General features: G+C 72.2%; 48 protein-coding genes and 1 pseudogene (2 of these 49 cut by a window edge). 22 read left to right on the top strand and 27 right to left on the bottom strand.

The window, feature by feature from the left end:
* Both ACQP1V_RS15795 and ACQP1V_RS15790 read left to right on the top strand, forming a co-directional pair.
* Window positions 1-1,455, top strand: the 3' portion of a protein-coding gene (locus ACQP1V_RS15795; protein ID WP_433423466.1) for an IclR family transcriptional regulator domain-containing protein. It extends 183 nt beyond the left edge of the window; only the last 1,455 of its 1,638 coding nucleotides appear in the window; its start codon lies beyond the left edge, outside the window; its stop codon occupies window positions 1,453-1,455.
* A gap of 134 nt (window positions 1,456-1,589) precedes the next feature.
* The gene (locus tag ACQP1V_RS15790) at window positions 1,590-2,102 is read left to right on the top strand and encodes a hypothetical protein (RefSeq protein ID WP_433423463.1); all 513 of its coding nucleotides are present in this window, start codon (window positions 1,590-1,592) and stop codon (window positions 2,100-2,102) included.
* Window positions 2,103-2,112: 10 nt separating this feature from the next.
* On the opposite strand, the gene ACQP1V_RS15785 is transcribed toward ACQP1V_RS15790, so the two are convergent.
* On the bottom strand, window positions 2,113-2,697 hold the full coding sequence (locus ACQP1V_RS15785; RefSeq protein ID WP_433423460.1) for a mycothiol-dependent nitroreductase Rv2466c family protein: 585 nt from the start codon (window positions 2,695-2,697) through the stop codon (window positions 2,113-2,115).
* 344 nt (window positions 2,698-3,041) lie between these two features.
* Here ACQP1V_RS15785 and ACQP1V_RS15780 point away from each other — a divergent pair, with 344 nt between their 5' ends.
* Window positions 3,042-5,309: a glycosyl hydrolase family 18 protein gene (locus ACQP1V_RS15780; RefSeq protein ID WP_433423457.1), complete on the top strand. Its 2,268-nt coding sequence runs from the start codon at window positions 3,042-3,044 to the stop codon at window positions 5,307-5,309.
* Window positions 5,310-5,432: 123 nt separating this feature from the next.
* Window positions 5,433-7,826 (top strand): Tex family protein, encoded by a 2,394-nt coding sequence (locus ACQP1V_RS15775; RefSeq protein WP_433423454.1) that lies wholly within the window; start codon window positions 5,433-5,435, stop codon window positions 7,824-7,826.
* A 63-nt stretch (window positions 7,827-7,889) separates the two neighbouring features.
* On the opposite strand, the gene ACQP1V_RS15770 is transcribed toward ACQP1V_RS15775, so the two are convergent.
* Window positions 7,890-8,714 carry an aldo/keto reductase gene (locus tag ACQP1V_RS15770; protein ID WP_433423451.1) on the bottom strand — a complete coding sequence of 275 codons (825 nt, stop codon included), beginning with the start codon at window positions 8,712-8,714 and terminating at the stop codon, window positions 7,890-7,892.
* A gap of 47 nt (window positions 8,715-8,761) precedes the next feature.
* Window positions 8,762-9,973: an MFS transporter gene (locus tag ACQP1V_RS15765; protein WP_433423448.1), complete on the bottom strand. Its 1,212-nt coding sequence runs from the start codon at window positions 9,971-9,973 to the stop codon at window positions 8,762-8,764.
* Between the two features lie 168 nt (window positions 9,974-10,141).
* Between ACQP1V_RS15765 and ACQP1V_RS15760 the strand changes: the two genes are divergently transcribed.
* Window positions 10,142-10,609: a MarR family winged helix-turn-helix transcriptional regulator gene (locus tag ACQP1V_RS15760; RefSeq protein ID WP_433423446.1), complete on the top strand. Its 468-nt coding sequence runs from the start codon at window positions 10,142-10,144 to the stop codon at window positions 10,607-10,609.
* A gap of 25 nt (window positions 10,610-10,634) precedes the next feature.
* Here the strand turns inward: ACQP1V_RS15760 and ACQP1V_RS15755 are convergent, their stop codons facing one another.
* Window positions 10,635-11,087 (bottom strand): winged helix-turn-helix transcriptional regulator, encoded by a 453-nt coding sequence (locus ACQP1V_RS15755; protein WP_433423443.1) that lies wholly within the window; start codon window positions 11,085-11,087, stop codon window positions 10,635-10,637.
* A 125-nt stretch (window positions 11,088-11,212) separates the two neighbouring features.
* Here ACQP1V_RS15755 and ACQP1V_RS15750 point away from each other — a divergent pair, with 125 nt between their 5' ends.
* Window positions 11,213-12,385: a thiolase family protein gene (locus ACQP1V_RS15750; RefSeq protein ID WP_433423441.1), complete on the top strand. Its 1,173-nt coding sequence runs from the start codon at window positions 11,213-11,215 to the stop codon at window positions 12,383-12,385.
* Between the two features lie 4 nt (window positions 12,386-12,389).
* Here the strand turns inward: ACQP1V_RS15750 and ACQP1V_RS15745 are convergent, their stop codons facing one another.
* Window positions 12,390-12,644, bottom strand: a complete 255-nt coding sequence (locus ACQP1V_RS15745; RefSeq protein ID WP_433423439.1) for a helix-turn-helix domain-containing protein — start codon at window positions 12,642-12,644, stop codon at window positions 12,390-12,392.
* Window positions 12,645-12,707: 63 nt separating this feature from the next.
* On the opposite strand from ACQP1V_RS15745, the gene map reads away from it, so the two are divergent.
* A complete protein-coding gene (map, locus tag ACQP1V_RS15740; RefSeq protein WP_433423437.1) occupies window positions 12,708-13,487 on the top strand; it encodes a type I methionyl aminopeptidase in 780 nt (259 codons plus the stop codon).
* 36 nt (window positions 13,488-13,523) lie between these two features.
* Here the strand turns inward: map and ACQP1V_RS15735 are convergent, their stop codons facing one another.
* The 6 genes from ACQP1V_RS15735 to ACQP1V_RS15710 form a co-directional block, all read right to left on the bottom strand.
* Entirely contained in the window at window positions 13,524-14,633 is a 1,110-nt protein-coding gene (locus ACQP1V_RS15735; protein ID WP_433423435.1) for an MBL fold metallo-hydrolase, read from the bottom strand.
* A 104-nt stretch (window positions 14,634-14,737) separates the two neighbouring features.
* Complete coding sequence (locus ACQP1V_RS15730; RefSeq protein WP_433423432.1) at window positions 14,738-15,892, bottom strand: alpha/beta hydrolase family protein; 1,155 nt, start codon at window positions 15,890-15,892, stop codon at window positions 14,738-14,740.
* A gap of 12 nt (window positions 15,893-15,904) precedes the next feature.
* On the bottom strand, window positions 15,905-17,323 hold the full coding sequence (locus tag ACQP1V_RS15725; protein WP_433423430.1) for a S41 family peptidase: 1,419 nt from the start codon (window positions 17,321-17,323) through the stop codon (window positions 15,905-15,907).
* A complete protein-coding gene (locus ACQP1V_RS15720; protein WP_433423427.1) occupies window positions 17,320-18,366 on the bottom strand; it encodes an ABC transporter permease in 1,047 nt (348 codons plus the stop codon). Before ACQP1V_RS15720 ends, ACQP1V_RS15725 begins: the two co-directional genes overlap by 4 nt.
* Window positions 18,363-19,253, bottom strand: coding sequence for an ABC transporter ATP-binding protein (locus ACQP1V_RS15715; RefSeq protein WP_433423424.1), 891 nt, complete (start codon window positions 19,251-19,253; stop codon window positions 18,363-18,365). The genes ACQP1V_RS15720 and ACQP1V_RS15715 overlap by 4 nt, the downstream gene beginning before the upstream one ends.
* Window positions 19,250-19,642 (bottom strand): GntR family transcriptional regulator, encoded by a 393-nt coding sequence (locus ACQP1V_RS15710; protein ID WP_433423422.1) that lies wholly within the window; start codon window positions 19,640-19,642, stop codon window positions 19,250-19,252. Before ACQP1V_RS15710 ends, ACQP1V_RS15715 begins: the two co-directional genes overlap by 4 nt.
* A gap of 410 nt (window positions 19,643-20,052) precedes the next feature.
* Here ACQP1V_RS15710 and ACQP1V_RS15705 point away from each other — a divergent pair, with 410 nt between their 5' ends.
* Window positions 20,053-20,418 carry a DUF5335 family protein gene (locus ACQP1V_RS15705; protein ID WP_387411180.1) on the top strand — a complete coding sequence of 122 codons (366 nt, stop codon included), beginning with the start codon at window positions 20,053-20,055 and terminating at the stop codon, window positions 20,416-20,418.
* Between the two features lie 66 nt (window positions 20,419-20,484).
* Here ACQP1V_RS15705 and ACQP1V_RS15700 read toward each other — a convergent pair whose 3' ends face one another.
* Entirely contained in the window at window positions 20,485-22,770 is a 2,286-nt protein-coding gene (locus ACQP1V_RS15700; protein ID WP_433423418.1) for a heavy metal translocating P-type ATPase, read from the bottom strand.
* 272 nt (window positions 22,771-23,042) lie between these two features.
* On the opposite strand from ACQP1V_RS15700, the gene ACQP1V_RS15695 reads away from it, so the two are divergent.
* The gene (locus ACQP1V_RS15695) at window positions 23,043-23,783 is read left to right on the top strand and encodes an HAD family hydrolase (protein ID WP_387411177.1); all 741 of its coding nucleotides are present in this window, start codon (window positions 23,043-23,045) and stop codon (window positions 23,781-23,783) included.
* 102 nt (window positions 23,784-23,885) lie between these two features.
* On the top strand, window positions 23,886-24,914 hold the full coding sequence (locus ACQP1V_RS15690) for an ROK family protein (protein WP_433423415.1): 1,029 nt from the start codon (window positions 23,886-23,888) through the stop codon (window positions 24,912-24,914).
* Between the two features lie 12 nt (window positions 24,915-24,926).
* On the opposite strand, the gene ACQP1V_RS15685 is transcribed toward ACQP1V_RS15690, so the two are convergent.
* The 6 genes from ACQP1V_RS15685 to ACQP1V_RS15660 all read right to left on the bottom strand — a co-directional run bounded on the left by ACQP1V_RS15685 (window position 24,927) and on the right by ACQP1V_RS15660 (window position 33,201).
* A complete protein-coding gene (locus ACQP1V_RS15685) occupies window positions 24,927-25,772 on the bottom strand; it encodes a polysaccharide deacetylase family protein (RefSeq protein ID WP_433423412.1) in 846 nt (281 codons plus the stop codon).
* Entirely contained in the window at window positions 25,769-27,055 is a 1,287-nt protein-coding gene (locus tag ACQP1V_RS15680; RefSeq protein WP_433423410.1) for a hypothetical protein, read from the bottom strand. Before ACQP1V_RS15680 ends, ACQP1V_RS15685 begins: the two co-directional genes overlap by 4 nt.
* Before the next feature lie 145 nt (window positions 27,056-27,200).
* Complete coding sequence (locus tag ACQP1V_RS15675; RefSeq protein WP_433423408.1) at window positions 27,201-27,737, bottom strand: FxsA family protein; 537 nt, start codon at window positions 27,735-27,737, stop codon at window positions 27,201-27,203.
* A 130-nt stretch (window positions 27,738-27,867) separates the two neighbouring features.
* On the bottom strand, window positions 27,868-28,644 hold the full coding sequence (locus ACQP1V_RS15670) for a polyprenol monophosphomannose synthase (protein WP_433224991.1): 777 nt from the start codon (window positions 28,642-28,644) through the stop codon (window positions 27,868-27,870).
* Window positions 28,641-30,278: an apolipoprotein N-acyltransferase gene (lnt, locus tag ACQP1V_RS15665; RefSeq protein ID WP_433423405.1), complete on the bottom strand. Its 1,638-nt coding sequence runs from the start codon at window positions 30,276-30,278 to the stop codon at window positions 28,641-28,643. The genes ACQP1V_RS15670 and lnt overlap by 4 nt, the downstream gene beginning before the upstream one ends.
* A 676-nt stretch (window positions 30,279-30,954) precedes the next feature.
* Window positions 30,955-33,201 carry an ATP-binding domain-containing protein gene (locus ACQP1V_RS15660; protein WP_433423402.1) on the bottom strand — a complete coding sequence of 749 codons (2,247 nt, stop codon included), beginning with the start codon at window positions 33,199-33,201 and terminating at the stop codon, window positions 30,955-30,957.
* A gap of 245 nt (window positions 33,202-33,446) precedes the next feature.
* Between ACQP1V_RS15660 and ACQP1V_RS15655 the strand changes: the two genes are divergently transcribed.
* Genes ACQP1V_RS15655 through ACQP1V_RS15630 form a run of 6 tightly spaced genes read left to right on the top strand, consistent with a single transcriptional unit; the run spans window position 33,447 to window position 40,131 of the window.
* Window positions 33,447-34,739: an ROK family transcriptional regulator gene (locus ACQP1V_RS15655; protein WP_387411166.1), complete on the top strand. Its 1,293-nt coding sequence runs from the start codon at window positions 33,447-33,449 to the stop codon at window positions 34,737-34,739.
* A gap of 9 nt (window positions 34,740-34,748) precedes the next feature.
* The gene (locus tag ACQP1V_RS15650; RefSeq protein ID WP_433423400.1) at window positions 34,749-36,071 is read left to right on the top strand and encodes an extracellular solute-binding protein; all 1,323 of its coding nucleotides are present in this window, start codon (window positions 34,749-34,751) and stop codon (window positions 36,069-36,071) included.
* A 4-nt stretch (window positions 36,072-36,075) separates the two neighbouring features.
* Window positions 36,076-36,996, top strand: coding sequence for a carbohydrate ABC transporter permease (locus ACQP1V_RS15645; protein WP_433423397.1), 921 nt, complete (start codon window positions 36,076-36,078; stop codon window positions 36,994-36,996).
* Window positions 36,993-37,886 carry a carbohydrate ABC transporter permease gene (locus ACQP1V_RS15640; protein WP_067131910.1) on the top strand — a complete coding sequence of 298 codons (894 nt, stop codon included), beginning with the start codon at window positions 36,993-36,995 and terminating at the stop codon, window positions 37,884-37,886. The genes ACQP1V_RS15645 and ACQP1V_RS15640 overlap by 4 nt, the downstream gene beginning before the upstream one ends.
* Complete coding sequence (locus ACQP1V_RS15635) at window positions 37,883-39,145, top strand: 6-phospho-beta-glucosidase (RefSeq protein ID WP_433423395.1); 1,263 nt, start codon at window positions 37,883-37,885, stop codon at window positions 39,143-39,145. The genes ACQP1V_RS15640 and ACQP1V_RS15635 overlap by 4 nt, the downstream gene beginning before the upstream one ends.
* Window positions 39,142-40,131 carry an N-acetylglucosamine kinase gene (locus tag ACQP1V_RS15630; RefSeq protein WP_433423392.1) on the top strand — a complete coding sequence of 330 codons (990 nt, stop codon included), beginning with the start codon at window positions 39,142-39,144 and terminating at the stop codon, window positions 40,129-40,131. The genes ACQP1V_RS15635 and ACQP1V_RS15630 overlap by 4 nt, the downstream gene beginning before the upstream one ends.
* A gap of 257 nt (window positions 40,132-40,388) precedes the next feature.
* On the opposite strand, the gene ACQP1V_RS15625 is transcribed toward ACQP1V_RS15630, so the two are convergent.
* The 3 genes from ACQP1V_RS15625 to ACQP1V_RS15615 form a co-directional block, all read right to left on the bottom strand.
* Entirely contained in the window at window positions 40,389-40,862 is a 474-nt protein-coding gene (locus tag ACQP1V_RS15625) for an Lrp/AsnC family transcriptional regulator (RefSeq protein ID WP_433224982.1), read from the bottom strand.
* A gap of 77 nt (window positions 40,863-40,939) precedes the next feature.
* Entirely contained in the window at window positions 40,940-42,010 is a 1,071-nt protein-coding gene (locus tag ACQP1V_RS15620) for a hypothetical protein (RefSeq protein ID WP_433423390.1), read from the bottom strand.
* Window positions 42,011-42,012: 2 nt separating this feature from the next.
* Complete coding sequence (locus ACQP1V_RS15615) at window positions 42,013-45,468, bottom strand: serine/threonine-protein kinase (protein WP_433423387.1); 3,456 nt, start codon at window positions 45,466-45,468, stop codon at window positions 42,013-42,015.
* 138 nt (window positions 45,469-45,606) lie between these two features.
* On the opposite strand from ACQP1V_RS15615, the gene ACQP1V_RS15610 reads away from it, so the two are divergent.
* Window positions 45,607-46,203: a DUF4291 domain-containing protein gene (locus ACQP1V_RS15610; RefSeq protein WP_433423384.1), complete on the top strand. Its 597-nt coding sequence runs from the start codon at window positions 45,607-45,609 to the stop codon at window positions 46,201-46,203.
* A gap of 15 nt (window positions 46,204-46,218) precedes the next feature.
* Here ACQP1V_RS15610 and ACQP1V_RS15605 read toward each other — a convergent pair whose 3' ends face one another.
* Entirely contained in the window at window positions 46,219-46,875 is a 657-nt protein-coding gene (locus tag ACQP1V_RS15605; protein ID WP_433423382.1) for an N-acetyltransferase family protein, read from the bottom strand.
* A gap of 50 nt (window positions 46,876-46,925) precedes the next feature.
* On the bottom strand, window positions 46,926-48,041 hold the full coding sequence (locus ACQP1V_RS15600; RefSeq protein ID WP_433423379.1) for a M24 family metallopeptidase: 1,116 nt from the start codon (window positions 48,039-48,041) through the stop codon (window positions 46,926-46,928).
* 206 nt (window positions 48,042-48,247) lie between these two features.
* On the opposite strand from ACQP1V_RS15600, the gene ACQP1V_RS15595 reads away from it, so the two are divergent.
* Together ACQP1V_RS15595 and ACQP1V_RS15590 are read left to right on the top strand one after the other, a co-directional pair.
* On the top strand, window positions 48,248-49,102 hold the full coding sequence (locus ACQP1V_RS15595) for a PP2C family protein-serine/threonine phosphatase (protein ID WP_433423376.1): 855 nt from the start codon (window positions 48,248-48,250) through the stop codon (window positions 49,100-49,102).
* Between the two features lie 107 nt (window positions 49,103-49,209).
* Entirely contained in the window at window positions 49,210-50,115 is a 906-nt protein-coding gene (locus ACQP1V_RS15590; protein WP_433425844.1) for a 5'-3' exonuclease, read from the top strand.
* Window positions 50,116-50,196: 81 nt separating this feature from the next.
* Here the strand turns inward: ACQP1V_RS15590 and ACQP1V_RS15585 are convergent, their stop codons facing one another.
* Window positions 50,197-50,364: a hypothetical protein gene (locus tag ACQP1V_RS15585; RefSeq protein ID WP_169806557.1), complete on the bottom strand. Its 168-nt coding sequence runs from the start codon at window positions 50,362-50,364 to the stop codon at window positions 50,197-50,199.
* A gap of 176 nt (window positions 50,365-50,540) precedes the next feature.
* Window positions 50,541-53,255, bottom strand: coding sequence for a DEAD/DEAH box helicase (locus ACQP1V_RS15580; protein ID WP_433423374.1), 2,715 nt, complete (start codon window positions 53,253-53,255; stop codon window positions 50,541-50,543).
* Window positions 53,256-53,415: 160 nt separating this feature from the next.
* Between ACQP1V_RS15580 and ACQP1V_RS15575 the strand changes: the two genes are divergently transcribed.
* Together ACQP1V_RS15575 and ACQP1V_RS15570 are read left to right on the top strand one after the other, a co-directional pair.
* Window positions 53,416-53,823, top strand: a complete 408-nt coding sequence (locus tag ACQP1V_RS15575) for a YciI family protein (protein ID WP_433423371.1) — start codon at window positions 53,416-53,418, stop codon at window positions 53,821-53,823.
* A 6-nt stretch (window positions 53,824-53,829) separates the two neighbouring features.
* On the top strand, window positions 53,830-54,495 hold the full coding sequence (locus ACQP1V_RS15570) for a sigma factor (protein WP_433423369.1): 666 nt from the start codon (window positions 53,830-53,832) through the stop codon (window positions 54,493-54,495).
* A gap of 499 nt (window positions 54,496-54,994) precedes the next feature.
* Here ACQP1V_RS15570 and ACQP1V_RS15565 read toward each other — a convergent pair whose 3' ends face one another.
* Window positions 54,995-56,428 (bottom strand): MFS transporter, encoded by a 1,434-nt coding sequence (locus tag ACQP1V_RS15565; RefSeq protein WP_433423367.1) that lies wholly within the window; start codon window positions 56,426-56,428, stop codon window positions 54,995-54,997.
* Between the two features lie 96 nt (window positions 56,429-56,524).
* Here ACQP1V_RS15565 and ACQP1V_RS15560 point away from each other — a divergent pair, with 96 nt between their 5' ends.
* Window positions 56,525-57,163: a TetR/AcrR family transcriptional regulator gene (locus tag ACQP1V_RS15560; RefSeq protein WP_433423364.1), complete on the top strand. Its 639-nt coding sequence runs from the start codon at window positions 56,525-56,527 to the stop codon at window positions 57,161-57,163.
* 47 nt (window positions 57,164-57,210) lie between these two features.
* Here ACQP1V_RS15560 and ACQP1V_RS15555 read toward each other — a convergent pair.
* Window positions 57,211-57,372: pseudogene (locus ACQP1V_RS15555) on the bottom strand (N-acetyltransferase family protein) (its annotated part continues 210 nt past the right edge of the window); the annotation flags it as partial.

The raw sequence follows: 57,372 nt of genomic DNA, 5'->3' as shown, positions 1-57,372 counted from the left end.
GAGCTGGCCCCGCCGCTGATGGAGCCGGGCAACGCCTACCTGGCCGGCTGCGGCATCCCGGACGCGCTCGGACCGGTGGCCGAGCGGCTGGCCGACGAGTTCGACGAGTCCGTCTCCGTCGCGGTGCCCGACGGCGACGGCGTCAGGTTCGTCACCCAGATCACCCGCCGGCGCACCATGTCGCTGGCCTTCCGCATCGGCGACCTGCTGCCCGCCGAGCGATGCGCCCCCGGCCCGCTCTTCGCCACCGAGTGGGACGAGGCCGCCCGGGCGGCCTGGCTCGCCCGGCGCGCGTCACCGGAGCGCTTCCCCGAGCACTTCCCCGCCGTGCCCGCGCGCCCGCCCGTCGAGGCGGAGGAGTTCGACCGCCGCGTCGCCCACGCCGCCGCCGACGGCTGGGCGGCCGACGACCAGCTCATCGAGCCCGGCCTGATCGCGGTGGCCGTGCCCGTGCGCGGCCCGTCCGGGCGGGCGGCCTGCGCGGTCAGCGTGGTGAGCCACACCAGCAGGCACACGGTCGCCTCGCTCGCCGAGGCGACGCTCCCCCGGCTACGCGAGGAGGCCGGCGCCATGGAGGCGGCCCTCGCGCGCGTCCTGGCGGAGCGAGCCTCCGGCGGGCCGGGCGCGGCGGCCGCGCCCCCGGCCGGGGCGGACCCTGCGCGGACGGCCAAGCGCGAGCTGGGGCCCGAGTTCCTGCAGTCCCTGGCCAGGGGGCTCACGGTGCTCTGCGCCCTCGACGGCACGCGTTCGCTGTCGGAGGTCGCCGAGAGCACCGGCCTGGCCCGGGCGACCGCGCGGCGCGCGCTGCTCACCCTGGAGCACCTCGGCTACGTCGAGCACGCCGGACGCGACTTCCGGCCGCTGCCCCGCGTACTCGAACTCGGATACGCGCACCTGTCGTCGCTCGGCTTCGCCGAGATCGTGCAGCCGCACATGGCCGACCTGGTCCGGCGCACGCACGAGTCGGCGTCCATGGCGGTGCTCGACGGCGACGACATCCGCTACGTCGCGCGCGTGCCGGCCTACAAGATCATGAGTGTCGACATCACGGTCGGCACCCGGCTCCCCGCGTACGCGACCTCGATGGGGCGGGTGCTGCTGGCCGGCCTCCCGCACACGGAGCGGGCGGCGCGGCTGGCCGGCGCGGACCCGCGCCCCATCACCGGGCGGACCGTGACCGACCCGGCGGAGCTGGCGACGATCGTCGAGGGGGCGGCCGAGCAGGGGCACGCCTTCGTGGACGAAGAGCTGGAGGAGGGGCTCCGCTCGCTGGCCGTCCCGGTCAGGGACCGCGCCGGCCAGGTGGTGGCCGCGCTCAACGTCGCGACCCACGCGGCGCGCGGCCCCGTCGAGGAGACACTCGCGGCGCTGCTGCCCCCGCTCACCGAGACGGCCTCCCGGATCGAGGCGGATCTGCGCGCGGTGACCCGGGGCCGGCGGCTCCGCCTCCCCTGAGCGCCACATGTCGCTGACAGAAGGTAATTGAATCGATACTATTTGTAGTTATTCGTCGCCTTGCCGACACTGCGTGAGGGTACGGACACTGGGATCACCACGGCAAAAACGGTGCGCCCCCGGGGGTGGTCCTGGTGCACGAGCACGACGGATTCAGCGCGAACGAGAAATGGCCGTTCGAGTGCCTGCGCTGCTGGCTCATCTGGGAGGAGGAGTACGTCGTCCGACGCCTCTCTGACGGGCACGGCAACGACGTCGTCGTGTGGCTGCGCGGCGACCTCCCCGTCCAGTCGCCGTGGGCCGGGACGATCTGCCCCAACTGCGGGTGCGGCAGCGTCACCACCTTCCCCGCCGGCTATCTGGCGCACCACGCGGAGATCGCCGCCGCGGCCGGCGTGCCGGCCGTGCCGGTGACCCCGCACCGGCCGGAGCGGGACGAGCGGACCACGCGACCCGCCGAACGGCCCGCGCGGTCGGCGTGGGCCCGGCCGCCGGCCCCCGCCCGGCAGGCCGGACCGGCCGGAGACGGGCTCCGGCGGGCGGCGCGGGTGCGTCACCGGCCCGCGTACCTGCTCGGCACCCTGCTGGCGATCTCCCTCCTGGTCTTCATGACCCTGGAGTTCTACCGCAAGGTGCGCGTCCACTGAGCGGAGCGCGTCACCCGCGTCCGCGCTTGACCTCGAAGAAGATCGGGCTGCGCAGCAGCGGCTCGATGGCGTCCCACAGAGCCAGGCCGTCCTTCTCTCCGGGGATCTCGGACAGGATCGGCCCGTGCAGGCCCCGCTCCGCCCCTTCCAGGATGATCACGGGTGAGCCGATGTCCGGCCCGGCCGAGGAGAACGCGCGGTCGTGGGCGGCGCGGACCGCCGCGTCCCACGACGGGTCGTCCAGCGCGGACACCGCGTCCCCCACCCCCGCCGCCCGGGCCGCCTCAGCCACGACCTCGTCGGTCAGCGGAGCCCCGGTCTCGTGCACCCGGGCGCCGAGCTCGGCGTAGAAGGCGGCGGCCCCTTCGCCGCGGCCGCCCGCGTGCAGCGCCTCGACCAGCCGCAGCGCACGCGCGGAGGCGGCCATCGGCGCCCGGTACGCCTCCGGGATCTCCTTGCCCTCGTTCAGGACGGCGAGGCTGAACGACCGCCATTCGACGTCCAGCCCGCGCGCCTCGGCGACGTTCGCGAGCCAGCGCGACGCGCGCCAGGTCCATGGGCAGACCGGGTCGAAGTGGAAGGTCACGTCGGCCACAGGGTGGTCCTTTCGCTCATGTCTCCAGTGTCTCTCCGCGTGTCTCCGCGGTGACGCCGCCGGGATCGACGCCGGCGACCGAAGGATGGTCCCACGCCCCCTGACCGCGGGTTCACCCCGGGATATTGACGCGCGATCTCGCCGAGGGTAGTTTCACGAGAAATTAAAAGGAAAGCTTCCTAATAGTAATACGGAAACCCGCAGGCGGGAGCGCACCCGTGCCGAGAACACCACCCGGCAATGCCGATCCGTACTCACCCCCACCAATCGACGAGAGCTCCCCGCCTCGTCACGCGTCCATCGCACCCCCCAACCCCCATCAGCCCACCGGACGTGGAGCACGCATGAAACGCACCATCATCCCGGCACTTCTGGCGGCGGCGGGCTCGCTGCTGCTCCCCCTCGCGATCGCACCGCCCGGCGCCCAGGCGGCGGTCACCACCCCGATCCGGGTCAACGCGAACGGCCCGGCGTTCACCGACGGCTCCGGCAACGCCTGGTCGGCCGACAAGGCCTACGCCAGCGGAAGCTGGGGACACGAGACGCTGTACGGGTCCGGGTCCGCCTCCGGCACGATCGCGGGCACCTCCGACGGCGCCCTCTACCAGACGTACAACCTGTTCAACGGCTGGACGGGCTACAAGTTCGACGTCGCCGACGGCACGTACACCGTCAAGCTCCGGATGGTCGAGGACTGGGCCAACGCCGCAGGTCAGCGCAAGTTCGACGTGCGCACCGAGGGCGTCAACGTGCTCACCGGCTTCGACATCTTCGCCTCCTGCGGGCGGCTCACGGCCTGCGACCGGACCTTCACCACGACGGTGACGGACGGCCAGCTCAACGTGCAGTTCAACATGAACGGCGGCAGCAACTACGCCACGGTGTCGGCCATCGAGGTCACCGGCGGCACCGGCGGCGGCGACACGACACCGCCCACCGCGCCGGCCAACCTGAAGGTCACCGGCACCACGACCACGACAGCCGCACTGTCCTGGACCGCCTCCACCGACGACGTCGGCGTCACCGGCTACGACATCTACCGGGGCGCCACCCTCGCCGGCACCTCGACCACCACCACCTTCACCGACACCGGCCTCACCCCCGACACCTCGTACACGTACACGGTGAAGGCGCGGGACGCGGCCCAGAACGTCTCGCCGGCCAGCAGCCCGGTCACCGCGACCACGAAGAAGGACACCGGCGGCGGAGACACGACGCCCCCGACCACCCCGGCCAACCTGAAGGTCACCGGCACCACGACCACGACAGCCGCACTGTCCTGGACCGCCTCCACCGACGACGTCGGCGTCACCGGCTACAACGTCTACCGGGGCGCCACCCTCGCCGGCACCTCGACCACCACCACCTTCACCGACACCGGCCTCACCCCGAACACGACGTACACGTACACGGTGAAGGCCTTCGACGCCGCGCAGAACGTGTCCCCGGCGAGCAACCAGGTGTCGGCCACCACGCAGAAGGACGGCGGCGGCACCGGCGGCAACAAGCTGATGGGCTACTTCATCCAGTGGGGCGTCTACGGCCGCAACTACCACGTGAAGAACGTCGAGACCAGCGGCTCCGCGTCGAAGCTCACCCACATCAACTACGCGTTCGGCAACGTCACCGGCGGCCGGTGCGCCATCGGCGACAGCTACGCGGACTACGACAAGGCCTACGACGCGGCCGGCAGTGTGGACGGCGTGGCCGACACGTGGGACCAGCCGCTGCGCGGCAACTTCAACCAGCTCCGCAAGCTGAAGGCCAAGCACCCCGGCCTGAAGATCCTGTGGTCGTTCGGCGGCTGGACCTGGTCCGGCGGCTTCGGCCAGGCCGCGGCCAACCCGGCCGCGTTCGCCGACTCCTGCTACAACCTCGTCAACGACCCCCGCTGGGCCGGCGTCTTCGACGGCATCGACATCGACTGGGAGTACCCGAACGCCTGCGGCCTGACCTGCGACAGCAGCGGACCGGCGGCGTTCAAGAACCTGATGGCCGCGCTGCGCACCAAGTTCGGCCCGAACGCCCTGGTCACCGCGGCCATCACCGCGGACGCGTCCGACGGCGGCAAGATCGACCTGGCCGACTACGCGGGCGCCGCGCAGTCCGTCGACTGGTACAACGTCATGACGTACGACTTCTTCGGCGCCTGGGACGCGAAGGGCCCGACCGCGCCGCACTCGCCGCTGACCACCTACCAAGGCATCCCGAAGGAGAAGTTCGACACCGCCTCGGCGATCAAGAAGCTGCTGGACAAGGGCGTTCCGGCGGGCAAGCTGCTGCCCGGCATCGGCTTCTACGGCCGCGGCTGGACCGGCGTGACCCAGGCCGAGCCCGGCGGCACCGCCACCGGCCCGGCCCAGGGCACCTACGAGCAGGGCATCGAGGACTACAAGATCCTCAAGACCAGCTGCCCGTCGAACGGCACGATCGCCGGCACGGCGTACGCCAAGTGCGGCAGCAACTGGTGGAGCTACGACACCCCGAGCACGATCGCGGGCAAGATGAGCTGGGCCAAGGACCAGCGCCTCGGCGGCTCGTTCTTCTGGGAGCTCAGTGGTGACACCGCCAACGGCGAGCTGATCACGGCCATGAAGAACGGCCTCGGCTGAGCCGGCGCTGGGGGCGCGGCCTGCCTGACCCCGCGCTCCCGGCGTCCTTCTCCGTCCGCGTCGTACGGCCCTGCCTGGCCGTACGACGCGGACTGTCGGAGGCGTCGGGCAGAATAGGCGACCGTGACGACCTCTATTCAGCAGCGGATCGCCGACGAGCTCGGCGTGCGCGAGGCCCAGGTATCAGCGGCCGTCGACCTGCTCGACGGCGGCGCGACGGTGCCGTTCATCGCCCGCTACCGCAAGGAAGCGACCGGCATGCTCGACGACGCGCAACTGCGCACCCTCGAGGAGCGGTTGCGCTACCTGCGCGAGATGGAGGAGCGCCGGGCGGCGATCCTGGAGTCGATCCGCTCCCAGGGCAAGCTCGACGAGGCCCTCGAGGCGCAGATCATGGCCGCCGACTCCAAGTCACGGCTCGAGGACATCTACCTCCCCTACAAGCCCAAGCGGCGCACCAAGGCGCAGATCGCCCGCGAGGCGGGGCTGGAGCCGCTGGCCGACCAGCTGCTGGCCGACCCGACGCTCGACCCGCACGCGAGCGCCGAGGCCTTCGTCGGCGAGTCCGTCGCCGACGCGGCGGCGGCGCTCGAAGGTGCCAGGGCGATCCTGGTCGAGCGGTTCGCCGAGGACGCCGACCTCATCGGCGAGCTGCGCGAGCGCATGTGGTCGCGGGGCCGGGTGGCCGCCGCCGTCCGCGAGGGCAAGGAGGAGGCCGGCGCCAAGTTCGCCGACTACTTCGACTTCTCCGAGCCCTTCACCAAGCTCCCCTCCCACCGCATCCTCGCCATGTTCCGCGGCGAGAAGGAGGAGGTCCTGACCCTCACGCTCGACCCCGAGGCCGAAGAGCCCAACGGGTACGAGCTGCGCATCGCGCAGCGCTTCGGCATCCGTGACCAGGGGCGACCGGCCGACCGCTGGCTGTCCGACACCGTCCGCTGGGCGTGGCGCACCCGCGTCCTCGTCCACCTCGGCATCGACCTGCGCACCCGCCTGTGGCAGGCGGCCGAGGAGGAGGCGGTCCGCGTGTTCGCGGCCAACCTGCGCGACCTGCTGCTCGCAGCGCCGGCCGGCACCCGGACGACCATGGGTCTCGACCCCGGCCTGCGCACCGGCGTGAAGGTGGCGGTGGTCGACGCGACCGGCAAGGTGGTCGCCACCGAGACGATCTATCCGCACGAGCCGAAGCGGCAGTGGGACCAGTCGCTCGCCGTCCTCGGGCGGCTCGTCCAGCAGCACGGCGTCGAGCTGATCGCCATCGGGAACGGCACCGCCTCGCGGGAGACCGACAAGCTCGCCGGCGAGCTGGTCAAGCTGATGCCGGGGCTGACCAAGATCGTGGTCTCCGAGGCCGGGGCGTCGGTCTACTCCGCCTCCGCCTACGCCTCGCAGGAGCTTCCCGGCCTCGACGTGTCGCTGCGCGGCGCGGTCTCGATCGCCCGCCGCCTGCAGGACCCGCTGGCCGAGCTGGTCAAGATCGATCCGAAGTCGATCGGCGTCGGGCAGTACCAGCACGACCTGTCCGAGGTGAAGCTGTCGCGCTCGCTCGACGCGGTGGTGGAAGACTGCGTCAACGGGGTCGGCGTCGACGTCAACACCGCCTCGGCCCCGCTGCTGACCCGCGTCTCGGGCATCGGCTCCGGGCTGGCCGAGAACATCGTGGCCCACCGCGACGCCAACGGCCCGTTCCGCTCCCGGCGGGCGCTGAAGGATGTGCCGCGGCTCGGTCCGAAGGCGTTCGAGCAGTGCGCGGGCTTCCTGCGCATCCCCGGCGGCGACGACCCGCTCGACGCGTCGAGCGTGCACCCGGAGGCCTACCCCGTCGTCCGGCGCATCCTCGACTCCGCCGGGAGCGACATCAAGAACCTGATCGGCAACACCGCCGCGTTGCGGGCCGTCGATCCGGCCCGGTTCGTGGACGACACCTTCGGCCTGCCGACCGTGACCGACATCCTCAAGGAGCTGGAGAAGCCGGGTCGCGACCCGCGTCCGGCCTTCAAGACGGCCACCTTCAAGGAGGGCGTCGAGAAGATCTCCGACCTCAAGCCGGGCATGGTGCTGGAGGGCGTGGTCACCAACGTCGCGGCCTTCGGCGCGTTCGTCGACGTCGGCGTCCACCAGGACGGCCTGGTGCACGTCTCGGCCATGTCCAGCAACTTCGTGAAGGACCCGCGCGACGTGGTGAAGCCCGGCGACATCGTCCGGGTGAAGGTGCTCGACGTCGACATCCCGCGCAAGCGCATCGGTCTCACCCTCCGACTCGAGGACGAGACCCCGGCGCGCGGCGACCAGCGCCAGGGCGACCGCGGCGGCCGTCGGGACGGCAGCCAGCGGGACGGCAGCCAGCGGGACGGCAGCCAGCGGGACGGCGGCCAGCGGGACCAGGGCGGCCGGTCCCGCCAGGACCGCGGCCGGTCGGGCCGCGGCTCGTCGGGCGGGTCCGGCGGCCGGGGCTCCGCCGCCCCCGGCGGCGCGATGGCCGAGGCGCTGCGCCGCGCCGGTCTCACCGACCGCTGACGGAGGCCACCGGGCCGGCTGATCGAGTCGGCCCGGTGCCGTGCGGGTCAGACACCGGCCGGGTCAGTTGAAGGTGTCGGGGTCCGGGCCGGTGCGCAGACCCCGGTCGAGGCTCGTGACGGCGGCCATGTCGGCGTCGGTGAGCGCGAAGCCGAAGACATCGAGGTTCTGCCGGATGCGGCCGGGGGTGACGGATTTGGGGATCACGATGTTGCCCGTCTGCAGGTGCCAGCGCAGCACGACCTGCGCCGGGGTGACGCCATACGCCTCGGCCACTCTGGCGATCGCCTCGTCCCCGAGGACCGCGCCCTGAGCCAGGGGGCTCCAGGCCTCGGTGGCGATACCGTGCTCGGCGTGGAAGGCGCGCAGCGCGGTCTGCTGAAGGCCGGGGTGCAGCTCCACCTGGTTGACCGCCGGGGTGATGCCGGTGTGCTCCAGGAGCCGCCGCAGGTGGGGGATCTGGAAGTTCGAGACGCCGATGGCGCGGGCACGACCGTCGGCGAGGATCTTCTCCAGCGCCTTGTAGGTCTCCACGTACAGGTGGCGGGCCGGGGTGGGCCAGTGGATGAGGTAGAGGTCGACGTGGTCGAGGCCGAGCCTGTCCAGGGAGGCGTCGAACGCGGCCAGGGTCTGGTCGTGGCCCTGGTCCTCGTTCCACAGCTTGGTCGTGACGAACAGCTCCTCGCGGTGGAGGCCGGAGGCGGCGATGGCCTTGCCGACACCGCGCTCGTTGCCGTAGATCGCGGCGGTGTCGATGCTGCGGTAGCCGGCCTCCAAGGCGCTGGTGACCGCGGCGGTGGTCTCCTCGTCGGGGACCTGGAAGACGCCGAAGCCCAACTGGGGCATGGTCACACCGTTGTTGAGCGTCACGTTCGGCACGGAAGTCATCAGGGGTCCTTTCTTTGGTGCTGCCTTGACAGGGCGGGTACGGGGGATCAGGAGCGGACTGCTCCCACCGCGGCGGGATCGAGGTTCGCCGGGGCGGAAGCCGCAGTGGTGCGGATGGGCCGCAGCTCGAGCCGGCGTGAGATGACGGCCAGCACCAGGGCGGCGGCGGCCAGGATGGCCCCGACGGCGTTGGGCGCGCTGTAGCCGAGGCCGGCGGAGATCACCAGGCCGCCGAGCCAGGCGGACAGGGCGTTGCCCAGGTTGAAGGCGCCGATGTTGGCCGCCGAGGCCAGCGTCGGCGCGCCGTGGGCGTGGTCCAGGACGCGCTTCTGCAGTGGCGGGACGGTGGCGAAGCCGAGAGCGCCGATGAGGAAGACGGCCACGACGGACGCGGCCTTGCCGGAGGCCAGGAAGGTGAACAGCAGCAGGACCAGGGCCAGGCCGCCCAGGGCGGTGTAGAGCATCGGCATGAGCTTGCGGTCCGCGAAACGGCCGCCGATGAGGTTGCCGGCCACCATGCCCAGCCCGAAAACCACCATCAGCCAGGTGACGGAGGATTCCGCGAAGCCACTGACCTCGGTCATCATCGGCGCGATGTAGGTGATCGCGGCGAACACGCCTCCGAAGCCGAGGACCGTCATGGCCATCGCCAAAATGACCTGGGTGTTCTTGAAGGCGGCGACCTCGTGCCGCAGCTGTACTCCATCCGGCTTGGGTACGTCGGGTACGAGCTTGGCGACGCCGGCCAGGCCGAGTACGCCGAGGGCGGCGACGATCAGGAAGGTCACGCGCCAGCCGGCGTTCTGGCCCACGAACGTGCCCAGGGGCACGCCGACGACGTTGGCCACGGTCAGGCCGGTGAACATCATCGAGATGGCGCCGGCCTTCTTCTCCGGCGCCACCAGTTCGGCGGCGACGACGGAGCCGATGCCGAAGAAGGCGCCGTGGGCCAGTGAGGCCACCACTCGGCCGATCAGCATGACGGCGAAGACCGGGGCGACGGCAGAAATGAGGTTGCCGAGGATGAACAGGCCCATGAGCAGCATGAGCATGTTCTTGCGAGAGATCCTGGTGCCGAGGACGGTCATGATCGGTGCGCCGATCATGACGCCGAGGGCGTAGCCGGTGACCAGGAAGCCGGCCGTCGGCACGGACACGCCGAGGTCCGCGCCGACCTGGGGCAGCAGCCCCATGATCACGAATTCCGTGGTGCCGATTCCGAAGGCCCCTATGGCCAGGGCCAGCAGTGCGAGCGGCATGACGAGGGTCCTTTGACATGCAAGGTGAAGTTGCGCGAGCTCTTTACAAGCGTCGACAATAATTGCACACGCCGACTAATGGCAAACGCGGGTATAGTGAAGTCCGTGATGCGGCGGCAGGTCTCCGGCTACGCCTCCGCTCGCACGACCCGACCGAGGGAGCCGCTCATGACCGCCACCGACCCGGCGATGACCGCACTGGCGCACGGTTGGTCGGCGCTCTCGCTGCTGCACGGACGCATCGAGAGCAGGGTCGAACGCGCACTCCAGGCCGAACACCAGTTGAGCGCACGCGAGTACTCGCTGCTGGACGTGCTGAGCCGCCAGCACGACGGCGAGGGCGGACACCTGCAGATGCGGCAGGTCGCCGACTCCGTCGTCCTCAGCCAGAGCGCCACCACGCGGCTGGTGACCCGGCTGGAGGACCGCGGGCTGCTCTCGCGCTACCTGTGCCCCACCGACCGCCGCGGCATCTACACCGACGTCTCCGGCGACGGCCTGCGCCTGCTGGAGGAGGCACGTCCCACCCACAACGCCGCCCTGCGCGAGGCCCTCGACCAGGCAGCCACCGATCCCGTGCTCGCGCCCCTGGTCGATGCCGTCCGGCAATTGCAGGGCGGCGCCCAGCCGGCATGACCCGCCCCCGCGGGCGATAACGCCATCAGTCGACGGCGCCGGCCGCCGTCCAGCCGGGGACCTGGAACCGCGCGGTCATCGACTCTTTCACGACCGGCTCCCGGCAGGCCCCGCAGACCACCACGGGGTCGAGTTCGGCGCCGCAGGAGTGGTCGAGGATCACGGGCGGGACGTCGGCGAGGTGCCGGTCGCCCCAACGCTTCAGCATGAGAAGCACCGGCCGCAGCTCCTGGCCCGCCTCGGTCGGGCGGTACTCGAACCGGCGCGGCCGCTCACTGTAGGGCACCTTCTCCAGGACGCCGGCCTCGACGAGACGGCGCAGGCGCGCGGCGAGGATGTCGCGCGGGGCGCCGATGTTCCGCGCCATGGCGTCGAAGCGCCGGACGCCGAAGAAGACCTCGCGCAGCACCAGCAGCGAGTACTTCTCACCGATCACGCTCAGCGCGTCGGCGATCGAGCAGGGGCGCGCTCCCGTCATCCCCGACCGTCCTTTCCGCGATCCGACGCGTGCCGCCGCCACCGTACGGCACCCCGTTGGTTTTTCCAACCTACCGGGTTACAGTGCATCCAGTTTTCCAACTGATAGCTGATAGGAGGTCCGCGATGCGCGACGCCGTCATCGTGGAAGCCGTGCGCACCCCGATCGGCAAGGGCAAGCCAGGAGGCGCCCTGTCGTCGGTCCACCCGGTCGATCTGCTCGCCCACACGCTGCGCGCCCTCGTCGAGCGCGCCGGGGTGGATCCCGCCGCCGTGGACGACGTGATCGGCGGCTGCGTCGACCAGGTCGGCGAGCAGGCCATGAACACCACCCGCTACGCCTGGCTCGCCGCGGGCTTCCCCGACTCGGTCCCCGCCGTCACCGTCGACCGGCAGTGCGGCTCCTCCCAGCAGGCGGTGCACTTCGCCGCCCAGGGGGTCATGTCGGGCGCGTACGACCTGGTCGTCGCGTGCGGCGTGGAGTCGATGAGCCGGGTGCCGATGTGGTCGAACGTGCCGCCCGGCGCCGACCCGTTCGGTCCCGCGCTCGCGACCCGCTTCCCCGACGGCCTCGTGCCGCAGGGGATCAGCGCGGAGCTGATCGCCGCCAAGTGGTCGATCAGCCGCGAGGAGATGGACGCCTTCGCCGTCTCATCCCACCGGAAGGCCGCCGCCGCACATCGAGACGGGCTGTTCGCCGGCGAGGTCGTCCCGTTCGACGGCCACGACCGGGACGAGTCCGTACGGCCCGGCACCACCGAGGAGATCCTCGCCGGGCTCCGGCCCGCGTTCGCCGATCCCGGGTACGCCGAGCGCTTCCCGCAGATCTCCTGGTCGGTGACGGCCGGGAACACCAGCCCCATCAACGACGGGGCGGCGGCCGTGCTGATCGCCGGGGCCGACACCGCGGCCGCGCTCGGCCTGCGCCCGCTGGCCCGGCTGCACAGCTTCGCGGTCACCGGCTCCGACCCGCTGCTGATGCTGACCGGGGTCATCCCCGCCACCGAGAGGGTGCTGCGCCGGGCCGGCCTGCGGCTCGACGACATCGACCTGTTCGAGGTCAACGAGGCCTTCGCGTCCGTCGTCCTCGCCTGGCTGCGCGACACCGGCGCGGACCCGGCCAAGGTCAACGTCAACGGCGGCGCCATCGCCCTGGGTCACCCGCTCGGCGCCAGCGGCGCCCGCATCATGACCACGCTTGTCAACGCGATGCGGCAGCGCGGCGCGCGGTACGCCCTGCAGACCATGTGCGAAGCGGGCGGCCTCGCCAACGCCACCATCCTGGAGAGCTGCCGGTAGCGGCTCAGGCGGCGCGGTCCTGGGCGCAGACCTCGGCGAGCACGTCCAGGGAGACGTTCAGGACGGCGGCGAGCGCCGCGATGGTGAAGAAGGCCGGCGTCGGCACCCGACCGGTCTCGATCTTGCGCAGCGTCTCCGGGGACAGGCCGGCGGCGGCGGCCACCTCCACAATGCTCCGCTCGGCCCGCGCCTGCCGCAGCAGGGTGCCCAGGCGGTTGCCTCGTTCGTGATCAAGCTCGGTCAGCGGCGGTCGCACCATGCGCAGATCCTAGCAAGCGTGATAACAATACCGGTATTGTTATTCGAAAACTGGGAGGGTCGCATGGTCGAGATCAAGACCGAGGGAGAACTGACCGTGATGCGCGAGGCGGGCAGGGTGGTCGCCCGCGCGCTGGCCGCGGCACGGGAGCTGGCGGTGCCCGGAGCGGCGCTGAAGGATCTGGACGAGGCCGCCACCACGGTCATCCACGAGTCGGGCGCCACATCCGCCTTCCTCAACTACAAGCCGCACTTCGCGCCGACCCCGTTCCCGGCGATGATCTGCACGTCGGTGAACGACAGCGTCGTGCACGGCATCCCGGACGGCTACCGCCTGCGCGAGGGCGACCTGCTGAGCGTGGACTGCGGCGCCTACCTGGACGGCTGGGCCGGGGACGCGGCCGTCAGCATCGTCGTCGGACAGTCCGATCCCACCGCCTCCGCCGCCGACCTGGCCCTCATCCGGACGACCCAGGCCGCGCTGGACGCGGCGATCGCGGCCGCCGTGCCGGGCGCGCGGCTGGGCGACATCGGCCACGCCGTCGCCACCGTGGGACGGGCCGCCGGATACGGCATCCTCTCCGACTTCGGCGGCCACGGCGTCGGCCGGCACATGCACGAGGACCCGCACGTCCCCAACGAGGCCCGGCCGGGACGCGGCATGGTGCTGCGGCCGGGCATGGTGCTGGCCATCGAGCCGATGTTCATCTCCGGCGGCCGGGACCAGTACCGCGTCGCCCCGGACGGGTGGACGCTGCAGAGCGTGGACCGCAGCCGGGCCGCCCACGTGGAGCACACCGTGGCCGTCACCGAGAACGGCCCCAGGGTGCTCACCCTGCCGTGACGGCCGCCGCCGACCCCCCGGGCGCGTACGGACGGGTCAGCCGACCGCCTGCCACCAGGCGTCGACCGCGGGCGGCCGGTCCACGCTGATCCGCTCCCCCGGCCGGGGGACGGCGATCCGCAGGCCGCGGTCCTTCGCCTCACGCCACAGCCGGTCGACCGGCTCCGCCCAGCCGTGGAAGGCAAGGACGAAGGTGGCCCAGTGGACCGGCACGAGCAGGTCCCCGCCGAGGGCGAGGTGGGCCTCGACCGCCTCCTCCGGCGTCATGTGGATGTCGGGCCAGCTCGGGCTGTACGCGCCGATCTGCATGAGCGTCACGTCGAACGGCCCGTACTGCGCGCCGAGCCGGGCGTAGCCGTCGAAGTAGCCGCTGTCGCCGGTGTAGAAGACCTTGCGGCGCTCCCCGGCCAGCACCCACGAACCCCAGAGGGTCGGGTTGCGGGAGAAGGCGCGGCCGGAGAAGTGGCGGGCCTCGGTGAGGGTGACGCCCAGCCCGGCGATCGTGAAGGTCTCGTCCCAGTCGAGCTCGACGATCCGATTCGCGGGCACGCCCCACCGGTCGAGGTGCGCGCCCACTCCGAGCGGCACGAGGAAGGGCGCCACCTGGGTCCTGGTCAGCGTACGGACCGTCGCCATGTCGAGGTGGTCGTAGTGGTCATGCGAGATCACGATGGCGTCCAGCGGCGGGAGCTCCTCGGCCGGCACGGGCGGCGGGTGCAACCGCTTCGGGCCGGCCAGGGGCGCCGGCGAGCACCGGTCGCTCCACACGGGGTCGAACAGCACGCGACGCCCCTCGATCTCGACGAGGGTCGTGGCGTGGCCGTACCAGACGATGTCCAGATCGGACTCGGCGGCGGCGGACGGGACGAGCACCGGCACCGGCCCGGCCGGTTTGCGCCGCGGCCCGCTCGCCATCATGTCGCGCAGCAGCCGGCCGCCCTGCCCCGGCGTGGCGACCACGACGGGCGAGGAGTTGGCGAAGGCGGCGCCGGTGAAGTGCGGCGAGCGGCGCATCCGCGCGGCCCGCTGGCCCGAGGGTCTGCCGCCGAGCGCCGCCGGGACCTCTCTCAGCGCCCATCCGGCCGCGGCGACGGCCGCCGCCCCGGCCAGGATCGCCCCCATACGCAACGCTCGACTGCCCGCCATCTACGCCCCTCCCGTCGCCCTGCGCCGGGACTGCCCGGCCCCTGGATCAGGGTAGCCAAGCCGTTCGGCCGGCGGACGACTCGCGCAGAGGGCGCCGCCGGGCCTCAGGACTGACCGCAGGTCGCGGGGCAGAATTCGACCTCGGGGTAGCGTGATGACGGCTTGTCCAGGAGGGGCTGCCGCTTGGACTTCAGGTGTTGGTCGAGGAAGGCTGCCACGTAGGTGCGGGTGAGCTCGGCGGCGCGCGCCGCGGGCAGAACGCCGTAGGCGGGCTTGATGCCGAGGGCCTCCGCCAGCAGCGGGCCGTCGGTGAAGGACTGGTGTTCGGCGCCCGTCAGCACGATCCAGCGCTTCCACCCGGTCAATAGCTTCCAGTCGCGGTCCCACGTGGGGGCGGCGCCGCCGGGGACGTGCTGCGCAGAGCCCAGGAACATGAACGGCCGGGAGAACCCGTTCTTGGGGATCCGGGCGTAGGTGGTGCCGTCCATGTCGATCCCGGCGCGGAGCCGAGAGTCCTTGATCATGGCCGCCATGGCGCCGGCCCCGCCGATCGACTGGCCCGCCATCGCGATTTTGGAGCGGTCGATCAGGCCGGCACCGTCCCACTTCGTCGTCAGCTGGTCGAGCACGAAGGAGACGTCGGCCGCCCGGCCCGTCACCACCCCGGTGCCGAAGCCCGGGTCGGTGTCGCTGTCGCACGCGAGGCATTCGGCGACCTGCCCGTCAGCCAGGGTCGTGGCGTAGCTTTCGTAGGTGTGGTCGATTCCGGCCACCACGTACCCTCGGCTGGCCAGATCCTCGGCCAGGGACGTGAGCGTGCTCATCGGCCTGGTGAAGCCGGGAGAGAGCACCACCAGCGGCAGCTTGCGCCCCGAGGGTTTCGCGTCTTTGACGGCGTTGGTTCGAGTCTTGCTCAGCGTGTCGTCCGGCACGCCGCCGATCCCCCACCCCCTCAGGACGAGCTCCGACTCTTCCGGCGACATGTACGGCGCCTTCTGCCCGTCGCGCTGCTTGGTCGGGTACCACAGGGTGACCTTGAGCTCCCTGGCGTCGACGTCGAGGTTCCAGGGATCGGGACGGGAGGTGTCCTTCATATGCAGGGCGGTGGTGCCGACCGGATGGGCGCCGGTGGGTGCGGGCAGGGTGGCGGGGCCGGTCGGCGTGGCCGACGGGACGGCGGAGCGGGGCGGCGTGGGTGCGGAGCAGGCGGACGCGGCCAGGACGACCAGTCCCGCGGTGACCGCCAGGATCTGTCTCATGGAGAGGTCCATTCACTTGTTCAGCAAGGTAAGGGCCTTGGCCAGGGCGGGGTCGCGCCCGGCGGCCGCGTCCTTCGGGGTCAGGGGCACATAGTGGTCGGGGGGCACGCCGATCCGGTCGATCACCTCGCGATCGGGCCCCAGGTGGTGCCTGGTGGGGAAGCCCAGCATGGTGTTGTTGCTGAGCAGGTACCCCTGCGCCGGGCCGGAGACGACGCCGGCGGTTCTGGTGCCGACCAACTGGCCGATCCGCAGGTCCTGGACCGCGGAGCTGAAGTGCTCGCACGCCGAGGCGCAGCTGCGGTCGGTGAGCACCATCAGCGGCAGGTCGAGCAGTTCGACGGTGTCGTCGGTCCGCAAGGCTTCGCACGTGCCGTCCACGGTGCACAGGTAGGCGGTGGCCTTGCCGTGGACGAACGCGCTCAGCAGCCGGATCGCCTCCGTGGGGCTGCCGCCGCCGTTGCCGCGCAGGTCCAGCACGACGCCGGTGAGCGTCCGGCCGGTGCGCAGCCTGGAGATCGCCTGGAGAACCCTGTCCGCAGAGTCGGGAGCGAACCCGCGCATCCGTACATAGGCGATGCTGTCGTCCAGGAGCTTCGACTGCACCACTTGCAGGGCGGCCAGATCCCGCTGGAACAGGCCGGGCTTGAGCGTCACGCTCCAGCGGCGGCCGGTGCTCTGCCGCAGGAGCCGCAGCCGGACCGGGCGCGCTTGCGGGTACTGCGGGTAGAGGGCGGCGATCGCGGGGGTGGGCTTGGCGTCGATGAAGGGCGCCGATCCGTTGATCGATTCGATGATGTCGCCCGGGCGCACTCCGGCGGCCTGCGCCGCGCCGCCCTCCACCGTGGTGACGAACAGCGGGGGAAGGGCGGCGCCGGGGTTGCCGAGCACCTGGGGGCCGTTGATGTTCGCCTGAAGACCCAGGCCGTAGCCGTCACCGTCGTAGTAGTCGGGCGATTGCTTGATGTCGTGCGCCCAGGAGGCGTGGTTGTCGCCGAGGTCGGCCACGATGCCCTCGAGAGTGACGACGGCCAGCCGGTCGCGCAGGTCCGGCACCTGATCGGTGATCTTCCGGTAGACGGCCTCGAAAGCGGCCCAGTCGGCCTTCCGGTCACCGGTCAGCGCCGGCATGGTGGCCTCGGGCACGTCGCGCCCCTTGCGGTTGAGCTCCTGGGTCAGGGCGACGAATCCGGCGGTCAGCAGCGAGCGGTCGTCCAGCGTGGCGCCGCTGTAGTAGTTGCCGAGTACGCAGAAGTACGCCTGCTCGACGACGTCGATCGTGGTGGCCGTCTCCGCCCCCGGGGGCCCTTGGGGCGGCGCGCAGACTGTACTGGCTGCCGTGCTCGCCTGGCCGCGCGGCGCCGTCGGCGCCGCGCAGGCCGCGGCCAGCAGGAGGGCGAGCCCGGCGGTAGCGGTCCTGATGGCGGTCATGACAGGCGCCTGCGGATCCACCAGAAGCAGAACCACGTGAGGCCGAGGGCGAGCAGGGCGTAGATCCCGGTCTCGATCCACTGGAAGGGCCAGAAGCGCTCAAGGGGCTGGTAGGTCACCTGCTGCCGGTAGCCGAGCCGGTTGATCTCGACCGCGCAGCTGTCCCCGGCGCCCGCCGACGGTGCGCAGGGGCCCGACGTGGTGGAGACCTGGGCGGTGGCGAAGCCGCCATCGGTGCCGATCGCACGCCCGGATGGATCGACCAGGTTGGCGGACAGGACCCAGGCGCCCGCGTGACCGGGAACGGCCGACCTCAGGCGAATCTCCACATATCCACCTCGGTCCCGGTTTATGCCGATGCTCTCCACGTTCGTCTTGCCGAGCTCAAAGGTCGAAGTGATCGGGGGCATCAGGTGGGGCCGGACCAGCAGCGGCATGGCAAGTTGGAACGCGGCGAAGACGGCCAGCGTGAGGGCCATGGCGGGCAGCGTGCGGCGCACCAGCATGCCCACGGTCACGCCGAGGATGAAGGTGAAGGCCGCGTACCCCATCGGGGCGATGCCGCGCGCACCGAACACCAGGGGAGCCATCAGGGCCAAGTTCTCAGCGGCTGATTTGTCCAGAGGATCGGACCACCAGGTCACCATGAGGCCGCACAGGCCGGCGACGGCCATGGCGGTCAAGCCCATGAGCCCGAGCTTGACCGCCAGCCAGCGGCCGCGGGTGACGCTCTGGTTCCACACCATCAGGTGCGTGCCCGCCTCCAGCTCGCGGGTGATCAACGGTGCTCCCCAGAAGAGCCCGGCGAGGGCGGGCAGGAGCAGCACGACGAGAGTCAGGGCCATGAACGGGGTCTCGTGCCCGCCGAAGAAGTGGTCGTAGAAGCGGTCGCAGGTGTCGTCCTGGGTGCAGGCTGCGATCCCGGCGGAGTAGTCGGAGGCCAAGCCGGGGCCGGTCAGGGCCAGGACGACGGCGAGAATGATGAGTACGGCGGCCATCGACGCGGCCGAGACGCGGAACTGGCGCCAGGTCAGCCAGATCATCGCTGCACCTCCAGCGTGACTCGCCGGTTCTCGGCGGTGCGCTTGTCCATGTAGGCCAGGACGAGGTCCTCGAGGCTGAGCTGGGTGACCGTCCAGGCGGGGTCGTGGATCGGGGCGTCGGTACGGATCACGAACGTGCTCTGCCGGTCGGTGTGGCGTGCGGAGACCACCTGCTGGTCGGCGGGCAGCCGGTCGGGATCGCGGCGCGGGCCGGTGAGCCGGTGGTGGGTGGCCAGCAGCTTGTCGACCTCCCCGGCCACCTGGACGCGGGATTCGGCGAGCACGATCAGGAAGTCGCAGACCCGTTCCAGGTCGGAGACCAGGTGGGAGGAGAGCACCACGCTGAACTCGTGCTCGACCGTGGCTTCCATCAGCCCCTGCATGAACTCGCGACGGGCCAGCGGATCGAGCGAGGCGACCGGCTCGTCCAGGATCAGCAGCTCGGGCCGTTTGGCCAGGCCCAGGGTGAGGGCGAGCTGGGCGCGCTGGCCGCCGGACAGCTTGCCCGCCCGGTGGGTGGGGACGAGACCGACCCGCCTGATCCGTTCCCGCGCCATATCGGCGTCCCAGCGGGGGTTGAGCCGGGCGCCTAATCGCAGGTGTTCGGCGACGGTCAGCCCGGCGTAGACGGGGGTGTCCTGGGCGACGAACCCGACCCTGGCCAGTTGCGCGGGTGTGCCCCCGGGCCGGCCGCCGAGCACCGAGATGTCGCCCGCCGTCGGTTCGAGCTGGCCGCCGGCCAGCTTCAGCAACGTAGTCTTGCCGGCTCCGTTGGGGCCTACCAACCCGACGACGTGGCCCGCCGGGATGTCGATGGTGCACTCGCGCAGCGCCCAGCGCTTGCCGTACTTCTTGCTCAGTCCCTGAGCCTGCAGGACAGCGGTCACGCTATGTCCTCCTGAGAGGCGGTCCGAAAGGTGGTCATGAAAAGGGCCTCGATGCTTTCGTCGTCGAGGCCGGCCCGGCGGGCCTTGGCCAGCCAGCGCCGCAGTTCCAGCCGCAGCGGGCCGAGTGCCGCCAGCGAGGTGCCGGCGAGGGTCGCGGCCACGAACGTCCCCACCCCCGGCCGGGCGGCGACCAGGCCCTCGTGCTCAAGCTCCCTATAGGCCTTGAGCACGGTGTTGGGGTTGATCGCCAGCTGCGCCACGACCTCCTTGACGGTCGGCAGCTGGTCGCCCTCGCGCAGCAGGCCGAGTCGTAGGGCATGCCGTACTTGCTGGACCAGCTGCAGATATGGCGACACACCCGACCTGCTGTCCAGATGGAACTCGATCACCAGATAACTCCATTTATCTAGACTGCTAGTACTTTAGGGTCCTGAATGTTAAAGGATCATAAGGATCGCCGCTTCGGGTATCGCCCGGCGACCCTCGAAGCGGTCCATCGCTCCTCCGCCCGACTGCAGCCTGCGCCGGTCCGCGAGGGCCGCGACCCCACCGCGCACGTGGCGGGATCTGTGGACGCTGTGGGGCTGGGCTGTATTTCTCCGCACTCGGCCCGTTGACGGTGACGCGGGAAGGGACGGCGCCCGACCTCGGCGGAAAGCGGGTCAAGGCCCGGGGTGGCGTACGACTCCCGGCGGTGATGAGCGCCGACCGTTTCTGACCGAGTCCTACTCGATCGGGTGATGTGACGGCCCCGAGGCGGTGATCAGCATGAAGTGAGGCGAGCCGAAGGAGCCAGGACATGACCCAGCAGCAGGCCGACCTCCCCCGCGCGGAGTGGCACAACTTCTTCGAGAAGCTGACCAAGGACTACGAGGGCGCCTCGGTCACCGTCGAGGTGCTGGACCGCACCTTCGGCGACCAGACGGAGGCGGCGAAACTCCCACTCGCCTACCTGGAGTACGACGAGAAGGACGACTGCTTCTCTGTCGGGCTCGGCGGGCGTGACGGCAAGTACCCGGTGGTGTTGCGGCACGCGATCAACCACCCCCGGAGGATCCAGACGACCTCGTCGATCCCGGGGACGCCGTGGGCGCTGGACATCGAGGACGGGGAGGGGAACCAGACACTGGTGACCCTGCACAACCGCCCCTCCATCAGCGAATGACAGTGCCGACGGGGCCGCGCGCCCCGTGATCGCGCGAAGCGATCAGTCGCCGCATCGGTCGCTGCATCAGTCGCGGCCGCTCGTCGCGAGGGAGAAGTACGCCTCCTCCTCCTGCGCGAAGTGCAGGGTCAGCACGGCGTACAGCCCGTACAGGCAGGCCCGCAGGTCGTCGAGCTGCTCCGGGTGCGGGCCGCCGGGCTCGGCGAGCTCGATGTGCCGGCCGAGCCGCGTGACCAGCCGGTCGATCTCGGCGTGCGCCCTGCTCATCGTCACCGTCGCCTCCGAATCGCCGAGCAGCTCACCCATCGCCGGGTAGAGCCGCTCCTCCTCGTCGTGCTCGTGCGGAAGCAGGTCCTCGGTGAGGAAGTCGTGGACCCTGCGGAGCTCGGCGAGGGTGCCCGGAGCGGGCGGCGAGGTGAGCGCGTTGGCGACGTCCCTGATGCTCTCCAGCGGCGGGCGCAGCTCGGCGTGCTCGCTCTCGAACCGCCGCAGCAGGGCGTCCGTCCGGCCGCTCACCCGCTGCCGCGCCCCCAGGCCGGGCGCGAGCGCCCGCAGCGCGTTCAGGATGACCGCGACGTCGATGCCCTCCTGCAGCAGGGCACCGCCCGCCGGAGGCAGGAAGCCGAACGCCGCCACGATCATGGCCGCCAGCGAGAGCCCGATGCCCACGCCCGCGCTCTGCACGGCGATCCGCCGCGAGCGCCGGGCGACCTCCATCGCGTCGGCCAGCCGGTCGATCCGGTCGGTGGTGAGCACCACGTCGGCGGCCTGGGCCGAGGCGCCGGAGCCGCGGGCGCCCATCGCCACGCCCACGTCGGCGGCGGCGAGCGCCGGCGCGTCGTTGACGCCGTCGCCGACCATCGCGGTCGTGGCTCGCCGCACCTCCTCCCGGACCCCCTCCACCTTGTCCGCCGGGGAGCGCTCGGCGAACACCTGGTCGATGCCGAGCACGGTCGCGACGCTCTCCGCGACCTCGGCCCGGTCGCCGGTGAGCATCACCACCCGGTCGATCCCGGCCGAGCGCAGCCGCCGCAACGTGCGTCCGGCGTCCCCGCGCACCTCGTCCCGCAGCAGGATCACGCCGGCGACCGCGTCGTCCACGCTCACCCACACCGTCATCGCGCCGTCGAGCGCCGCCCTGGCCCGCTGCGTCTCCTCCCACTCCGACCGCGACGCCGTACGGGCCTTGCCGACCCGGACCTTGGCGCCCTCGACCAGCGCGCTGGTCCCGCTGCCCGGCTCCTCCCGCACGTCACCGGGCACGGGGAGCTCCAGCCCCCGCTCGCGGGCGGTGCGGACGATCGCCGAGGCCAGCACGTGCGACGACATCTGGTCCACCGCCGCCGCCAGCCGCAGGACCTCGTCGCGGGTCCGGCCGGGCGCGGGCACGACGTCCACCACCTGCGGCCGGCCGACGGTGAGCGTCCCGGTCTTGTCCAGCACCAGCGTCCGGGCCCTCCCGAGGGTCTCCAGCGCCCCGCCGCCCTTCACCACCACGCCGTGCCGTGCCGTACGGGACAGGCCGGACGCGATGGCGGCGGGCGCGGCGAGCAGCAGCGGGCAGGGGGTGGCCACGACGAGCACCGCGACCGCGCGGACCGGGTCGCGGGAGACCAGCCAGGCCAGCCCGGCGACCAGGAGGGTCGCGGGCACGAACCAGGCCGCGAACCGGTCGGCGAGGCGCACGATCGGGGCGCTGTCCGCCTCGGTCTCGCGGGCCAGCCGGACGACGCCGGTGTACGTGCTCTCGGCCGCGGTCACGGTCGCGCGCATCTCGAACGCCCCGCCCGCGTTGACCACACCGCTGGGCACGCTCTCCCCCTCGGGGTGCTCCACCGGCAGGGACTCGCCCGTCAGCGCCGACTCGTCGAGCAGCGCCACCCCGCGCCGCACGACGCCGTCCACCGGGACCGTCTCGCCGGTCGGGACGAGCAGCAGGTCGCCGAGCCGCACCTCGTCCACGGGGATGACGTGCGGTGTGCCGTCCTCGTAGCGGCGGGCGGTGCGCGGCGCGCGCTCGTACAGGGCCGTCAGGTCCCGGCGGGCCCGGCGCAGCGCGTAGTCGTCCAGGATCTGGCCGGTCGAGAGCATCACGCCGATCAGCGCGCCGGCCAGGTACTCCTGTACGGCGAGCGCCCCGCCGAGGGCGAGCACGGCGATGGCGTCGACGCCCAGCCTGCCCCGCCACAGCGCCGAGACCAGCCACCAGGCGGCGGGGAGCAGCGCGGCGAGCGTCCCCACGGCCCACGCGATGTCAGCCGCGGCGACGGCGCCGAGCAGCCACAGGGCGCCGCCCCCGAGCAGCGCGCCGATCGTGACGACGAGCAGTGCGACGAGGCCGTACCGTCTCACGTCCGTTCCCCTCCCCGCGAAAAGGCCGCTTCCTCCCACTCTGACCCTTCGTGTTCGGACGGACCAGGGCGACCCGGCCCATGGACGGCGGGACATTCGGTCCGACGATCACGGACTTTCGGCCTTTCCGGGGCGAGGGCAGGAGATGGTGGGGTGGGTCATGGCCGCCATGGAGCCGTCCCCCATGATGGAACGGTCCGGTGGGTGCCCATCCGATCCGGACTGGAGAGGTCCGTGTTCACTCCACGATCCAGCACGGAAGGGACGACGTCATGGCGGCCATCGACCTGACCTCGATCAGCGCGGCGATCTTCGACACCGACGGCGTCGTCACCGACACCGCCCGTGCGCACGCGGCGGCCTGGAAGCACGTGTTCGACAGATTCCTGCACGGCCGCTCCGAGCCGTTCGACATCCGCGACGACTACTTCCGCCATGTGGACGGACGGCCCCGGTTCGACGGCATCCGCACGTTCCTGGCCTCCCGCGGCCTGAGCCTGCCCGAGGAGGGCCCGCCCGGCATGCCGAGCGTTCGCTCCCTCGCCGCCGAGAAGGACGACCTGTTCCTCGCGCATCTGCGGCGGCACGGGGTGGCGGCCCATCCGGGTGGCGTGGCGCTGCTGCTCGAACTGCGGCGGCGCGGCGCGCGGATCGCCGCCGTCTCCGCGAGCCGGCACTGCCGCGGCGTCCTCACCGCCGCCGCGATCCGTCACCTGTTCGACGAGGTGGTGGACGGCGAGGACGCCGCCCGGATCGGCCTCCCCGGACGCCCCGACCCGGCGCTGTTCGTCGAGGCCGCCCGCCGCCTGGGCGTCCCCCCGGAGCGGACCGCCGTGCTGGAGAGCACGCTGCCCGGCCTGGAGGCGGCCCGGCGGGGCGGTTTCGGCCTGGTGATCGACGTGGACCGGGACGGGAGGCGGGTGGACCTCCCGGCGGGCCCCTCGGCGGACATCGTCGTCTCCGGCCTCGACGAGCTGTCGGTGACCGGCCGGGTCCCCGTGACCGCCCGCTGACCGGCCCTATCCGCTCAGCTGATTGCCCGGCGGGGGGTTCTTTCGACGGTCGTTGTCGCAATAGTCTTCGCACGGACAAGCGAAGGCAAAGGAATCTCCCGCATGGCAGATGCAGAGTCGTTCGTCGTCGTCGGCCTCGACAACGGCGGCACCAGCAACAACGCGACCGTGCTCGACGCGTCGGGTCGTTTCCTGGTGGACCGGCTGGTGGAGACCCCGAGCATGGTGCGCGAGGGGCCCGAGGTGGCGGTGGAGCGCCTCGCCGACGCGATGGAGAACGTGCTCCGGCTGGCCGGAGTCGCCCGCTCCCGCGTCCGCGCCGTCGGGCTGGACACCCCGGGCCCGGCCAGCGCGGACGGCGTCATCTCGTCCAAGGGGGCGACGAACTTCTCCGAGCCCCCCTGGCACGGCTTCGACTTCCGCGGAGCGCTGGAGGCGCGGCTGGCGCTCCCGGTCGTCTACAACAACGACGGGAACGCCGCCGCCCTGTACGCGCATCACATGCGCTTCGGGGCCGCGGCGCACGAGCACTCGTCGATCTCGGCGATCGTCGGCACCGGCCTCGGCGGCGGCGTCATCGAGAACGGCCGCGTGGTCAAGGGAGCCGCCGGGATGGCGGGCGAGCTGGGGCACGTCCACATCCCGCTGCACGGCCTCCTCGAGGACGGTCAGCCGCTCCCGGAGTGCAACTGCGGCTTCACCGGCGACGCGGAGAGCGTGGCGTCCCTGACCGGCATCGAGAAGAACCTGCTGCCCTTCTGGCTGACCCGGTTCCCGGACCACGAGCTGGCCTCCGTCGATCCGCCCGGGAAGGCCGCCAAGCTGCTGCGCGGCTACGGCGAGAACGGCGACCCGCTGGCGCTGAAGGTCTTCGGGCAGCAGGCGAAGGCGATCGGCCGGCTCTTCACGATCGCCGCCAACTTCACCGACCCCAGCGCGTACTTCCTGGGCGGCGGGGTCGTGGAGGCGGCGCCGCACTTCCGGGAGTGGTTCCTGGAGAAGGTGCGCGAGAACACCCTGCTGCGCGAGGAGCAGCGGCGGGTGGCCGTCGTGTCGCTGGTGGACGACCTCGACATGGCGGGCGCCCGGGGCGCCGCCCTCGCCGCGCTGGACGCCGTCGCCCGCGACTGACCGCCCCGGGGCTCAGGCGTGGAGCAGTTCCGTCGTGGTGACCGCCCGCAGGCCCCGGGCCCGCAGCCCGTCCAGGACGCGGGGCAGCGCCGCGACCGTCCCCTGGTGCCCGAGGTGCATGCTCACCACCGAGCCGGGCCGTACGGCGCGCAGCACGTTGTCCACGACGGCGCGCGGGCCCGGATCGGTGTGGTCGAGCGAGTCGACGTCGTAGGACAGGCAGGTGGGATAGCCCGCGCGAGCGCTGAGCCGGCGCACCAGCGGCGTGGCGGTGCGGGCCGCGGAGGGCCGGAACCAGGAGCCGATCGACCCGGTAAGGGCGCGCAGGCGGGCCGCGCACTCCTCGATCTCCCGGCGTGCGGACGCCGCGTCGAGCGAGGAGATGTCGAGGTGGTTCTGGGTGTGGTTGCCGAGGTCGTGGCCGCCGTCGAGCACCCGCCGGGCCATCGCCGGGTACTGGTCGAGCCAGGTGCCGACGGCGAGCACGGTGGCGTGCCCTCCCGCCTTCTCGATCGCCCGGAGCGCCGCCTCGGCCAGCTCGGGCGGACCCGAGCCGTGGAAGGTCAGCGCGACCATCCTGCGCTGGCGCGGCCCGTGCGCCACCTCGGCGGGCAGCCGGGACAGGGTGGGCGCCGCGGACGGGCTGGGCGCCGCGGGGCTCTTCCCCACGGGCGGCCTCGCCCGCGTCCTGGCCGCCGGGGAGCCGGCGGCGGGTTCCGCGGCGCTCCCGGCCCCGCCCGCGCCCTCGCCCTCACCCTCGCGGGAGCAGGCGGAGGCGAGGGCCATCGTCGCGGCCAGGAGGAGCAGCCGGCGATCCGGCCGCCCGAGAGGAGAAGGCGGGGTCCCACCGGACGTCATCGGAAGATCCCGGTGTGGCCGAGCGAGTAACGGCCCGGCTGGGGGTAGACGCACAGCCCGTGCGGCCCCGCGCCGACGTTGATCGTGTGCGTGAGCTTCCCGGCCACCGTGTCGAAGACGTAGACGACGCCGTGGTAGCGGCCGGACAGCCACAGCTCGCGGCCGTCGGCGGACAGCCCGCCCATGTCGGGTGAGCCGCCGCCCGGGATGGGCCAGGTGGCGATCGGCTTCTGCTCCTTGAAGGACACGACCGACACCGATCCCGCGCCCCTGTTGGACACGTAGAGGACGCGCGAGTCGCGGCTGACGTACAGGCCGTGCGCCCCGGCGCCGGTCGGCATGAACCTGATGACCTTGAAGGTGGCCGCGTCGACCAGCCAGACGCCGCCCCTGTCCATGTCGGCCACGTAGAAGGTCGTGCCGTCAGGGGAGAGCTTGACGTCCTGCGGCATGCTCGCCGGGCCGAGGGCGATGGTCTTGGTCACCTTGCGCCGCCGCCAGTCGATGACCACCAGGTCGCCGGAGAACTCGCAGCTCGCGAGGAAGAGCGACCCGTCGGCGGTGAAGTCGGCGTGGTTGATCCCCCGGCAGGGCACCGGCATCGAGTGCAGGAGCCGCATCGAACGCGGATCACGGAAGTCGAGCTCGTTGTTCCGTTCGGCCATCACCAGCGCCTCCCGGCCGTCCGGGGAGAAGTACAGGTTGTACGGGTCCTCCACCGGTACCGGACGGCCGGGCTTGCCGGTCTTCGGGTCGATCGGGGTGAGCGTGTTCCCCCGGTTGTTGTTGACCCACAGCCGCTTCATGTCCCACGACGGCACGACGTGCTGTGGCAGCCGGCCGGTCCGGAAGTGGTCGATGACCTTGTACGTCTTGGGATCGATGACGTCGACGCTGTCGCTCTCGCTGTTGGGCACGTACACGCGGGACGGGAACCCGGCCACGACGGGGCTGAGCATCCCCGGCCGGTCGGCCGCGTAGATGTCGCGCTTGGAGGCGGCCCGTTTGGAGTCTCTCGGCCCGGAGGCGGCGTCGGCCGCCGAACCGGACGGTGACGCGTGTGCGGGCGACGGGGAGACGACGCCGCGTCCCGCCGCCGGGCTGGTCGTGACATCCGTGGGAGCCGTACCGCACCCGCTCAGGGTGGTGCCGGTCAGTGTCGCTCCGGTCAGAGCCAGGGCGACCGTACGGATCGTGCGGGCCGTTCGGGCCCGTCGGGAACCGGGGAGGGTGTCGGGCCCGGTTCGCTCGCCTGCTCGCCACAAGGGGCCGGCCGCCGTCATAGCGGCCTGGGGAGTCGCTGCGCCATTCGGCCAGGCTAGGGAGACGTTCCCCATCCGACGGTCAACTCCGGTTCGGGAAGTGTCCATCCGCTACCGGATTCTCCGGCGGCCCGAGCGGAAGCCCCGGCCGGCTCCCGGGCCGCCCTTACTGGGGGTCGCGCCGCCGCACGACGACCCGGCCCTCGACGACCTCCTGCTCGTCGTCGTGGATCACCTCGCCGTGGACGACCCGGCCCTGCTGCCCGGGACCGCCCGGCGCCCCGGGACCGCCCATGCGGTCGAACAGCGGGCCGTACGGCGAGCGGGCGGCGATGTCGCCCACCCTGCGGGCGAAGAACCAGGCCAGGCCGCGGCGGGCGATCGGCCGGGTGACCGGCAGGATGAGGAAGACGCCGACGAGGTCGCTGAGGAAGCCGGGGATCGCCAGCAGCGCGCCCCCGGCCATCACGATGGCCGAGTCGCCCAGCTCGCGGTCGGGCATGCGGCCCGACTGCGCGGCCCCCTGAAGGGCGGACCAGGCCCGTCGCCCTTCCTTGCGCATCAGCCACATCCCGGCCACGGCGCCGACCAGCAGCACCATGAGCGTCAGCCCGCCGCCGATCGCCCGACCGGCCAGGATGAGCAGCACGATCTCCACGACCGGGAAGAGCAACAGGCCGGGGAGCAGCCACCTACGTGTCATCAGGACCTCCGCTAGGAGGAACGCCCCCGTCGGCCCATGCGGTTCCGATATCGCTCAGAGCGAAAGGCGGAGCGGGGAGCGCCGCCTCAGGCCCGTCCCCGGACAGGCGGCCGGGCGCGCGCTCCTGGGCTCAGCTCTTCCGGCGGAGCCGGCCGGGCAGGCCGTTGACGCCCCAGACGGCGATCCGCCAGAACGCCTCGGTCATGATGCCCCGGTTCATCTTGCTGGCGCCGGCCGTGCGCTCGACGAACGTGATCGGCACCTCGGCCACGCGCAGCCCCCGGCGCACGGTGCGGAGGGTGAGATCCACCTGGAAGCAGTACCCCTGGGACTCGACGTCCTCCAGGCCCACCTTCTCCAGCGTGGCGGCCCGGTAGGCGCGGAAGCCGGCGGTGGCGTCCCGTACCGGCATGCCGAGCATGAGACGGCTGTAGGTGTTGGCGCCCCGGGACAGGAACTCGCGGGAGGCGGGCCAGTTGACCACCTTGCCGCCCGGCACCCAGCGGGAGCCGATCGCCAGGTCGGCGCCCTCGGCGACCGCGTCGAGCAGCTTGTGCAGCTCCTCGGGCTGGTGGGAGCCGTCGGCATCCATCTCGACCAGGATGTCGTAGCCCTCGGCCAGGCCCCACTGGAAGCCCGCGACGTAGGCCGCGCCCAGCCCCTGCTTGCGCGGGCGGTGCATCACGTGGATGTGGTCGTCCTTCTCGGCGAGCTCGTCGGCGATCTTCCCGGTGCCGTCGGGGCTGTTGTCGTCGGCGATGAGCAGATGCACGTCGGGCAGCGCCGCGCGCAGACGCCCGACGATCATCGGGAGATTCTCGCACTCGTTGTATGTGGGGATGATGACGAGCACCCGCCCGGAAGTCCGCTCCACCAGCTCTTCCTCCATGCCCAAGGGGTCGCTCACCGCTCCTCGCTCGCGTAACCGTGATCTTCCGGCCGTGCCGGGGCCGCCGGCGGGACGTCCGTGTCGATCGCGTTTGAGGTTCGCTTTCGTGAGACGAGCGCCACCGCCGTCGCGCCGGCTCCCATCAGTATCAGGATCCACTCAGGAACGGCGCCCACTTCGGTGGCAATCGTGCCGCGTGTTCTTACGGGGACGGTCACGACGTTCATCGCGGGTTCGAGCTCGCGCGTGCGCCACTCGACCGTACCGTCCGGGTCCACATATGCGGATATACCCGTTGTAGCGGTAGTGATCACACTTCTGTTGTGTTCGACCGCGCGCAGTTTGGACATGGCGAGCTGCTGCGGCGGCAGGTTGGTCAGCGCGTAGCTGGCGTTGTTGGTCTGGACGATCAGCGGGCTGCCTCCGGCGGCCACCGTGTCGCGTACCGTGCCGTCGAAGGCGACCTCGTAGCAGCTCACCGCGCCGACCGTGACGGGGCCCATCCGCAGCGCGCCGGGGCGGTCGCCCGGGATCGACTGGCGGCCGACGAGGTTGGCCCGGTCCGACAGCGCCAGGATGAGGTCCTTGAACGGCGTGAACTCGCCGAAGGGCACCAGGTTCCGCTTGTCGTAGTAGGCGCCGGGGCCCGTTACCGGGTCCCAGATCAGGCTCCGGGTCGCGCGGTGCTCGTCGCCGATCAGGGCGATGATCCCGGTCAGGATCGGCACGCCGACGTCCTTGGCCGCGGAGTCGATCACGTCGCGCGCGAACGCGGTGCGATTGGGATCGATGTCGCTGGAGTTCTCCGGCCAGACGACGATGTCGGGCTTGGGCAGCTTTCCGGCGCGTACGGCCTCGGCCAGCCGGTGGGTCTCGTCGGCGTGGTTGCGCAGCACGACGGCCGGCTCGCCACCCAGGAAATCCATCCCGCGGCCGGGGACGTTGCCCTGGATGACGCCGATCTTCACTGTCCCGCCCTCGTCGCCCGGCCGGGGCACCGCGAGCCCCAGCAGGGGTAGGGCTATCGCGGCGAGCAGCGTCCCCGCAACGACACGGGGGCGGCGCAGCGCGCCGGGAAGCCCGGCGAGCAGCAGGGACAGCAGGGCGCCGGTCAGGGCGACCGTGAAAGTTACAAGCGGCGCGCCCGCCAGGGCCGCGAGCCCCGTGTACGGCGACTCGCCCTGGCTGAACGCGAGTCTGGCCCACGGGAAGCCGCCGAAGGGCACCAGGCCCCTGGCCCACTCCTGGGCGACCCACAGGCAGGCCACCCAGAGCGGCCACAGGCGCACGCGCATCACGAGGGAGGCCAACACCCCCAGGGCGGCCCAGAAGAGGCTCTCGATGGCGACCAGCGCCAGCCAGGTGTCGTCACCGATCGGCCGCACCCACGAAAGTGTCGGCAGCAGGAACGCGAACGCGCCGACGTAGGCCAGCCAGGCCGCGCGGCGGGGGCGGGTGCCGTACAGGGCGAGGGTGAGCAGGGCGACGCCGAGGGGGGCGCAGAACCACCAGTCGAGGGGCGGGAACGCGAGGAAGAGGAGCAGCGCGCCCGCGACGGAGCACCCCACCCGCGCCGCGAGGCGAGTGCGCGCCGGGCGCCGATCGCCGGGGGCGGCCCCCGGGGTCGCCTGAGGTTTCACTTCGGTTGCCACGGGGGCGGTGTTCTCCTCGCCTTCGACGTCCTGCCGCGGCCTGACCGCCAGGAGTTTCCAGCGCCCGGTTTCCCGCTTTCGCCGGCCGACCGGGCACGGCACGCCGCGCCGGATGTGGAGCGGAGAGCGGACCTTGCGCGTCCCACGTGGCCGTCGCGGAACACCCCGACTTTATCTGGTCGCGGCGGCGGGGCGGGAAAGGCGTGCTTTCGCCTGGCGGGGACGGGGCGCACGGGGGACGGGGGCTTCCATGGGAACGTTCCCGGGAGGGCGTTCGCTGACGGAAGGGGGCCCGGACAGACCCTTCGGACCGGATCCGTCCCGTCGGCGGCGGGCGCGGAGCTCCGTTGTCTACTGGGTATCCGGACCCCTCCCGGGTCCAACCCCCCGGCCGGCTGAGGTGCCCCGACTCGACGGAACGCCAGCGCTGCGCCTGGCTTGCAGACGGAGTATGCCTCCGTCACGGACGCAGAATCGGGCGATGTCAGAAGACGGTCAACCGGTCAGTCCCGTGCTGGACTGCGCAGCAAACTACCGACCTCAGCTCAGATGTCAACCGTGCCCCCAACAGCGGAAACACCAAGTTTTCGCAGCTAGGACAGGATGGATGTCCGGGATCGAGGCAGGACGTGTGTGCGATCTCGCTCATATTCGCACAGATCCCGGCACTCTCGCATCAGTCGGCACGCGGAACGAGGCTCTCCAGGGCGTGGGGCAGCGGCTCGGAGTGGATCACGCCGAGTCGTCGCGTCGCCCGGGTCAGCGCCACATAAAGATCGCTTGGTCCTCGCGGGGACTCCCTCAGGATCTCACCCGGCTCGACCACGATCACCGAGTCGAACTCCAGCCCCTTCGCCTCGGCGACGGTGAGCACGCACACCGGCGCGTCGAGCGCCCCCGGGCCGGGTCCGGCGACCGCGCCCGGCACCCCGGCCACCAGGGCCGCGCCCAGCTCCGCCTCGCGCGTGTGGGGCACGATCACGGCGAGCCGGCCGTCCGGGACGATCTCGCGGCGCACGAGCGGCGCGAGGCCGGTCACCGGGTCGGCGACCCTGGCCGACCAGGGCCGCTCGCCCGTCTCGCGTACCGAATCGGGGGCCTTCAGGCCGGGGCCGACCAGGCCGAGAACGTCGGCGGCCACGGCCATGATCTCGGCGGGTGTGCGGTAGTTGACCGACAACCCCGCCTCGCGCCAGCGGCCCTTGACGTACGGGTCGAGGACCCGGCCCCAGCTCGCCGCGCCGGCCGCCGACCCCGTCTGGGCGATGTCGCCCACCACGGTCATCGAGCGGGTCGGGCAGCGCCGCATCACGGCGCGCCAGGCCATCGGGGACAGCTCCTGCGCCTCGTCCACGATCACATGCCCGAACGCCCAGGTGCGGTCCTTGGCGGCGCGTTCGGCCGTGGTCAGGTAGACGTCGTCGGCGCGCTGCCGGGCCGCGAACCGCTCCGCGTCCATGATGTCGGCCATGCCGGTCAGCTCCAGCACCTCGCGGGCGTACGCGAGCTGCTCCTCGCGCTCCTCCTCGGCGCGGCGGGCGGCGCGCAGCACGCCTTCGTCGATCTCGCCGAGCAGCTCGGCGGCCTCGTCGAGGAGCGGCGCGTCGGCCTCGCTCCACCAGTTCTCACCGGGACGCGGCGGCTCACGCAGCAGCAGGTCGCACTCGGCGGGCGCGAGACCGGCGTCGGCCATCCGCTCCTTGGAGGTGTAGAGGCCGATCAGGAGCTGCTGCGGCGTGAGGTACGGCCACAGCCGGTTGAGCGCGGTGCGCACGGGGGTCTCGGTCCGCAGGTCCTCGCGCAGGTCGGCGAAGTCGTCGTCGGCGAGCATCCCGCGGCCGAGCTGCCTGGCCGCCTGCCGGGTCAGCGTGTTGAGCAGGTGCCGGACGAACACGGCCCGCGCCTCGTTGTGCGGCCGGCGCGACCGGACGGCGCGCGACCGGGCCGCCTCGAAGGTCTGCCGGTCGAGCTTGAGCGTGAACTTGTCCAGGCGGATCTCCACCGGCGCGGACGGCACACGCTGCCGGTCCCGCACGGCCTTCCCGATCACGTCGGCCATCCGGATGCCGCCCTTGATCGCGGCGGCCTCCGGCGGCTCCCAGCGGGTGCCCGTGACGCCGGGGTACAGCTCGCCGACCGTGGACAGCAGCACGTCGGTCTCACCCAGCGAGGGCAGCACGTGCTCGATGTAGCGCAGGAAGGTGAGGTTGGGGCCGAGGATGAGGACGCCGCGCCGTTCCAGCCGCTCGCGGTAGGTGTAGAGGAGGTACGCGGCGCGGTGCAGGGCGACCACGGTCTTGCCGGTGCCCGGACCGCCCTGGACGACGAGGACGCCGTTCAGGTCGCCACGGATGATCGCGTCCTGCTCCGACTGGATGGTCGCGACGATGTCGCGCATCCGGCCGGTGCGCTTCTCGCCGAGCGCGGCGAGCAGGGCCGCCTCGCCGTTGAGCGAGGCGCGGTCGGCGTCGGTCAGGCCGTCGAGGTCGAGAAGGTCGTCGTCGACGTTGGTGACGGTACGGCCCCGGGTCTGCAGGTGCCTGCGGCGGGTCACGCCCATCGGCGCGGCCGGGGTGGCGCGGTAGAACGGCTGGGCGACCGGCGCCCGCCAGTCGATCAGCATCCGCTCCTGGTCGTCGTCGGCCAGGCCGATCCGGCCGATGTACAGCCGGCCGCCGTCGGCGTTGTCGAGCCGGCCGAAGCACAGGCCGTGCTCGACCGCCCACAGCCGGGCGAGCCGCTGCGCGTACATGTCGGCGAAGGAATCGCGCTCGGAACGGTTCTGATGGGTGCCCGTCGCGCCCTGGGCGAGCACCTCGTCCAGTTGCCCGCGCGTCCGCACCCGCAGCACGTCGAGCCGCTCATAGAGAGTGGCGACGTACTTCTGTTCCCGGGCCAGCTCGCCCGCCGATGAATAAGGCATAGGCCGCCCGATTCTACGTGGCTGAGGACGGCCCCTCCATCCGGCCCCCCCTCGCGGCCGTCCTGGCCGGATCCGGCCAGGTGAGAGGCAGGTTCCCGGCGTGCCGGCACGGGCCGGGACGGTGGCCGCGTCACGAGTCGGTTGCGGGGGACGCCGCCCCCCTTGACGAGTTTGGAAAGTTTCCTTACTTTCTCTTCAAGTTAGTGACCTTTCCTAACTTCTTCGCTATTCCCGGAAGGACTCCCGTGAGCCAGCCGACCCCCGGCACACCCAGCCTGCTGCGCGCGATCAACGACCGCGCCGCGCTGATGGTCCTTCTCGACCGCGGCCCCCTGACCCGGCCCGAGCTCGGCGCGCTCACCGGCCTGTCCAAGCCCACGGCGTCCCAGCTCCTGGCCCGGCTCCAGGAGGCCGGCCTGGTCGTGCTCGACGGCATCCGCGAGGGCCTCCCCGGCCGTACGGCGGAGCTGTACCGGATCAACGCGGCCGCGGCCCACGTGGCGGCGCTCGACGTCACCCCGGCCCGGATCGCCGTCGCCGTCGCCGACATCACCGGGACGGTCGTGGCGGAGTACTGCCTGCCTACTCCGGGACGGGCGGGCGGCGACATCGTGGAGAAGGTGCGGGCGGCCCTGGAGGGCGCCTGCTCCGCCGTGAAGACCGACGGCGCGCCCGCGGACGGCCCCGGCGCCGACGTCGCGGTCACGGCGCTGCGGCGGGTGGTCATCGGCATCGGCGGCGCGGTGGACCCCTCGACCGGCCGCCTCGGGTACGCCGCGCACATCCCCGGCTGGCACATCCCCGACGTGGTCGGCACCCTCCGGGACGGCCTCGGCGTGCCCGTGGACGTGGAGAACGACGTCAACCTGGTCGCCCAGGCCGAGCAGGCCCGGGGCGCGGCCAGGGGGCACCAGGACTACGTCCTGCTGTGGGCGGACGAGGGCATCGGGTCGGCGCTCGTCCTCGGCGGCCGGCTGCACCGGGGGGCGACCGGCGGCGCGGGCGAGGTCGGCTACATGCCCGCCATCGGCGCGCCGACCGCCCGCGACGTCGGCAGACGCGCCGACCACGGCTTCCAGGCCCTCGCCGGCGGCCCCGCCGTCCTGCGGATCATGCGCGCGCACGGGCTGCGCGGCGCGACGCCCGCCGCGGCCGTGCAGAACGCGGCCCGCGCGGTCGAGTCCGGCGGCCGGCTCGCCCCGGCGGCGGCGGAGGCGCTGCGCGAGCTGGCCTCGCGCCTCGCCGTCGGGCTCGCCGCCATCACGGCGGTCGTCGACCCCGAGATCGTCGTCCTCTCCGGCGGGGTGCTACTCGCCGGAGGCGAGACGCTGCGCGACCTCATCGAGCGCGAGCTCCACGCGCTCACCATCCCGCGTCCCCCGCTGCGTCTGTCCAGCGTCGAGGGCAACCCCGTCCTCGCCGGGGCGCTGGACCTCGCCCTCGACACCGCGCGGGACGAGCTCTTCGGATCGTCCGGGCGCCGGGAAGCGCCGGAGCGGGGCGGCAACCCGCTCATCCCCACCCCCCTTCGCCCATAGGAGGCGCATGTGAAACGACTGCTGGCGATCTCGGCCGTGGCCGGCCTCGCGCTGGTCACCGGCTGCACGGCGGGCACCGAGTCCCCCGGTCCCGCGCCCACGTCCGCGACGGCCGACGACCCGGTCACCATCGAGTTCTGGCACGGTTTCACCGCCGACAGCGAGCTCAAGGCGTTCGAGGACACGCTGGCCGGCTTCAAGCAGAAGTTCCCCTGGATCACGGTCAAGGCGACCAAGGCGATCCAGGACGACCAGATCCTGCAGGCGGTGCGCGGCGGCAACCCGCCGGACGTGGCCCTGTCGTTCACCACCGACAGCGTCGCCCAGTTCTGCAAGGCCGGGATCTTCCAGGACCTCAACCCGTATCTCACGGCCGGCAAGATCGACCCAGCGACGCTGTTCCCGAAGGTGATCGCCGAGTACACCCAGTACGAGGGCAAGCGGTGCGTGATGCCCATGCTCGCCGACACGTACGGGCTCTACTACAACAAGAAGCTGATGAAGGGGCAGCAACCCCCGAAGACGCTGTCCGAGCTGGCCGACCTCACCAAGAAGCTCACGGTCCGGGACGCGGACGACACCATCAAGGTCGCCGGGTTCGTGCCGTCCAGCCAGATGTACGAGAACGCCCCGATCCACACCGGCGTCATGGTGGGCGCCACGTGGACGAACCCGGACGGCACCTCCGCGATCGGCTCCGACCCGGCGTGGAAGAGCCTCATGAAGTGGCAGAAGGACCTCACCGACTGGTTCGGCTACGACAAGCTCGAGAAGTTCCGTAAGAGCTTCGGCGACGAGTGGTCCGCCGACAACCCCTTCCAGAAGGGCAAGGTCGCCATGGCGATCGACGGCGAATGGCGCAACGCCATGATCGCCGCCGACGCGCCCGACCTCGACTACGGCACCGCCCCGCTGCCGGTCGCCGACGACCAGGCCGCCCGGTACGGCGCGGGCTTCATCGCCGGCACCGTCATCGGCATCCCGCGCGGTGCCAAGCACCAGGAGGCCGCCTGGGAGCTGGTGAAGTACCTCACCACGGACACCGACGCCCTGGTCACGCTCTCCAACGCGATCAGGAACGTGCCGAGCACGCTGCCCGCGCTGCGGTCGCCGGACCTGAAGAAGGACCCGAACTTCCAGACGTTCCTCGACGTCTTCGCCAACCCGAACAGCTCCACGCTGCCCGCGCACATCAACTCGGTCTTCAACCAGCAGACCTTGCAGGAGGCCCAGATCGCCTGGGAGTCGGGCCGGAAAACCGACCTGGACGCGCTCCTCGCGGACGTGGACAAGAAGATCAACGAGAAGCTCAAGCTGACCGCGGGCGGCTGACGCCATGGCCGCCATCACCCTCGGCAACCGGCTCCGCCCGCTGGCCTACCTCTCCCCCTGGCTGATCGGGTTCGCGCTCTTCTTCGTCTATCCGCTGATCTCCACGGTGTACTTCTCGTTCCAGCGGTACGACCTGTTCACGCTAGAACCGGTCGGGCTGCTGAACTACCGGTACTTCCTGCAGGACGAGGCCGCCTGGACCTCCATCAGGAACACGCTGTGGCTCGTCGTGGTGATGGTCCCGCTGCGCGTCGTCTTCGGCCTGGGCGTCGCGCAGCTCATCACCCGTCTGAAGGCGGGCGCCGGGATCTTCCGGACGATCTTCTACCTGCCGTCGCTGGTGCCGCTCGTCGCCGGGACGCTCGGCTTCGTCTACCTGCTCAACCCGGCCACCGGCCCGGTGCAGGCGATCCTCGGCACGGTCGGGGTCAGGTCCCCCGACTGGTTCGGCGACCCCGCCTGGTCGAAGTGGGGGCTCACCATGCTGGCCCTCTGGTCGGTGGGCGACCTGATGGTCATCTTCATGGCCGCGTTGCTCGACGTGCCCAAGCAGCTCTACGAGGCCGCCGCGCTCGACGGCGCGACCGGCTGGCGGCAGTTCGTCCACATCACGCTCCCGGTGATCCGTCCGGTGCTCATGTTCGCCGCCGTCACCGGGGTCATCCAGACCCTGCAGTACTTCACCCAGGCGATGGTGGCCGCGCGGGTCGCCTCCGGCGCGACCGACTCCGCCGGGTCGGTGTTCGCCCCCGGCTATCCCGACCAGTCCACCCTGACCTTCCCGGAATGGCTGTTCCATCAGGGGTTCCGCGACTTCGCGATGGGCTACGCCTGCGTCCTGGCGCTCGTCCTGTTCGCGGTGTCCATGGTGTTCACCCTGATCCTGCTGCGCCAGTTCCGCGGCTTCGGTGAGGAGGACGCATGACCGCCGCCCCCGCCGCCACCGTCCGGGAGCGGGCCGGCGCCACGCCGCCCGCGCCCGCCCGGCCCCGCCGCGGCCGGGCCGCGCTGTACTGGATCGCCAAGCACGCCATCGCCATCGCGCTGGCGATCATGTTCCTCGGTCCGCTGGTCTTCATCGCGCTCACCGCCGTGATGAGCGACCAGCAGGCGCTCACCTCGCGGTTGTGGCCGGACGCCTGGAACTGGTCCAACTTCGCGGAGATCTTCGAGAAGACGCCGCTGCTCACCTGGATCGGCAACACGATCATGTACTCGGTGCTCGCCACCGTGTTCATGCTGCTGTCGTCGATCCCCGTGGCGTACGCGCTGGCCCGGTTCAGGTTCCGGGGGCGCAGGCTGGCGTTCCTGCTGGTCATCACCACGATGATGCTGCCGCCGCAGGTCGTCGCCGTGCCCGTCTACCTCGTGTGGGCGCGGTTCCACCTCACCGGCACCCTGTGGCCGCTGATCATCCCGATGCTGCTCGGCGACGCCTTCTCGATCTTCCTGCTGCGGCAGTTCCTCGTGACGATCCCGCGCGAGTACTCCGACGCGGCCCGGGTCGACGGCTGCGGCGAGTTCCGCACGCTCGTCCGGGTGATCCTGCCCATGGCGAAGCCGGCCATCGCGGCCGTCGCCCTGTTCCAGTTCTTCTACTGCTGGAACGACTACTACGGCCCCCTGCTGTACGCGGGGACCGACCTGGACAACTGGACGCTGTCGCTCGGGCTGGCCGCGTTCCGGTCGGTGCACCGCGTCCAGTGGAACCTCACCATGGCCGCGACCGTGCTGGCCATGGCGCCCGTGATCGTCATCTTCTTCTTCGCCCAGAAGGTCTTCATCGAGGGCGTCAAACTGACAGGAGTGAAATGAAACTGGCCGTTGTCGGGGGCGGCTCGACGTACACGCCGGAGCTGATCGACGGGTTCGCCCGGCTACGCGACGAACTCCCGCTGTCTGAGATCACCTTGATCGACCCGGACGAGCACCGTCTGGGGCTGGTGTCCGGGATGGCCCGCCGGATGCTGGCCCGGGCCGGCCATCCCGCCGTGGTCAGCACCGCCACGACCGTCGAGGACGGCGTCGCCGGGGCCGGGGCCGTGCTGTTCCAGCTCCGGGTCGGCGGGCAGGCCGCGCGGAACGTGGACGAGACGCTGCCGCTGCGCTGCGGCTGCGTCGGCCAGGAGACGACGGGGGCGGGTGGCCTGGCGAAGGCGCTGCGCACCGTCCCCGTGGTGCTGGACCTCGCCGAGCGGGTGCGCCGGCTCGCGCCGGACGCGTGGATCGTGGACTTCACCAACCCCGTCGGCATCGTCACCCGGGCGCTGCTCGACGCGGGCCACCGCGCGATCGGGCTGTGCAACGTGGCGATCGGGTTCCAGCGCCGCTTCGCCGCCGGCCTCGGGGTGCCCCCCGAACGGATCTCGCTCGGCCACGTCGGGCTCAACCACCTGACCTGGGTGCGCTCCGTCCACCTCGACGGGCGCGACGTCCTCCCCCGGATTCTGGCCGAGCACGGCGACGAGATCGCCGCCGACCTCGGGCTGCCGGTCGGGCTGCTCCGCGACCTCGGCGTCGTCCCCTCCTACTATCTGCGCTACTTCTACGCCCACGACGAGGTGGTGGAGGAGCAGCGGAGCAAGCCGTCCCGGGCGGCCGAGGTCGCGGCCATGGAGTCCGCCCTGCTCGACCTGTACGCCGACCCCGCCGTGGACACCAAGCCGGAGCTGCTGGAGAAGCGGGGCGGCGCCTTCTACTCGGAGGCGGCCGTGGCGCTCATCGCGTCCCTCGTGAACGACCGGGGCGACGTCCAGGTGGTCAACACCCGCAACGGCGGCACGCTGCCGTTCCTGGACGCCGACGCGGTCGTCGAGGTGCCCGCGCGGATCACCGCCGCCGGGGCCGTGCCGCTCCCGGTCGAACCGCTCGAACCGCTGTACCGGGGGCTGGTCGCGCACGTCTCCGCGTACGAGTCGCTGGCGCTGGACGCGGCGCTGCGCGGCGGCGAACGGCGGGTGCGGGACGCCCTGCTCGCGCACCCGCTGGTCGGGCAGGCCTCCCTGTCCGACGAGCTGGCCCGGCTGCTCGTCGAGGCGGGCCGGGCGCATCTGCCGTGGGCGGTGTCCCGGTGACCGACCGCCGTCCGCGCACCGTGCTGGCGGTCGACGGGGGGAACAGCAAGACCGCCGTGGCCCTCGTCTCCGAGGACGGGTCCGTGCTCGCCACCGGCAGAGGCGCCGCGTTCCTGCCGCAGAGCGCGGGGGTGGCGGCGGCGATCGACGTGATCGGCGAGATCGTCGCCCGCACGGTCCCCGCGTACCGTCCCGGAGTCCCCGTGGCGGACCATGTCGCCGCCTACGTCGCCGGGGCCGACCTGCCGATCGAGGAGGAGCGCCTGCGCGACGAACTGTTCACGCGCGGCCACGCCCCCGACGTCGTCGTCGGCAACGACACGTTCGCCCTGCTGCGCGCCGGGGCCTCCGGCCCGTGGGGCGTGGCGGTGGTCTGCGGAGCCGGGATCAACGCCGTCGGCGTCGCCCCCTCCGGCGAGGTGGCCAGGTTCCCCGCGCTCGGCCGGCTCAGCGGCGACTGGGGCGGCGGGTACGGCCTCGGCGAGGAGGTGCTCTGGCACGCCGCGCGCGCCGAGGACGGCAGGGGGCCGGGCACCGCCCTGGTGGACGTGGTCCGCGCCGGGTTCGGCACGGCCACGGTCGAGGAGGCGGTCATCGGGCTGCACTTCGGGGAGCTGCCCGCCGAGCGGCTGCACGAGCTGGTGCCCCCGCTGCTGGCGGCGGCGCGCGGCGACGCGATCGCCCGCGGCCTGGTCGAGCGGCTGGCCGAGGAGGTGACCGTCCTCGGCGAGGTGGCGATGCGCCGCCTCGGCCTGCTGGAGGAGCCGTGCGAGGTCGTCCTCGGCGGCGGGGTGCTGACCGCGGGCGACGAGCTGCTCATGTCGCTCGTCGAACGGGACTACGCCGAGCGCGCGCCGCACGCCGTGCTGGTCGTCGCCGACGTGCCGCCGATCGTCGGGGCCGCCCTGCTCGGCCTCGACCGGTTCGGCGCCGCGCCCGAGGCCTACGAACGGGTGCGCGGGCACTTCCTCCCGGCCCAGGTCTAGTGCCGTGACCGGCAAGGTTTGCCCGGACGGAGCGGTGTCCAGGGTGGTGCATCGCAAGGCGGAGGAGGAGGCCGTAGCGGAGCCTACGGCCGACGACGACAACGCCGCGAGGTGCCGCCCTGGGCGACGCGACGGGGCAAAGATTGGCGGGAGGGGCACTAGATCGCCCCGGCCGGCGACGGCCTCGGGCGGGCTGAGATCATGAGTCGTCCCATGGCCGCCGCCCCGAGGGCTCGGCGGCGGCCCGGGCCGCCCGGTCAGCGCTCGGCGTCGCCGCCGGCCTGGCCGGGCTCGATCTCCGGGCTGCGGTAGTCGTACGGCGTGCTCAGGACGATCGTGGTGCGGGTGCTCACGTTGGCCGAGGCACGGATCTGCTGCAGCAGCTCCTCCAGGGCGATCGGCGAGGCCACCCGGACCTTGAGGATGTAGCTCTCGTCGCCCGCCACGCTGTGGCACGCCTCGATCGCGGTGATGTGGCTCAGCCGGATCGGCGCGTCGTCGGGCGCGGCCGGGTCGATCGGCTTGATCGAGATGAACGCGGTCAGCGGGAGGCCGATCTCGTCGTAGTCGACCAGCGCCGCGTAGCCGCGGATCACACCGCGTTTCTCCAACCGGCGCACCCGCTGGTGCACGGCCGACACCGACAGCCCCGTCTCCTTGGCCAGATCGGTGAAGCTCATCCGGCCGTCACGGGCCAGTAACGACACGATGCGGCGATCGATCTCCTCCATCCCTGACACGGTAGCGCCGGATCAAAGCGCCGGGGGCCGCCGGAAGGTGTCAGTTTGTCCTCACTCTCACCGGCCCCTCACCTGACCTTCACCTGACGGCTCTTCGGGGTGGCCTTGAGGTCCCCGCTCTGTCCGCCGTAGCGCACCTGCCACTCCCCCGACCTCGACGCGGTGAGCTTCTTGGTGAAGGAGCCGTTGTTCGTGGTCATCGCCCTGCCGACGGGGTTCGGCGACCACGAGCCGCCCGCGGGCCTGAACCAGAACGTCACCTCCCGCGACGCGGCGGCCACCCATTCGACGCCGGGCGGCGGGTCGAGCGGGGTCTCGTGGATGAGCCGCCCCGAGTGCTTCACCAGCTTCCCGGCGGACGTGGACGAGGGCAGCGCCGTGTAGCCGGAGAACCGCGACCGCGTCTTGGGCCCGCTGCGCATCGCCATGAAGACGGCCTCACTGCGCGTGCCCCGCAGCGGGCGCCCGCCGTCGGACCAGCGTGGCGTCCCGTAGTAGACCGCGCGCCACCAGCCCGGCTCCCACGCGTCGAGCGTCACGGCGAAGTCGCCGTCCTCTCCGGTCCACGCCTCCGCGATCTCGCTCCACGCGAGCGCGTCCTCGGGGCGGAAAGACAGCACGACCCGGCGATCCCGCAGCCGGGACCGCTCGGCCTTCAGGAAGCCCGCGAGCGTGATCGGGGCGTCCTCCTCCACCGGGTCGGCGACCACGCGGAAGTCCACGATGGTGGTCGGATCCCTCTCCTCCGCGTCCTCGACCGAGAACTCCAGCTCGTGGACGGCCGCGCCGTACTCGATGACCGCCCGCCAGGTCCCGAGGGCGATGCCCGGGAGGAAGACGTGCTCCGCCCGCCAGCCCTCCTCGTACGGCGCCTTGTCGGAGCGGTCGAAGCCCAGCTCGGCGCGGGAGCCGTCCGGCCCCTCCAGGACGCCGCGCGGCCGCTCACCGGCCGATCCGCTGGTGACGAGGTTGATCAGGATCGGCGTCCGCGCACCCCGTTCCAGCACCACCGGGTCCGGGACGACCTCGGCGTATTCGACGGCCGCCGGGTCCCGGTCCCGGTCGTCGCCCGGTCGCCGGCCGCCCCCGGAGAGGCGGGCGAGCGTGGACGTCCAGAGAAGAAGGAGAAGTCGCAGCACGGTCAACACACCTTTCGATAGGACGCCTCGGGGATGAGGCCTCGCCATTCGTCCTCCGACAACGTCGTCCCGGCACGCGCGCAGACCGCCGCCGCGGCCCGCTCGGGATCGACGGGATAACGCTGCAGCGTTCCGTCCCCGCCCAGGCTGTAGAGATCGCGCCCGCCCGGGCCGAACGCGAGGGCCGCCACCTGCCCCGAGTGCGCCGAGTACGGCCGGCCGAGCGGCAGCCGCGCCGCCACGTCCCACAGACGCACGTCGCCGCTCGCCCCTCCGGTGGCAAGCAGGCGGCCGTCCGGGGAGAACGCCAGCGCCACCACGTCGTCGAGGCGTCCCTGGGTCGGCGCGAGACGGCCGATCCGGCGGCGGGTCGAGGCGTCCCACAGGTCCACCCCGAGCTTGCTGAACCCGGTCGCGACGGTGCGGCTGTCCGGGCTGAACGCCACCGAGCGCACGCCGTCGTCGCTGGGCCCGAAGGGCCGGTCCCAGACCCGCCCGCTCGGGAGCGCGACGAGCGCGTTGCCGAGCCCGCCCACCGCCAGGGCCGCACCGTCCGGCCGGAACGCCATGACGTCCCCGCCCTCGTGCGCGAGGACCGCCGACTTCCTGTGGGCGGCCACGTCCCAGAGCTGCACCCGCTCGAAGCTGCCGTTCGACGGGGACACCGCGAGCGTCCGCCCGTCGGGGCTGAAGGCCAGCCCGCCCACCCAGCTCACGTCCGCGAGCGGAAGGGCGGCCAGCCGTTCCCGCCGGGCCACATCCCACAGGGTGAGCACCGGGGGATCCTCCGCGCCCACGGCCAGCAGCCGACCGTCGGGGCTGAACGCGAGCGCCGTGGCCGCCGGGGACTCCAGGGGATCGCCGAGTCTCCGGCCCGCGGCGACGTCCCACAGCTCAAGGGAGGTCGCGGTCTGCACGGCGGCCAGGCGCGCGTCGCCGCCGAAGGCGACCGTCCGGATCTCGGAGGCGAGCCGCGGCGGCCGATCGCCGGCGTCCACGTCCAGCACCGCGACCGCTCCTCCGCCGAGGAGGTAGCTGAGGGTGCGGCCGTCCGCGCCGATCGCGGCCGACGGCATCCCGGTGGTGTCGGCCAGCGGATAGCGCAGGAGCGACACGCCCTCGGACGTCCACAGGCCGACGCTCCGCTTGTCGTAGGTGACCACGAGGCGGCCGCCGGCGCCGAAGGCCACCCAGACCGCCCCCGCGCCCTCCAGCCGCGTTCCGCTCCGGGCGCGGCCGGTCAGGTCCCAGAAGACGACGTCGGGCCCGGCGCTCACGGCGAGGGTCCGGCCGTCGGGATCGAAGGCGACCCAGACCGCCCGCCCTCCACCTGGGGCGCGCAGCGGCCGCCCCGTGGTCAGGTCCCACAGCTCGAAGCGGTCGCCGTCCAGCATCGGTGCCGCCAGCCGGTCGTCGTACGACACCGCGACGGCCTCGGCCCCCGAGGTGGGACGGTCGATCAGCCGGGCGCCGCCGGCCGCGCCCCAGACCTGCCACCGGCCGCCGTCGGTCACCAGGGCGAGCAGCCGCCCGCTCGGGCCGAACTCCAGCCACCGCGCCGCCTCGGCGATCTCCGGCCCGGCCGGACGCCGCGCCGACAGGTCCCAGACGCGCACCGACCGCTCTCCCGCGACCGCGAGCCACCTGCCGTCCCGGCTCAGCGCGACCTCCCGAACGGCGCGGCCCACGCCGGACACCGCGCCGCGTTCCCGGCCGGCCGCCACGTCCCACAGCACCGCGCGGTCCTGGTCCACGACGGCGAGGGTCAGGCCGTCGCCGCTGAGGGCGAAGCGCGCCTCGGCCGTGACCTTCGGCGGCGCGGACACGCGGCGCTCGCGCTGGGCGAGCGAGCCGTACAGCGCGGCCCGCGCCTCGGACACCGGGGCGAGCCGCCACGCGGCGACGCTCAGCAGCATCGCCGTGGCCGGGTCGGACGACCGCAGCGAGTCGGCGCGGGCGGCCGTCTGCCGCGCGGCGGCGACGTCGCGCTGCCGGGCGGCCGCGGCCCCCTGCACGACCGCGACCACGGCCGACGCGAGCGCGAGGACGAGCAGCGCGGCGAGCGCCGCGGTGAGCTGGCGCCTGCGCCGGCCGCGCACCCGGCCGAGCGCGAGCGAGGCGTCGAGGAAGGCGCTCTCCAGCAGGTTGAGCGTGACGTGCCGGCGGCCGGTGGCGGCCCACGCCACCGCCGCCTCCAGCGCCGTCCCCTGGTAGAGGTCGCCGGGGCGTCGGCCGTGACCGTCCCACAGCGCCGCCGCCTCGCCGAGCCGCCGGTGAAAGCGCAGGCCGTCCCGCTCCGCATCGATCCACTCCCGCAGCCGCGGCCAGGCCCGAGGCAGAGCCGCGTTCGCGACGGACACCTCGCCATCCTCCCGCGCCACCAGGTCCATCCGGGCGAACGCGGACAGCACGCGCTCTGCGGTCTCCGACCCCACCACGCCGTCGAGGAGATCGTCCGGACGGACCCTCCTCGGCAGGTCGTCGCCGCCTTCCCCCGGCGTGATCATGCGGAGCAGCACCCGGGGCACCAGCGACCGGTCCCCGGGGACCAGCCCGGCGTAGGCCTCCTCGGCCAGCGTCGCCAGCGACGGCGGGGAGGCGCCCGCCGGGGGCCGGACCAGCTCCGCCGTACGGGTGCCCGCCGCGAGCAGCGGCGCCAGCTCGTCGCCGCCGCCGACGAGGCCGAGCAGCAGCCTGCGGGAGGACGGCCGGTCGCGCGGGTCCTTCGCCATCGCCGCGGCGACCAGGCCGCGCAGCGGCTCCTTGAGCATGGAGAGATCCGGGTCCTCGGCCAGGATCCCGTGGAAGAGCGCGGCGACGCCGTCCCCGCCGAACGGCTCACGCCCGGTCGCGGCGAACACCGTGACCGCGCCCCACGCCCAGACGTCCACCTCCGGGCCCGCGCGCCGCCCGAGGACGATCTCCGGCGCCATGAACGCCGGCGTGCCCGCCATGTGTCCCGTGGTCGTGAGTGACATCTCGCGGGTCCGGGCGATCCCGAAGTCGATCACCCGCGGCCCGTCCGGGCCGATGAGCACGTTGTCCGGTTTGAGGTCGCGGTGGATGACCGACACCTGATGGATGGCCGCCAGCGCGGTCGCCACGCCGGTGGCCAGCCGGTAGAGCCGGTCCTCCTCGTACGGCCCGTCCAGCTCGACCGCCCGGCGCAGACTCGGCCCGCCCACGTACTCGCTCACGATGTACGGCAGAGGCGCGTCGAGGTCGGCCTCGATCACCCGTGCCGTGCAGAACGGGGCGACCCGGCGCGCGGCGGCGGCCTCCTTGGCGAACCTCGCGCGCGTGCCCACCCCGTCGCCGGCGCGCAGCACCTTGACGGCCACCCGGCGGCCCGCCGCGTCGTACGCCTCGTAGACGATCCCCTGGCCGCCCTCGCCCAGCCGACCGGCGAGCCAGTACTCACCGATCCGGCGCGGGTCGCCGGGAGCCAGGGCCGCCACGCACCGATGGTGCTACGTCGGCCGCCACCGGCCAAGAGGCCATTTCACCGAGCGGGCGGAGCGCCTGCTCCCTCAATGCGGCTCGACAACCCGAAATGCGGTTGCCGGGCCGCGGACGGATTCGCGACGCTGAACGGCATGAAAACGCTTTACCGGCAGATCCGCGCCGCCTACGACGAGGAGGCCGTCACCGTCTACCAGGCCTACGATCCGGCGATCGCCGGCCCCGCCGTCGCGGCGGGGCGGTTCGTCCCGCCGTTCAAGCGGGAGCGCATGACGTGGATCAAGCCCTCGTTCCTCTGGATGATGTACCGCTGCGGCTGGGCCGCGAAGCCGGGGCAGACCCGCGTCCTGGCGATCGACATCTCCCGACCCGGGTTCGAGTGGGCGCTCGGGCACGCCTGCCTCAGCCACCCGGACGGCGCCGACCGGGACGCGTGGGCGGAGCGGCTCCGGCGCAGCCCCGTCCGGATCCAGTGGGACCCCGAACGGGACCCGCACCACAACGCCCTGCCGTACCGCTCCATCCAGATCGGCCTGTCCGGGGAGGCGGTCGGCCGCTACGTGGACGAGTGGATCGTGGGCATCGCCGACGTCACCGGCCGGGTCCGGGACATCCACGCGGCGGTGCGGGAGGGACGGGACGTGACCGAGTTGCTCCCCGTCGAGCGTCCCTACCCCCTGCCCGCGCCTCTGGCGCACGCCATCGGCGCCACACCGGACGCCGCCGCCTGACCGCCCACCCGGTCGTCACGCGTCGTGATCGGCGGGCGGGACGAGCAAGGCCTCGGCCCCGACCGGCGTGAACCCGGCGGACAGGAAGGTCCGGACGCTCGCCGCGTTTCCGGGAGCGATCTGGGCCCACACCACCCTCCTCTCACCGAGCAGATGCCGTCCGGCGCGGGCCAGCAGCGCGCCGAGCCCCCGGCCGCGGTGGCCGGGATCGACCTCGACCGCGATCTCCCAGCGGCCCGCCACGCCCCGGCCGAGCAGGACGATCCCGCCGTCCGCCCCCCACACCCGCACACCGTCCCGGTGCCGTACGGCATAGCGCACCCGGGGGTGGCCGGGGTCGGTGATCTCGGTGAGGGCGAGCGGGGGCGGACCCGGCAGCGGTTCCGCCACCACCAGCATGTCGATGTTGTTCACCCTGCGCCCGGTCCGCTCCTCCAGAGCGCTGAGGAACGGCGGGTTCAGCGGCGCGGACAGGTCGTCCTCCGGCAGTAGCCCGCGCGCCCACGCGGGGTCCACGTCCGCGAAGAGGACGCTGTGCGCGGTGAAGGCGATCACGCCGCAGTCCCGGGCGTTCGGCTGGCCCAGGAAGCGTACGGCGCCGTCCGGCTCGGGGAAGGCGCCCTTGCCGGCGGCGTCCAGCACCTCCGCCAGCGGATGCGCCGCGCCGCTCACCGGCGCACCGCGGAATACATCATCGCCACCAGGTGCCACCCCTCCCGCCGCTAGACGATGACGAGGTCGCGGGTGCTGTGGTTCAGCCGCTCGCCCGTGGTCTCCCCACAGATCATGATGTCCTCGATCCGCGCGCCGTGGCGGCCGGGCAGGTAGATCCCGGGCTCGACCGAGAACGCGAAGCCCGGCTCCATCAGCGTGGTGTTGCCGGACACCATGTACGGGTCCTCGTGGGTCTCCAGGCCGATGCCGTGCCCGGTCCGGTGGATGAAGTACTCGCCGTAACCGGCCTCCGTGATCACGTCACGGGCGGCGGCGTCGACGGACTCGCAGGTGACGCCGGGCCGCACGTGGGCGCAGGCCGCCTCCTGGGCCTCCTTGAGCACCTCGTAGTACTTCACGAACTCCGGCGACGGCTCGCCCACGCAGTAGACCCGGGTGGAGTCCGAGCAGTAGCCGCTCGGCATCGTGCCGCCGATGTCCACCACCACGGCGTCACCCGGCTGGATGACCCGGTCGGACACCTCGTGGTGCGGGCTGGCGCCGTTCGGGCCGGAGCCGACGATCACGAAGTCGACCGTGGCGTGCCCGGCGGCGAGGATCGCCTCGGCGATGTCCTTGCCCACGACCCGCTCGGTGCGCCCGGCCTTGAGGAACTGCGGCACCTGGGCGTGGACCACGTCGATCGCGGCGCCCGCGGCCCGCAGCGCGGCGACCTCGGCGGGGGACTTACGCGCCCGCAGCGGGCCGAGCACCGACCCGCCGAGCACCTGCTCGACACCCGGCATCGCCGCGCGGAAGCGCAGCGACTGCAGAGCCCACATCCGGTCGGCGAGCCCCACCTTGGTCACGGAGCCGAGCCGGTGCGCGACGTGCGCGTACGGGTCGTCCGTCTCGTCCCAGGCGACGAACTCGACGCCGAGCCGCGAGGCGGGCGAGTGCTCGGCGGCCGGCAGTTCGAGCCGCGGGACCATCATGAACGGCTCCCCGGAGACCGGGACGACCAGGCAGGTGAGCCGCTCCAGCGGCAGCGCGTCGTACCCGCTGATGTAGCGGAGGTCGGGGCCGGGCGTGAGCAGCAGCGCGTCAAGACCGGCGGCGGCGGTCGCCTCCCGGACGGCGGCGAGTCGGGACACGGGATAGAGATCAGAGGACGTCGTTGTCACGCGATCCAATCTAACGACAGACACGCGGACGGCCCACATCAGGTGCCCTCCGGGAGTGGCTCGGGAGCCGCCGGGAGAGCAGGTGGCGGGCCCCCCTCGGGGCCACCCCCGCGGTTCGGAGAACCTCCCCACGGTGCTACGCTGCGCCTCTAGACAGTCACTCTCTGTCGCTCCCCATCCCTTCCTGCTCGAGGAGCTACTCAACCATGATCGCCGTAGCTGGCGGCGCCGGACCATGCCCTCCCCTCCCCGGCGAACGCCCAGTGGTCCCCACGACGACCGCGGAGATCGTGGACAGGCTGCGAACGCAGCTGCTCGAAGTGCGCGAGCAGGCCGCCGAGGACCGCACGGTCACGCTGGCCCTGCGCGACGCGATCCTGCCCGAGCCGGGCGGCTCCATCGACCTCCCGCACGCGCGGGTCGCGGTCCGCTACGTCCCGGCGGAGAAGGCGGCCAGCCTCGGCGGCGACTGGTACGAGGCGGCCCAGCTCCCGGACGGGCGGATGCTCCTCGCCATCGGCGACGTCTCCGGCCACGGACTGCCCGCCATCGCGCAGATGGCCCAGCTCAGGCACGCGCTGGTGGGGCTGACCATGACCGGCGAGTCCCCGGACCGGCTCCTGGCCTGGCTCAACGAGCTCGTGCTCAGCCGCCTCGACGAGACCACCGCGACCGTGATCGTCGGCCGGTTCGACCCGGCCACCCGGGTCTTCACCTGGGCCCAGGCGGGCCACCTGTCGCCCATCCTGGTCCGGGACGGCATCGCCCGGCAGCTCCAGCCGCCGCAAGGCGTGGTTCTCGGCGCGGCTCCCGGCCCGAGGTACAGCGTGGCCGAGATACCGCTCCGCCCGGACGACCTGCTGCTGATGTTCACCGACGGCCTGGTCGAGCGGCGCTCGCGCGACATCGACGAGGGCCTCGCCCTGACCCTCGACGCGGCCGAGATGATCTCCGGGCACGACGACCTCGACCCCGGCCTCGACCGGCTGCTCGACGCGCTCGGCGGCCCTAACCCCGAGGACGACACCTGTCTCCTCGCGGTCGGCGTCCTCGACGGCTAGCGCGCACACGCGGCGGCGGGAACCATGCGCAGCGCCCCGGCGCTGACGCGGCGCCGAACACGAGCCGCGCCGCCGCCGCTCCGGAGCGCGACAATGGACGGGTGCTGATGCTTCTCGACACCCCGTCGCTCTACTTCCGCGCTTTCTACGGCGTGCCTGATTCGATCACCGCGCCGGACGGCATGCCGGTCAACGCCGTACGCGGGTTGATCGACATGATCGCCACGCTGGTCCGCGACCACTCGCCCACCGGCCTGGCCGCCTGCATGGACGCCGACTGGCGCCCCGCCTTCCGGGTCGCCGCGATCCCCTCGTACAAGGCGCACCGCGTCGCGACCGGAAACGAGGAGGAGGTACCCGACGCCCTGGTCCCGCAGATCCCCGTCATCGAGGAGTTCCTCGACGCGGTCGGCATCGCACGGCTCGCCGCCGAGGGCTACGAGGCGGACGACGTCATCGGGACCCTGGCCCACCGAGAGGCCGGCGCGGTCGACATCGTCACCGGCGACCGCGACCTCTTCCAGCTCGTGGACGACGCGCGCCCGTGCCGGGTCCTGTACACAGTAAGGGGAATCCGGAATCTCCAGACGGTCGACGAGGCGTTCGTGACGCAGAAGTACGGCATCCCCGGCCGGACCTACGCCGACTTCGCCACGCTGCGCGGCGACCCGAGTGACGGCCTGCCCGGCGTCCCCGGCATCGGCGAGAAGTCGGCCGCCGCCCTGGTCAGCCGGTTCGGCTCCCTGGAGAAGCTGCTCGGCGCGCTCGACGAGGGCGTCCAGGAGGGCTTCCCCTCCGGGACGCGGGCCAAGCTGACCGCCGCCCGCGCCTACCTCGACGTCGCGCCCGCCGTGGTGCGGGTGGCGCACGACGCACCGATGCCCGCCGCCGACCTGGCCTGCCCGGCTGAGCCGCGCGACGCCGAGCGCCTGGTGGCCCTCGCCGACCGGTACGGCCTGGACGGACCGGTGAACCGCCTGCTCTCCGCACTCTCCTCGCGCACGGCGGCCTGAACGCCCGCGCGGCACACCGCGGGCCCCGAGGACGGCCGTCCTCGGGGCCCGCGGTGTTTCCTGGTGCGTAGCCGCGGGAGGCTACTTCTTGAGGCTCCAGCTCGTGCCGTACCCGCCGAGGTGCAGCGCGAGGAAGAACAGGCCGGCGACGCCGAGGGTGGTCACCGTGAGGACGGCGCCGACGGCCCAGCCGCCGATGGCGAAGACCAGCGCGGCGAGGAAGAACAACGCGGCGAGGAGAGCGAACATCCCTACCTCCAGGGACCCAGGGGGCTTGTTATAGGGAAATTTCCGCCCAGATCACCCGAGAACCTTGCCGCGCGGTTACTGTCCGCGAACCGGCCGCTACACACGCCCGACCGGGCGGTCAGTTCGCCGCGCACGCCCGGACACGCCCGGGCGTGCGGGCGTGCGGGCGTGCGACGTCAGCCGACGGAGGAGTACGCGACGACCCCGCGACGCAGCGCGTCGATGGCCTTGTCGGCGTTCTCGTTGACCTTGCTCCCGACCGGCGCGGCATCTCTGAGCTGGCCGAGCAGGTCGAGGAGCTGCTTCATCCAGCGGACCAGGTCGCCGGCCGCGAGATCGCCGTCGGTGAGCACGGCGTCGAGGCTGTGCCCCTTGGCCCAGCGGAACGCCGTCCAGACGAACCCGAGATCGGGCTCCTTGGTGAAGGAGAGCCCGTGGTCCTCCTCGATGGACTCCAGCTCGCCCCACAGCCGGATCATGGCCGCCAGCGCCTCCTGGGCCGGCCCGGCCGGGATGCGCGGGTTGCGGGCCTCGTCCGACTGCCGCGACTCGTAGATCAGCGACGACACGCAGGCGGCCAGCTCGGCCGGGTCCAGCCGGTCCCACAGCCCCGCACGCAGGCACTCGGCGGTGAGCAGGTCCAGCTCGGTGTAGAGCTTGGCCAGCCGCCGCCCCTCCTGCGTGACGTTCTCCCCCTCCAGGTAGCCGAGCTGGTCGAGCACGCCGCAGACCCGGTCGAAGGTCCGGGCGATGACGTGCGAGCGCCCCTCCACCCGGCGGCGCAGCCCTTCGGTCTCGCGCAGCAGCTTGTGGTACCGCTCGGCCCAGCGGGCGTGGTCCTCGCGCTCGTCGCAGCCGTGGCAGGGGTGCTGCCGGAGCTGCCGGCGCAGCCGCAGGATCTCCTCGTCCTCGGTGACGTGGTCCCTGGCGCGCGGCGGCTTGCCCAGGTCGCGATCGCCGACCTTGGCGTGCATGGTGGAGACGAGGTTGGCCCGATCCTTGGGGGTGCGGGCGTTGAAGCCCTTGGGGATCCTGATGCGCTCGACCGGTTCCACCGGCACCGGAAAGTCGGCCGGGGACAGCCGCTTCACCTGCTTGCCCGCGGTGAGCACGAGCGGGGACGGTCCCTCTCCCCTGACCTTCACGCCAGGGTCGAGGATCACCGCCAGCCCGGCCCGCCGCCCACCGGGGACCCGGATGACGTCGCCGGGCTTCAGCTCCTCCAGGGACCGTGCGGCCTCGGCCCTGCGGGCGGCCCCGCGCTGGCGGGCCAGCTCGGACTCGCGGTCCGACAGCCGCCTGCGCAGCGCCGCGTACTCCGGGAAGTCGCCGAGGTGGCAGGTCATGGCCTCGGTGTAGCCCTCCAGAGCCTGCTCGGACTTGCGGAGCTGGCGGGCCAGCCCGACGACCGCCCGGTCGGCCTGGAACTGCGCGAAGGAGTCCTCCAGCAGCGCGCGGGCCCGGACCCGGCCGACCTGCCCGACCAGGTTGACCGCCATGTTGTACGACGGGCGGAAGCTGGAGCGCAGCGGGTACGTGCGGGTGCTGGCGAGCCCGGCCACGGAGACCGGGTCCATGCCCGGCTGCCACACCACGACCGCGTGGCCCTCGACGTCGATCCCCCGCCGCCCGGCGCGGCCGGTCAGCTGGGTGTACTCCCCCGGCGTGAGGTCGGCGTGGGTCTCACCGTTCCACTTGTCGAGCTTCTCGATCACCACCGAGCGGGCGGGCATGTTGATGCCCAGCGCCAGGGTCTCGGTGGCGAACACCGCCTTGACCAGCCCCTTCGTGAACAGCTCCTCGACGACCTCCTTGAACGCGGGCAGCATCCCCGCGTGGTGGGCGGCGAGCCCGCGTTCCAGGCACTCGCGCCACTCCAGGTAGCCCAGGACGGCCAGGTCCTCGTCCGGCAGGTGCGCGGTGCGCTCGTCGACGATCTGCCGGATCTCGTGCCGTTCCTTCTCCGTGGTCAGCCGCAGACCCGCGTACAGGCACTGCATCACGGCGCTGTCGCACCCCGCGCGGGAGAAGATGAACGTGATCGCGGGCAGCAGCCCCTCCGTGTCGAGCTTCTCGATGACGCCGGGCCGGTTCGCGGCGGGACCGCGCCGCGGCCGGGAGTAGCCGCGCCGTCCCCGGGCCTGGGCCTCCCGCACCTCGTCGCGGGAGATCCGCATCAGGTTGGGGTTGATCCGCAGCACGCCGTCGCTCTCGTTGGCGAACAGGTCGTACAGGCGGTTGCCGACTAGCATGTGCTGCCACAGCGGCACCGGGCGGTGCTCGTCCACGATGACGGTGGTCTCGCCGCGGACCTCGCCGAGCCACTCGCCGAACTCCTCGGCGTTGCTGACCGTAGCGGAGAGCGCGGCCACCCGCACCGACTCGGGCAGATGGATGATCACCTCTTCCCACACCGCGCCGCGGAACCGGTCGGCGAGGTAGTGCACCTCGTCCATCACTACGTAGCCGAGCCCGGCGAGCGTGCCGGACCCGGCGTACAGCATGTTGCGCAGGACCTCGGTGGTCATGACGACGATCGGGGCCTCGCCGTTGACGCTGTTGTCCCCGGTGAGCAGGCCCACCTTGGCCGCGCCGTACCGGCGGACGAGGTCGTTGTACTTCTGGTTCGACAGCGCCTTGATGGGGGTGGTGTAGAAGCATTTGCGCCCCTGCTCAAGAGCAAGGTGGACGGCGAACTCCCCGACAACCGTCTTGCCCGACCCGGTGGGGGCGGCGACCAGGACGCCGTCTCCGGCCTCCAGCGCCTCACAGGCGTCGATCTGGAACTCGTCGAGCGCGAAGTCGTACAGACCCCGGAACGAGGTGAGGGCGGGCCCGCTACCGGCCTGCTGCTCACGGAAGGCGGCGTAGCGTTCCGCAGGCGTGCTCATGACTCCAACCCTACCGATCCCGGCATGATCCGCTGTCCTCGGCGGTAACCGTGCAACCATCCGCCAGAAAATATCGCGAGGGGATGTCGAGAACCCGCGCGCGGCTTCGTCCCGGAGTGAACACGGCCACACTGGGCCGTACCACTCGTAGGAGAATCTGATGGCCAAGTACCTGCTGCTCAAGCACTACCGGGGCGCGCCGGCATCGGTCAACGACGTACCGATGGACCAGTGGACGCCGGAGGAGGTTTCGGCCCACCTGCAGTACATGCGGGACTTCGCCGCGCGGCTCGAGGAGACCGGCGAGTTCGTCGACAGTCAGGCGCTCTCCCCGGAGGGCACGTTCGTCCGCTACGACGGCGAGGGGCGGCCGCCCATCACCGACGGCCCGTTCGCCGAGACCAAGGACCTCATCGCCGGCTGGATGGTGATCGACGTCGAGTCCTACGAGCGGGCGCTCGAGCTGGCCGGCGAGTTGTCCGCGGCTCCGGGTGCGGGTGGGAAGCCGATCCACGAATGGCTCGAGCTGCGCCCGTTCCTGACCGCGTGCCCGACCATCACGGAGTGACGCACGGTGGACGAGACCCTGCTGCGGCGCCTCACCCCCGCCGTGATCGGCATCCTCGTCCGTCGCGGAGCCGACTTCGCGGCGGCCGAGGACGCCGTGCAGGACTCCCTGGTCGAGGCCGTGCGCGTGTGGCCGGGCGGCCCGCCGCAGGACCCCAAAGGCTGGCTGGTCACCGTGGCCTGGCGTAAGTTCCTCGACGCCGCCCGTGCCGACACCTCTCGACGGCACCGCGAGGCACGTGTCGAGGTCGAGCCCGTGCCCGGCCCCGGCGAGCTGGTGGACGACACGCTCCAGCTGTACTTCCTGTGCGCGCACCCGTCCCTGACACCGGCTTCGGCCGTCGCGCTCACGCTGCGCGCGGTCGGCGGCCTGACCACGCGTCAGATCGCGCAGGCCTACCTCGTGCCGGAAGCGACCATGGCCCAGCGGATCAGCCGGGCCGTCGCGGTCGGTGAGGCCGACGGCCCGCGGGCCGGTCTGGCCGCCCTGGCGGGGCTCGACCCCGCCCTGCCACGCCACGCCGCCGTCGCGGCGTACCTATACGAGCGCGATGGTGACCCGGTCACCGCGGCACGGCTCTACTCCGAAGCTGCCCGATCGGCGCCCAGCCTCCCTGAACGCGACCACCTCACGCGACAGGCCGCACGGCTCAACGCGCAGCTGCGCGGCTGAGCGGCGCTACGAGAGCCGGGTGTGGTGCCGGCCATTGCCCGGCCGGGGCCCCTCACAGGCACCCGGTCACGACACACCACCCCGATCAGACCCACCCCTCGCAGACGGTAACCAGAATGTCGCCGACAGCACGGACACCGTCCAGGTAGGTCACGATCAGGAAGAAGTGGACCTCATGACCAACGCGCTCACCGACATGCTCGCAGCATCTCCGAGGCCCCACTGCGGATCAGTAGCCGCACCTCCGCCCTGGCCCATGTCCAGGCCGCGCCGCCAAGAACATCCTCACGGCCGGGAGTGCGGGTTGGGGCGCGCAAACCACGCGACCGCGTGGACCGGAAGGCCAACCGCCAAGCAACAGCAGTCCAGGCTCACGTTACGGCGAGCCCGGAACTGGCTGGCATCCCCGACCTTAGTCGTGGGGAGGCTTCACGACTGTCATGCCTCGAGGATCATCGGCGGGCGGCCCTGTGGGAATCCACAGAACGGTGGATGGAGGTCAACCCCTTGCGGGCTTGAGCATCGCGTGGATGCCGGCGGCCATGGCCAGGCAGATGGCCGCGATCCCCCAGAGCAGGGTGTGGAAGGCGCCGGTGAAGTCGGCCGCCAGCCGGCCGCCGGCGCCTGCGGCGACCCTCCCCGCCAGCTCCGCGTCGCCCACCCGGGCCTGGATGAGAGTGAGCAGCATCGACCCGAAGACCGCGATGACGACGGCCTCGCTGCCGATCCGCATGGTGTTGAAGAACCCGGCGGCCATCCCTGCCTTCTCCGGCTCCACCATGCTCATCGCCATACCGTCGCCCACCCCGAACAACAGCCCCACTGCGGCTCCGATCACCATCAGTGGTCCGGCGAGGCCGGCGAAGCCGGAAGAGGGGTCGACGAGCGCCAGCCACGCGTTGCCCACCGCGAACAGCAGCACGCCCCCCGTCACCAGGCCTCGAGCCGACACCCCACGGTTGACCAGCGCGCCGCCGATCGTGGGGACGATCAGCACCGGCGCGGTCAGCATCAGCATCCACGCGCCCGCGCCCTGCGCCGAGACGCCGTTCACGCTGATCAGGTACGTCGGCAAAAAGGTCAGCAGAGTCACGAACCCGAACGAGGTCGCCACGGGGACCAGGCTGACCGCCAGGAACCGCCGGTTCCTGAGCAGGCGGAGGTCGAGGATCGGGTTGGCGGTACGGCCGGCCGTACGCGCGAAGATCACGAACAGCGCGACGGCCGCCGCGAGCAGGGCGAGCACCGGCGGGCTACCCCAACCGGACTCGGAGCCCTGGACGACGCCGACGGTGAGCAGGGCGAGCCCGGCCACGAACAGCACCGCGCCCTTGACATCGACTGCGGGCCGCTCGGCCGCCCGCGATTCGGGCATGAGTGCGGAACCCGCCAGGGCGACGACCAGGACGAACGCGTTGAGCAGGAAGAGGGCACGCCAGCCGAGCCCACCGACCAGCCATCCGGAGATCGTCGGGCCGAGCGCGAGCCCGATCCCGGCGACGACGCCGAGGGCCGCGAAGGCGCGGGTGCGGGCAGGGCCGTCGAAGGTGGTCGCCAGGATGGCGGCGCCGCCCGCGAACACGCCCGCGGCCCCGACGCCGGACAACGCCCGGGCTGCGTCCAGCAGCCAGATGTCCTGGGCCGCCGCGCCGAGCACGCTGCCGAGCGCGAAGACAGCGGCGCCCAGTGCGAAGACCTTCCGGCGGCCGAACAGGTCGGCCAGCGAGCCGGACACGAGCATGAACGAGGCGAAGGTGAGGTTGTAGGCGTTCATCACCCACTGCAGGGCTGCGCCGGAGGCCTGCAGGTCGGCGCCGATGCGTGGCAGCGCCACGGCGGAGCCGGAGATCGACATGGGCACCACGAGGATGCCGACAAGCACGACCACGGCGGTCAGTGACGACGACCTGCGTTCCCGCGTCAGGACGGTCAAGACAAGCTCCTTAGCACTCAGCGAAACGATAGAAGTGGCCACTTGGGCGAATGTGCCACTGAGTGGCATTAGCTGTCAAATGGCTATAGTGGCCTCATGGACCTTGGCACTTTGCCGCTGCGAGAGCGAAAGAAAGCGCGCACGCGAAAGGCGCTGATCGAGACGGCGATGCGGCTGTTCACCGAGAAGGGCTACGACCGCGCGACGCTCGACGAGCTGGTGGATGCCGTCGAGGTGTCGAAACGCACGTTCTTCCGGAACTTCCCCACCAAGGAGGACGTGGCGCTGGCCGCAGACGACGAGCTGTGGTCCACCTTCCTCGCCGAGCTGGACACCCGTGACTCCTCGGGCCTGGTGGTCGATGTCTTCCGGGATGCGCTCCAGGTGAGCCTCGCCCGCCTGGACGAGGACTGGGAGCAGCGCTTCCTGGCCACCCGTGCGCTGTGTGAGACGGCGCCCACCCTGGAGGCGCACAGCTTGCGCTACTGCAACCAGACGACCCAGGCCGCCGTCGAACGGTTCGGGCTTCTCCTCGGTCTCGACCCGGTCGATGCGCGACTCCGCCTCGCGGTCGAGATCTCGATCGCCGCGTGGCGGCACGCGGCCACCGCGTGGACCGGCGCCGCTGGCGAGGGCGGCCGGGCAGGCCTGCTCAGCCGCCTCGACCGGTCTTTCGCCGCGATCCCGGAGAGCGTCACACTGGCCGGCCGGCGTCCTGGGCCACCCGATCGCTGACCGCGATCGTCCTGGGCGGGCGCGCTAACGATCAGGCGGAAGCCGGCGCGGGCGTGCAGGGCGAGGCTGGCGGTGTTCTCCGGAAAGATCCCCGACTGGATGGTCCAGATCCCGGCGGCCTCGGTGGAGTCGATCAACGCCTGGAGCAGCGCGAGTCCGACTCCTCGTCCACGCGCCCCGGGGTGGACGTAGACGGAATGCTCGACCAC

The organism is Microtetraspora malaysiensis, assembly GCF_050947145.1.
Lineage (GTDB): Bacteria > Actinomycetota > Actinomycetes > Streptosporangiales > Streptosporangiaceae > Microtetraspora_A > Microtetraspora_A malaysiensis.
Note: the sequence above shows the minus strand (reverse complement) of the source record. Positions and strands in the feature narration are given on the sequence as shown.

Coding starts and splice junctions, on each gene's coding strand:
- ACQP1V_RS15780 (WP_433423457.1), top strand. CDS start 3,042: ATGAAACGCACCATCATCCCGGCACTTCTGGCGGCGGCGGGCTCGCTG.
- ACQP1V_RS15770 (WP_433423451.1), bottom strand. CDS start 8,714: ATGACTTCCGTGCCGAACGTGACGCTCAACAACGGTGTGACCATGCCC.
- ACQP1V_RS15765 (WP_433423448.1), bottom strand. CDS start 9,973: ATGCCGCTCGCACTGCTGGCCCTGGCCATAGGGGCCTTCGGAATCGGC.
- ACQP1V_RS15760 (WP_433423446.1), top strand. CDS start 10,142: ATGACCGCCACCGACCCGGCGATGACCGCACTGGCGCACGGTTGGTCG.
- ACQP1V_RS15755 (WP_433423443.1), bottom strand. CDS start 11,087: ATGACGGGAGCGCGCCCCTGCTCGATCGCCGACGCGCTGAGCGTGATC.
- ACQP1V_RS15750 (WP_433423441.1), top strand. CDS start 11,213: ATGCGCGACGCCGTCATCGTGGAAGCCGTGCGCACCCCGATCGGCAAG.
- ACQP1V_RS15745 (WP_433423439.1), bottom strand. CDS start 12,644: ATGGTGCGACCGCCGCTGACCGAGCTTGATCACGAACGAGGCAACCGC.
- map (WP_433423437.1), top strand. CDS start 12,708: ATGGTCGAGATCAAGACCGAGGGAGAACTGACCGTGATGCGCGAGGCG.
- ACQP1V_RS15735 (WP_433423435.1), bottom strand. CDS start 14,633: ATGGCGGGCAGTCGAGCGTTGCGTATGGGGGCGATCCTGGCCGGGGCG.
- ACQP1V_RS15730 (WP_433423432.1), bottom strand. CDS start 15,892: ATGAGACAGATCCTGGCGGTCACCGCGGGACTGGTCGTCCTGGCCGCG.
- ACQP1V_RS15725 (WP_433423430.1), bottom strand. CDS start 17,323: ATGACCGCCATCAGGACCGCTACCGCCGGGCTCGCCCTCCTGCTGGCC.
- ACQP1V_RS15720 (WP_433423427.1), bottom strand. CDS start 18,366: ATGATCTGGCTGACCTGGCGCCAGTTCCGCGTCTCGGCCGCGTCGATG.
- ACQP1V_RS15705 (WP_387411180.1), top strand. CDS start 20,053: ATGACCCAGCAGCAGGCCGACCTCCCCCGCGCGGAGTGGCACAACTTC.
- ACQP1V_RS15695 (WP_387411177.1), top strand. CDS start 23,043: ATGGCGGCCATCGACCTGACCTCGATCAGCGCGGCGATCTTCGACACC.
- ACQP1V_RS15690 (WP_433423415.1), top strand. CDS start 23,886: ATGGCAGATGCAGAGTCGTTCGTCGTCGTCGGCCTCGACAACGGCGGC.
- ACQP1V_RS15685 (WP_433423412.1), bottom strand. CDS start 25,772: ATGACGTCCGGTGGGACCCCGCCTTCTCCTCTCGGGCGGCCGGATCGC.
- ACQP1V_RS15680 (WP_433423410.1), bottom strand. CDS start 27,055: ATGACGGCGGCCGGCCCCTTGTGGCGAGCAGGCGAGCGAACCGGGCCC.
- ACQP1V_RS15675 (WP_433423408.1), bottom strand. CDS start 27,737: ATGACACGTAGGTGGCTGCTCCCCGGCCTGTTGCTCTTCCCGGTCGTG.
- ACQP1V_RS15660 (WP_433423402.1), bottom strand. CDS start 33,201: ATGCCTTATTCATCGGCGGGCGAGCTGGCCCGGGAACAGAAGTACGTC.
- ACQP1V_RS15645 (WP_433423397.1), top strand. CDS start 36,076: ATGGCCGCCATCACCCTCGGCAACCGGCTCCGCCCGCTGGCCTACCTC.
- ACQP1V_RS15640 (WP_067131910.1), top strand. CDS start 36,993: ATGACCGCCGCCCCCGCCGCCACCGTCCGGGAGCGGGCCGGCGCCACG.
- ACQP1V_RS15635 (WP_433423395.1), top strand. CDS start 37,883: ATGAAACTGGCCGTTGTCGGGGGCGGCTCGACGTACACGCCGGAGCTG.
- ACQP1V_RS15625 (WP_433224982.1), bottom strand. CDS start 40,862: ATGGAGGAGATCGATCGCCGCATCGTGTCGTTACTGGCCCGTGACGGC.
- ACQP1V_RS15610 (WP_433423384.1), top strand. CDS start 45,607: ATGAAAACGCTTTACCGGCAGATCCGCGCCGCCTACGACGAGGAGGCC.
- ACQP1V_RS15595 (WP_433423376.1), top strand. CDS start 48,248: ATGATCGCCGTAGCTGGCGGCGCCGGACCATGCCCTCCCCTCCCCGGC.
- ACQP1V_RS15590 (WP_433425844.1), top strand. CDS start 49,210: ATGCTTCTCGACACCCCGTCGCTCTACTTCCGCGCTTTCTACGGCGTG.
- ACQP1V_RS15585 (WP_169806557.1), bottom strand. CDS start 50,364: ATGTTCGCTCTCCTCGCCGCGTTGTTCTTCCTCGCCGCGCTGGTCTTC.
- ACQP1V_RS15580 (WP_433423374.1), bottom strand. CDS start 53,255: ATGAGCACGCCTGCGGAACGCTACGCCGCCTTCCGTGAGCAGCAGGCC.
- ACQP1V_RS15575 (WP_433423371.1), top strand. CDS start 53,416: ATGGCCAAGTACCTGCTGCTCAAGCACTACCGGGGCGCGCCGGCATCG.
- ACQP1V_RS15560 (WP_433423364.1), top strand. CDS start 56,525: ATGGACCTTGGCACTTTGCCGCTGCGAGAGCGAAAGAAAGCGCGCACG.